We start from the raw sequence: 57,671 nt of genomic DNA, 5'->3' as shown, positions 1-57,671 counted from the left end.
CTGTGGAACCCACGGAGCAGCAGCGTTATCAACTTGTTGTTGAAGCGTTTATTAAGCGTTTGGTGATCTCTCCGGTACGTAAAACTCAGTTGGTTAAAATTAGTTTTGAGGGATATAGCTCGGAGTTCGCGGCGCAGATGGCGAATGCGGTGGGTGAGGCATATATAGAGAATAATCTTGAGGCCAAGCTTGAGCTAACAGTTAAAGCGTCATCTTGGTTGAATGAGCGCTTAGGTGGCTTGAAAGAGAAGTTGAAAGAGTCTGAGCGACGACTGCAGGAGTTCCGTGATCGTGAACAGATCGTCGGTGGTAATGGTGGTTTGGATATCGCCGGTACTGAGCTCGATCTGGTTGCGACGAAGCTGGTTGATGCGCGTCGTCAGCGTCTTGAGTTCGAAGGTTTGTATCAAGAGATTCGGTCTATCGGAAAGAATGCTCCTGCTGAGCGCTATGAGCGTATTCCTGCGGTGTTGGGTCATCCGGTAGTGCAGAGCTACAAAGAGTCGTTGTTGAAGGCTGAGCAGAAGGTTTCTGAGTTATCTAAGCGTTATGGGCCAAAGCATCCTAAGATGATTGCGGCTAGCTCAGAAGTGAGTAGTGCACGTCGCTCTTTGGATCGCCAGATCATGAGTGTGGTAAACGGTATCGAAAACAAATACCGCGTGGCACGCAGCAGTGAGCGTTCTCTTGAAGGATCGTTGGGTAATACCAAACAGGAAATTCAGGGGCTGAAGCGTAAAGAGTATCAGCTTAAAGAACTGGAGCAGGAGGTTGAGACTAATCGTGCGCTGTACGATACCTTCTTTACGCGTTTAAACGAGACGGCTGCAACGGGTGATCTTGAATCTGCTAATGCGCGTATTGCGGATCCGGCGGTTGCGCCGATTAAACCTGCTAAGCCTAAGAAGGGTTTGATCATTGCACTGAGTTTTGTCGTGAGTGCAATGTTTGGTGTGATGTGTGCGTTCTTGCTGGAAGCGCTGAACAATACTGTACGTAGTTCCGGTGATGTGCAGACTAAGTTGCATCAGACTATGTTGGGGCTGCTGCCTAAGCTTACCGGTCGTAAGGCGGATAAGATCTCCTACCGTCATTATATTGAAGATAATAAGTCGGGTTTCTCTGAGGCGGTGCGTACCATTCGAACGGGTTTGGTGTTGTCGTCTTTGGATAATCCGCACAAAATTATTGCAGTTACCTCTACCGTGCCGGGTGAGGGTAAGACCTCTACTTCCTTGAGTCTTGCCTATTCTATGGGGCAGATGGAGCGTGTGCTGCTGATTGATGCGGATATGCGTCGCCCATCTATTGGGAAGTTGTTTAAGTTTGGTGCGAAAGCTCCGGGCCTTTCCAATCTGGTTGCGGGTACCGCTTCTCTTGAGGAGTGTGTACATAAGCTGGAAGATGAAGGCATTGATGTTATTTCTGCAGGTTCGATTCCTCCTAACCCACTTGAGCTTCTGTCTTCAGCTAGGTTTGTGAAGGTACTGGATGTCTTGGAGAAGCACTATGATCGTATTATTGTTGATACTGCGCCATGTCAGGCGGTGAGCGATGCGTTAGTGTTGTCTCGTTACGTGGGTTCTATGGTGTATGTTGTTAAGGCAGACTCTACGCCGAATGCGCAGATTAAGGCTGGCCTTAAGCGCCTGGCTGAAGTGGATGCGCCAGTTGTGGGTGTTGTGCTGAACCAGGTTAACCTGAAGAAGGCATCTCGTTACTACGGTGAAGGCTACTCCGGTTACTATGATGTTTACGGTTACGGTGCTGACGAGAAGGCTGCATGATTGATCTGCACAGTCATCTCCTTCCGGGTATTGATGATGGGGCTCGTTCGCTGGACGAGTCTCTTCAGCTGGCGCGCATGGCGGTGGCTGATGGAATTACCCATATTACCTTTACGCCGCATATTCATCCGGGTCGTTACGATAACTCGGTAAATACCATTGAGCCGGTTTTTCTTAAGCTGCAGCAGGCGTTAAAAGACGAAGCTATTCCGCTGACGGTTGCTATGTCTGGTGAGGTGCGTCTTTCAGCTGAGGTATTGATGCTGGTCGCTCAGAATCAGGTTCCATTTCTGGGCGAGTGGGAGGGCAAGCAGGTGATGTTGCTTGAATTGCCACACAGTCATATCCCACCGGGTAGCGACAAGCTGGTGAAGTGGTTGCTTGACCGTAATATCCTGCCGATGATTGCTCATCCTGAGCGAAACAAAGACATTATGCGTGATCTGGATATGATCGCTCCGTTTGTAGAGATGGGGTGTTTGTTTCAGATTACAGCGATGTCGGTTGCAGGTGGTTTTGGTGTGCCTGCGGCTCAGCGTTCTATGGAGATCCTAGAGAAAGGCTGGGCTACGGTATTGGCCACTGATGCCCATAACTTAGATCGTCGTCCGCCTGTCTTGTCTGGTGGTTTCGCGGCAGCTCGTGCAGTTGTCGGCGAAGAGGCTGCCAGTGCTTTAGTCTTTGATAATCCGCGTGCGATAGCGGGTCTCTGATTCGGTTTTTCTGATGTCTGCTTCTTTTCGTAAGCCTTCTTCTTATCTGCTTGTTCTTGTTATGTTGGTTGCCTTTTGGGGTATCTATCAGGCTGCGCGTATGGGTATTGCTGATGTGGTGGCTCATAAGGCGGAGTTTGCGGTTGAGCGCTGGGATGATGAAAAGCGTATGCCGGCAGCTGATGAGGTTGAAAGGGCGATAGAGGATGCGCGTTCGGCGTTATCGTGGGAGCCTCGTAATCCGGATTATCATGACTTGCTTGCGCAGGTGTTGATATACAAGGGCTTGGTTCATTGGGCGAATGGCGCGTTTAATGAGATTACGGACGAATCGCTGGCGCTGTATCGGCGTTCTGTTGAGCTGAGGCCGCGCTGGCCTTATGCGTGGGCTCGGTTCGCGTTGGTGAAATCCTATCGGGGTGAATACGATGCAGAGTTCGAAAATGCGCTTTCCAGGGCTGTGCAATATGGTCCTTGGGATCCCGGTATTCATGTCACGGTGGCTGAAGCTGGTGTGTTTGGCTGGCGTAAGTTATCGATTGAAGAGCGTAAGGTCGTTGCTGCGAATATTCATCGTGGTTTGAAGTTTGAGTTTTCTTCCATTCAGTCTATTGTGCGTCGCTACAATGGAATGATTCTTGTCTGTGGTTACCTTCCGGTAGATAAGCGAACAACCAAATTCTGTGGTTGGTAGTTTTTCTTCAGATTCCCCAGGTTGTTTCTGCTGTATGTAATGTAGGGCAGGCTTTCAGCCTGCCGGTAGCCTGAAGGCTGCCCTACAATTTTTTGTTCCTTTGTTCCTTTGTTCCTTTGTTCCTTTGTTCCTTTGTTCCTTAGGCGTTTTGTGTTGGAATATTTTGAGGGGGAGTGTTGTGGTTCTGTTTGTAGGGCAGGCTTTCAGTCTGCCGGTAGCCTGAAGGCTACCCTACAGTTCCTTCCTTTGTCTGTAAGGTGTTTTGGGTTGGGTGTTGGTTCTGTTTGTAAGGCAGAGCTTTGGTCTGCCGGTGACTCGTTCTCGATGCTGGTTGCCTGATGATTGTTGTGACGGTTTGTATCTGCTGTAATCGTCACTACTTTCGTTCAGAAACTCAGGAGGCAAGGATGTCTTATGATGATCTCAAGGTGGGGCGTATATCCGTTCCGCATCATGCCTATTTTGTGACAATTGTCACATCGAAGCGTTTCCCTTTCTTTACTGATCTCTATTCAGCGCGGTGTGTTATTCGTGAGATGCGTCGGGTAAGTGGTTCCGGTGCTGTTAATTCCATGGCTTGGGTGTTAATGCCCGATCATTTGCATTGGTTGTTTCAGTTGGGTGAGCTGGGTGATATTGATGCGGTGATAGCGCGTTTTAAGGGTGTGAGTGCCAAAAGGTTGAATGAGTGTTTGGGGCGTAAGGGTGGCGTCTGGCAGCGTGGTTTTTATGATCGGGCGTTACGTGAGGGTGAGGATCCGATCAAAGTGGCACGATATATGGTGGGTAATCCGTTGCGTGCAGGGTTGGTGAGTTCGATTGAGGAGTATTCGCATTGGGATGCGAGGTGGTTGTAGGCGTGATTGTGGGGGGCTGAATTGTAGGGTGCGCCGGCGTTATGTATGTAGGGCAGGCTTTCAGCCTGCCGGTAGCCTGAAGGCTACCCTACAGGGGTGTTGTGGGTGTTTATTCAAGAGGTGGGGTGTTGTACGTCATCGTTGGGCGTTATGTATGTAGGGTCGGCTCGTCGTCATCGTAGGTGATCAGCCTGCCGGTAGCCTAAAGGCTACCCTACAAGGGAATATTGGGGTGGTTTGTGAAATTTGGAATTTCAGGCACAAAAAAAGGCGCTCAATGAGCGCCTTTTTATTAGCGTGAAGTAATATTACTTCTTAGCAGCCATCTGAGCTTTGATCAGTTCACCGATTGTAGTTGGGCCAGAAACCTCAACTTCAGCGTTCTGAACTGCTTTCAGAGCAGCTTTCTCTTCAGCCTGATCCTTAGCACGGATAGACAGAGTGATTACGCGGTTACGACGATCGATACCGGTGATCTTAGCTTCAACTGCATCGCCTTCTTTCATGACAGCGGAAACGTCTTCAGTACGCTCGGAAGCAACTTCAGAAGCTTTCAGGATGCCTTCGATGCCTTCAGCCAGTTCGATAACAGCAGCTTTAGCGTCTACGGACTTAACAGTACCGTTAACGATAGTGCCTTTGTCGTTCGCAGTTACGAACTCAGCGAATGGGTCGCTTTCCAGCTGTTTAACGCCCAGAGAGATACGCTCTTTCTCTGCGTCGATAGACAGGATAACCGCTTCAACTTCATCACCTTTCTTGTACTGACGCAGGGCAGCTTCAGCATCAGCTTCCCAAGTGATGTCAGACATGTGTACCAGGCCGTCCAGATCATTTTCCAGACCAACGAAGATACCGAAGTCAGTGATAGTCTTGATAGTGCCGTTCACTTTATCGCCCGCAGCGTATTTCTCTGCGAAAGATACCCATGGGTTTGGAGCGCACTGCTTGATACCCAGGGAGATACGACGACGTTCTTCATCAACGTCCAGGATCATAACTTCTACAGCATCACCGATCTGAACAACTTTAGATGGGTGGATGTTTTTGTTAGTCCAAGACATTTCAGAAACGTGAACCAGACCTTCAACACCATCTTCGATGGATGCGAAGCAGCCGTAGTCAGTCAGGTTCGTGATGCGAGCCTGTACTTTAGCGCCAGCTGGGTAACGGTTCTTGATTGCTTCCCATGGATCTTCAGACAGCTGTTTCAGACCCAGAGAGATACGACCAGTTTCTTTGTCGAACTTGATGATCTTAACAGAGATCTCGTCGCCAGGATTCAGCATCTCGGATGGGTGGGAGATACGCTTCCACGCCATGTCGGTGATGTGCAGCAGGCCGTCAACGCCACCCAGATCGATGAACGCACCGTAGTTGGTCAGGTTCTTAACGAAACCTTTAACGCTCTGGCCTTCTTCCAGGGAAGCCAGCAGCTCGTCACGCTGAGCGCTGTTAGCTTCTTGCAGAACGGCACGACGGGAAACAACGATGTTGTTGCGCTTCTGATCCAGCTTGATCAGTTTGAATTCCAGCTCTTTGCCTTCCAGGTGGTCAACGTCACGTACTGGACGTACATCTACCAGAGAGCCTGGCAGGAAGCCCTGGATGTTGTTGATGCTAACAGTAAAGCCGCCTTTAACTTTACCGGAGATGAAGCCTTTAACAACTTCTTCTGCATCGAATTTCTGCTTGAGAACATCCCATGCTTCTGCGCGTTTCGCTTTTTCGCGAGACAGGCGCGTTTCGCCGAAGCCATCTTCTACAGCTTCCAGGGAAACTTTAACCTCATCACCGATCTGGATTTCCAGTTCGTTCGCGTCGTTCAGGAACTGAGCGCGAGGAATAACAGCTTCGGATTTCAGGCCAGCGTTAACAGTAACCCAGTCGCTATCGATATCGATAACTTCACCCATTACCAAGGTGCCAGGTTTCATGTCTAGGTTCTGAAGGGATTCTTCAAACAGTTCAGCAAAGCTTTCGCTCATGAATAATGTCCTTTGATGAAAGGCTGCGTGGCAGGCTTAATGTTAAGCCTTTGCAGCACTTTTCAACCTGTAACATCGGCCGTACAGGGTCAGATAAATATAGCGATCGGGCACACCTTTTGCCGATGTGTGGGCGTACGGTCGCTTTAAAAGGAGCGCGCATTATACAGGCAGGGCGTTGAAAAGGGTAGTGAAAAGCGCCTTGCGAGACGCTTTATTCAGAGATTTCAGGGTGTTCCGGGCGTGTACTTGGCAAGTTGTTCGTGCAGCGCTTCCTGACAAGGGGTGAGTACGGTATCCAGATCTCGCTTCAAGGCAGTTGTCAGGAGGGTGATATCTCGCTCTTCAAAAAAGCGAACGAGTTTGCGCTCTTCCGAGGCAGAGTTAGCAGCTATATCGACGCCATCTCCAAGACAGAATGCAAATTCCGGCAGGTAGATGCTGACCAGCTCTTCACGCTGGAAGTCAGACAGGATCATCCGGTTGCGGCGAATAAATTTGTCATATTCGACCGCCGAAGCACCGGAGATGATCTCTATTTGACGGTTGTTAAATCGAGCTGCGCTGGTTGAATTTAGCAGGTGCTTTTTCAGACGTGCTTTTACTTTGGCCAGCTCTTCGCTGATCTTGTCCGGCGCAAAGTGCTGGTTCAGGCGTTTGTACTCTTCCAGCTCTGCGATACGGGCTTTAAGCGTATCAATGTCCTCGTTGAGCTTTTTCTTTTCTTCCAGCAGCACCTCTTTGTCACTCATTAATCCACGGATTACTTTTTGAGTGGGCGAGAGTTTTTCGTCTGCAAACGTAGCCACTTCCTGGGTTGTGCCCAAAACGCCGGTGCTTTGCTGGTAGATCGCCTGGCGTTCTTTTTCATCTGCAACGCTAGGGGCAGTAGTGGATTGTGGAAGTACAGCGAGGCCAAACTTTTCCAGATCCTTGTTGTTGTTCGCTTCTTGCTTCATGAGGGCGTTGTAGCCGTAATAGCCGCCAACACCCAGCACTCCAAGAACGATCGGGACGACAAGCGTTAGGACAATGATTTTTTTGGCAGCCATACTTCCTTTTCCTCAAAAATAAACTGAACAAACAGGGTTATCGGCCTATTTCCGCGCAGCTGTATATTTTTGTGTGGCAACGACCATATCGATAAGGATTCTGCCGCTTTCCTCAAGCATCGCTTCGGCTTGTGGATTGATCGGGCGGCCTTGTGCATCTTTTTTCTGCTCGTCTTCGAGATCTGACAGTTTTTCAATCGGAGTCAGGCCTTTCTGGATGCGACGACGGTTTTCAGTCTCTACCTGCCACGCTTCAGACTCGTTGCGTTCCTGCTTGAGTGTGGCTTCACGCAGTGATATTTCATTTTTGTCACGACGTTTCTGCATCTCTGCAACTTGTTCACGCATAAATTCAAAATCAGGATTCTCTTGAATACGTTGCAGGTGTCGCTCCGTTAGGGTCTGGATGAAGGAGGAGGCACCGATAAAGCTGCCGTGTGGTGCTTCGTGTACTTGATCCCATACCAGTGCGCCGTCCAATGCGCTTTCGCCGATTTCGTCATGATCATATAAAGTTGGAAAGCTGATATCAGGGATGACGCCTTTGTGCTGTGTGCTCTCACCAGAGATCCGATAGAACTTGGCGTTGGTGAGTTTGAGCTGACCATGCTGCAACGGCTGCAGGGTTTGTACTGTGCCTTTACCAAAGGTCTGGCCGCCAATCACGATGGCGCGCTGATAGTCTTGCATCGCACCCGCAAAAATCTCAGAGGCAGAGGCTGAAAGACGATTCACCATCACGGCCATAGGGCCTGAATAGGCGATCTTTGGATCACGGTCGCCCAATACGCGGATATAGCCTTGTTGATCTCGAATTTGTACAACGGGACCACGGTTGATGAACAGGCCAACCAGTTCGTTGGCTTCACGCAATGAGCCGCCGCCATTGTCTCGCAGATCAATGATCAGGCCGCTAATGTCTTCGCTTTCCAGCTCTTTGATTAGCTTTTCGACGTCACGTGTTGTGCTCTTGTAGTTTTTGTCACCGCGCTGAAGTGCGGCAAAATCAATATAGAACGTTGGGATCTCGATCACGCCCAGTTTGACTTTCTGGCCCTGATAATCGATTTCCATGACGCGTTTCTGTGCGGACTGTTCTTCCAGTTTTACCTTGTTGCGAATGATGCGAATGATCCGCATCGGTGCGTCATCGGCATCATCGGAGCGAACCTGTAAACGAACAACGGAGTCTTTGGGGCCGCGGATTTTCTGTACAACATCGTCAAGGCGCCAGCCTACAACATCTTCAATCTCGCCCTCATCACCCTGGCCGACACCAAGAATCAGATCAGATGGTTTTAACTGGCCCGTTTTTTCTGCCGGTCCTGCGGGTACCAGACGTACGATTTTGGTGAATTCATCTTCGCTTTGTAATACCGCACCAATCCCTTCAAGCGACAGGCTCATATTGATTTGAAAGTTTTCCGAACGCCGTGGTGAAAAATACTGAGTATGTGGGTCGTATTGTGAGGTCAGTGCGTTCGCGTAGCTTTGGAAAACGTCTTCATTGTTAATTTGATCGGCACGCGTCAGCTGATTCTGATAACGCTTTCTCAAAATCTCTTTTGCTTCCTCTTCTGTTTTGTCCGCGAGCTTCAAGCTGAGCAGTGCGCTTTTGATACGTTTACGCCAGAGATTATCCATCGTCTCTTCGTCAAGAACCCAGGCCGCATCAGAACGGTCCGCTAGCAAGGTTTCTTCACGGTCGAAATTGAAGTCGTGATCGCCATTCAGCAAATTGATGGCATAGTTCAGGCGATCTATATTGCGCGTCTGGAAAATATTGAATATTTCATACGCTGCCGATAGATCACCCTCAAGCAGGTCGTCATCCAGTTGGGTGCTGAAGCGCTGAAAGCCATCGATGTCGTTCTGATAGAAATAGCTGCGTGAAGGATCAAGGTCATCAATAAATTGAGTCAGCAGTTTAGAGGACATGGCATCGTTGACGTCTAAACGCTTGTAATGGCCGAGCTTGAGAGATTCCATGATCTCAATGATCGTAGTCTTGTGATCCGGTTCAGCGCTAAGCGCTGTCTCTGTGATGGCAGAGACCGCCTGGAGCGGAATCAGGGCGGAGAAGCTAGCAGCAGTGAGTAACTTGATCAGCGATTTGCGCATAATTCGGACGATACACCAGTTATATTATTGTTCTTATGACATGAATAAACGTAACTGAGTTCCATCAGGCCATTTCCTGAGTTTAGACATGCGGCCAGCTGTTGTAAAATCAAGCAGTTATTAAGACGGTTTCCCATTTAGGTTTACGAGAATGAAGAAAATAATTGGCTTGGTATTGGTTTCTGTACTCTTTGTTACGGGGTGTGGTGAAACTGAGGAAGAGAAACGCTTTCGAGCGGAGTTAATGGACAAAGCGTTAAACGACGATACCCGTAAGCTAGGTGATGCGTTTCTGGCAGAAAATGCCAAGCGAGATGGAGTGATCACGACGAAGTCTGGTATGCAGTATGAGGTTGTTAAAGCGGGACAGGGGCGTTCGCCGCGTATTTTAGACACCGTTATTGTTCATTACGAAGGTAAACGGGTTGATGACGTCGTGTTTGATAGCTCCTATGCACGTGAAAAGCCTTCCGAATTTCCTTTAAAGGCGGTGATTCGCGGTTGGAGAGAAGCGCTGCCTAAAATGAAAGAGGGTGGTGTATGGAATATCTATCTACCTGCTGAGCTGGCGTACGGTGCCACCAGCCCAAATGAAACGATCCCAGCAAACTCTGCCTTGGTCTTTAAAATTGAGTTGTTGGAAGTTAAAGATACGGTTGCGGAGTAATTTGATATGAGCCAACAGCAGTTTAACCAGTCGCTGGTTGATTTTTTAAGCGAATCCCCCACACCGTTTCATGCCGTACAGTCCATGGTATACCGATTGTCTGATGCGGGCTTTCAGGTGCTGGAAGAGGGCGATAGTTGGAATGTAGAAGCCGGCGGTCGTTATTACGTTGTGCGTAACGGCTCTTCTATCATCGCGTGGACCATGCCTCAGACTTCCGCCTTGGAAAGTGGGTTTCGGATGGTCGGTGCACATACCGACTCGCCTTGCTTAAAGGTTAAGCCTACGCCTGAGATGCACAAAAACGGCTATTTTCAGCTGGGTGTCGAGGTTTACGGTGGCGTGCTGCTGAACCCTTGGTTTGACCGAGATCTATCTATCGCCGGTCGCGTTAGTTATCGCAATGATGAGGGTGAACTAGCCGATGCGCTGGTCGACTTTAGCAAAGCGGTTGCGATTATCCCAAGTCTGGCGATCCATCTGGATCGGGAGGCCAATAAAGACCGTACGATCAATGCGCAGACCTATCTGCCACCTATTCTGGGACAAAGTGAAGAGAAACCGGACTTCCGGGCGTTGCTGAAAACCCAGCTTGAGAAACAAGGCGTTCACGATGTGGCACAGGTTTTTGATTATGAGCTGTGCTTCTATGATACGCAGAAACCGGGTTTTGTGGGGCTGAATGATGAGTTTGTCGCGTCGGCGCGGCTTGATAACTTGTTGAGCTGTTTTATCGGCCTGAATGCTTTGCTCACCAGCGATACATCGCAGGGTGCGCTGTTGGTGTGTAATGATCATGAGGAGGTGGGCAGCATGTCCGCTGCCGGTGCTCAGGGGCCAATGCTCAAACAAGTACTCGAGCGCGTGATGCCGGATGCTGAAGAGCGTAACCGGGCATTATCGCGTTCATTCATGATTTCGGCCGACAATGCTCACGGCGTGCATCCGAACTTTGCTGATAAACATGATGGGAACCATGGCCCGGTGATTAATCAGGGTGCTGTCATCAAAGTGAATGCGAATCAGCGGTACGCCACGAACAGCGAGACCAGCACCTTATACCGTCATCTCGCTGAGTTGGAAGAAGTACCTGTGCAGTCATTTGTCGTTCGTTCCGATATGGGCTGCGGTAGTACGATTGGCCCGATCGCTGCGGCTGAGATTGGTGTGCGGACGCTGGATATCGGTGTGCCACAGTTTGCAATGCACTCCATCCGTGAGCTTGCAGGCAGTGCCGATGCGTATAACTTGTCAAAAGTGCTGAGTCGCTTTTTTATCACTGAACGCGTGTAACGCGTTCTTTCTCGTTTAGGCCTCTCAGGGATTTGAGAGGCCCATCATGGCTTCAGGGAGGATTTGCCATGTCTTTTGTTCGTCTGCTGATTGTTGTTATCAGTGTTCTGATTTCTTTGTCCGCGCTGGCGGATACACCTGCACTGCAACACGCAAAGGTCTATACAAGCGGAATTGATTTATCCCGTTACTGGGTGAGTGAAAAGCTTGATGGGGTGCGTGGCTATTGGAATGGAAGGCGCTTACTAACCCGCAGTGGCCAGCCTATCAATGCGCCGATGTGGTTTGTGTCCGTGTTGCCGGATTATCCCTTAGACGGTGAGTTGTGGATTGCACGTGGCCAGTTTGAACAGATATCCGGATTGGTACGCCGCATGCATACCGAAGATGCTGAGTGGGTAGATGTGAAGTACATGCTTTTCGACCTGCCAGAGCACGTTGGCATGTTCAGTGCGCGGGTTGAGGCCATGTCGGCGTTGATCAAGCGGGTTGATAAGCCGTGGGTCAGCATGATCCCGCAGTCACGCTTTTCGTCAGAATCAGACGTGATGACGGAACTGGATCGCGTTGTTGCTCTGGGTGGTGAAGGGCTGATGTTGCATCGTGACGATGCCTATTACCGATCCGGTCGTACAAACGCGCTGTTAAAGCTGAAACCCTGGGCTGATGCGGAGGCGCGTGTTGTGGCGCATCTGCCGGGTAATGGGAAATACCAACATAAGCTCGGGGCTTTGCTTGTTGAAACCCCTGAAGGCATTCGATTTAAGCTTGGATCGGGCTTCTCTGATGCGCAGCGCAGCCGGCCACCCGAAATTGGCCGTTGGGTGACGTATAAATATACTGGGTTGACCAAAAATGGCGTGCCACGATTTGCCAGTTTTCTTCGCTTGTATTCGTCGGACTAATCTCTGGCGGAATAGTAAAGTCGCTGCATAGCGTAATTGATGAGAGGGGGCTATGCAGATGCCTTTCTGTATGCAGCGTTTTTTGATCCTGAGTATCTGTGATTCTTTAGTGTTTGTTCATCTTCCGTGCAGATAGTTAGATCTACACTTAAAGTGAACAAGGTGATGCAGGTGCACAGTGATGATAAAACTTCACTATGACGAAATAGCTAACCGTTTACCCGTCGAGGTTTGTCGGGACTTCGCAATCTTTGGTGCGCTTTCCGATCAGGCGATTAGTTATCTGATAGAAGAGGGGACCTTATTTTCACTCAAGGTGAAGGAGGAGTTGTTTTCAGTTGGAGAGCGCTCCGACAGTTTTTACATTGTGTTGGAAGGTCGAATCGCATTTTACAAATGTTCTGAAGGAAATTGGGCATTCTTGAGCGACTATAACCCCGGTGAACAGATTGGGTTTGTGGGTATGATTACCCTGCAGCCCAGGGTTGGCGGTGCTTATATGGAAACCGATGGTACTGTGTTAGAGATTTCCAGTGAGTTGTTTCATACGTTTCAGATCAAGTATCCAGAAGAGTTTAGCGTCATGATGATCAACCTGGTACGTGAGATCAGCCGCAATCTGATTCAAGTGGGCAATATGTTGGTGGATTTGACCGCGGATGTGGGCCATAAGACCGGATAAAAAACTCCCGCCGAAGCGGGAGTGCGCACAAGGAATGAGCGTGGCTCATTTAAAGAGGCAATGTCACAAGTAACGTGTCCGGGGAGTCTCTCCAAGCCCGGACGGGATGGTTCAGAATGTCATTTCTGGTACGTGATCCGGTACAACAAGTTCGCCTTCTGTCTTTTCGATAATCTCTTCAACAGAAATGCCCGGTGCACGTTCCTTCAGATGGAACTTGCCATCTTTAATTTCCAGATATGCCAAATCAGTCAGAACTTTCTTGATGCAACCTGCGCCAGTCAGTGGCAGGGAGCATTTAGTCAGCAGCTTAGAGTCGCCGTGCTTGGATGCATGCGTCATCAGGACGATGATGTTGTCCGCACCGGCTACCAGATCCATTGCGCCGCCCATGCCTTTGATCAGCTTGCCAGGGATCATGTAAGACGCGATGTTGCCTTCAATATCAACTTCGAATGCACCCAGTACAGTCAGGTCGACATGACCGCCACGGATCATTGCGAAGGATTCAGCAGAGGAGAAAATTGACGCACCGGTCACGGCTGTCACGGTCTGCTTGCCAGCATTGATCATGTCGGCATCAACTTCGTCTTCGGTTGGGAATTGTCCCATGCCCAGCAGGCCGTTTTCGGACTGCAGCATAACTTCCATGCCGTCAGGGATGTAGTTAGCCACCAGTGTAGGAATACCAATACCCAGGTTTACGTAGTAACCGTCCTGCAGCTCACGTGCAACGCGCATCGCCATCTGTTCGCGGGAAAGTGCCATAATGAATCTCCTCCCTTATGCTTCGCGCACTGTGCGCTGTTCAATACGTTTCTCGAAAGTGCCCTGAATGACACGGTCGACGTAAATACCCGGTGTGTGGATCTGAGTTGGATCCAGTTCACCTGGCTCAACAATCTCTTCCACTTCAACTACGGTGATCTTGCCTGCAGTTGCCGCCATTGGGTTAAAGTTCTGCGCTGTGTGGCGGTAGATCACATTACCGTAACGGTCTGCTTTCCAGCCTTTAACAATAGCGAACTCACCGGTAATGGATTCTTCCAGGATGTAGTTGCGGCCATCGAACTCACGTACGTCCTTGCCTTCACCTACCAGCGTGCCGTAACCGGTCGCGGTATAGAATGCAGGGATGCCAGCACCACCGGCACGCATTTTTTCTGCCAGCGTACCCTGAGGAGTCAATTCAACTTCCAGTTCGCCTTCCAGCAACTGTTTCATGAACAGTGCGTTCTCACCCACATAAGAAGAAACCATCTTCTTAACCTGCTTATCTTCCAGCAGGATGCCCAGGCCAAATCCGTCTACACCACAGTTGTTGGAAACAATGGTCAGGCCGTTAACGCCCATTTTTTTGATTTGCGCGATGCAACCTTCGGGAATACCGCACAGACCAAAGCCACCAGCGATGACGGTCATGTCGTTATCCAGACCTGCCATTGCCTCTTCGTAGCTGTTTACCACCTTGTCAAAACCGGACATGGGGAGAACTCCTCTCGTTATTATTCAGTTCCAGAGCGTCTAATCATCTGCTCTGCAACAGTTCAATTCAACTTGCTTACAATCCAGTCATGCATGGTGATTCGGGCACCGTGACACTGAGTGTTTGCTCGCTTCATGTTGAATAGCATCTATTAGATGGTAATATTTATCCAATTTAAAAATTTCAATAATTCATTTAGTTTATTTATGAATGTAACCATTAAGCAGTTGAAAGCATTTGTTGCAGTAGCGAAAACGCGCAGTTTTGCCGAAGCGGCTGAGCTGGTTTATCTGTCGCAACCGGCTCTGAGTATTGCCATCAAAAACCTGGAAGAAACGGTCGGTGGAACACTGTTGGCAAGATCCACTCGCACATTGGCGTTGACCCCGGAAGGGGAGGCATTTTACCCGGTCGCCGAACGTCTGTTGGCAGACTGGGATGATGCAATGTTGGAGCTGCATAACCTGTTCTCCCTGAAACGTGGCAAGCTCTCCATTGCTGCGATGCCATCCTTCGCGGGGCAGCAATTGCCCAGTGTTCTGGGTGGTTACCGCCAGTTGTACCCCGATATCAACGTGACCGTACAGGATGTTGTGGCTGAGGCTGTCGTGGAGATGGTACGCAGCGGGCGGGTAGAAGTGGGTATCGCTTTTTTGCCTGATAGCTCAATCGACGACCTGAACTTCGAAACCCTGTTTGAGGACCGGTTTGTTGTTGCGTTACCAGCCGATCATCCGTTGCTGGAAAAAGATGCAATCACGTGGAATCAGTTGAAGTCTTACCCCTTTATTGCACTGCAGCGACCGTCCAGTATTCGTGAGGTTATTGAACGAACATTGGAAGAGAAAAAATTTAATCTGAATATAGAGTTAGAGTCGCATCAGCTGATCACCATCATCCGTATGGTGGTCTGTGGGCTGGGCGTCAGTGTGGTTCCGTCACTTTGTATCCCGCAGATCGAACAGCTGGGCGGGCAGTGGCGCCCATTAAAAGCCCCGGTGATTACGCGAAAGGTGGGTATATTTACGCGCAAGCGTTATCCACTTTCGGCGGCGGCAACCGCAATGATCGACGTATTGCGAAAGGGTGAGTTTCAGCTGGAGTAGTATGGACTCAATATATTGTTGAGTAATGACTCATATAAAAGCCTGTCGCAGATCAACACGCTTCCGCTCGTAAATCGCTACATTGGGTGCCGTTGTGTTGTCCGCTCAGGGAGAGAGTAGAGCAAGACAGCGACTTCTCTGCACGGGCCTCCCTAAGTCAGCAAGGCGGTTCCGTGCAATCCCTTCTTACCGCACGCCAATTTACCCAAAATCTCCGATATCTCTGCGTCATTCTGACAATGTCAGAAATTTTAGATAAATTCTCAAAAAGCAGTTGATGAAGCTGATGTTTCTCAATAGAATACGCGCCTCATGTGATCGGGGCTGGCTACGCCACCTGAGAACATTTGCGGTGAGGTGTCCGAGTGGCCGAAGGAGCACGCCTGGAAAGTGTGTATACGGAAACGTATCGAGGGTTCGAATCCCTCCCTCACCGCCATCTAATTTAGAACGAAAAAGCCCTGGTTTAGCGACCGGGGCTTTTTTGTATCTGCGGTATTTGAATGGAGGGTGAGAACCCTCGCGGTTCGAGTCGAGCGAAGCGAGACAACAGTGGAGCTTGCGAGGCTGGCCCTGAAGGGGCGAAGTAATCCCTCCCTCACCGCCATCTAATTTGAAACGAAAAAGCCTTGGTTTAGCGACCGGGGCTTTTTTGTATGCGTAGTATTTGAAAGTCGCGCGCGACTTCTCGCGCTTCTACCTGCCAAGTACAATCGGTGTGCACGCAAGATTCTTACTTCTACTCACTATGTAATATTTAACCAGCGTAACGCCCAGAGACAGAGCATGCCCCCGACGACTGGCCAGAATACACTTTTGCTAAATCGAGTGATCAATATGGTGACGATCGCAGCGATGATCTGGTCATAGTTGAGCTGATAGTCTGTCAGTGGTCGGGTAAACAGTATGGCCGGGATGCAGAGCGCGGCCAATATTGCTGGTGGTAGCATCATCAGGATGGGTTTGCTGCGACGAATTAGCGCTTCAGCGCTGCCATGTAGCTGAATAAAGGACAGTCGCACAAGAAAGGTTCCCAGCCCCACCGCGAAGAACAGTAGCCACAGTTCTGTATTGGTCATGCTCAAGTTATTCACATCAGTGCTAGTCATGTGATGCCCCGCGCATTTTTAACAGGTTTGGTAATACTGCTCCGCCTGTCACACCCGCAGTGACGGCTACGATAAATCCGAAGTTATAAGGTAGCCACTGTAATAACACGATTGTAGCGCCGGATATCATCGCCACCATCAATAACAAACGATTACTGATCGTTGAAACAAGCATTGCGAGAAATGCCAGAGGAATCGTAAATTCCAGCGACCATCCAGGGGGAATCCCAGCACCCAGTACAACGCCCAAAACGACTGAAATTAGCCAGCTGAGTGCCATTGCGATCGACACACCGGCGATATACCAAACCTGTTCGTGTTTTGATTTCTGAAGTTGTTCCGGCATGGAACAGAGACCGTATACCTGATCTGACAGCATATAAGCCATTGGAAAACGGTATCGCTTTTTTAGTGGCCCTAGCAACGGCGCGAAGGTCGCGCTGTAGATGGCGAAGCGGAGGTTAACGACCACCGCAGTCACCAGAATAATCACGAAGGGCGCGTTGTCCTGGATAAGCGAATAAGCTGCTAACTGAGCGGATCCGGCAAAGAAGAGGACAGTCATACCGAGCACCATTTCTGGACTCATTCCCAGAGACACTCCGGTGGCGCCAGCGATAAGGCCAAACGGTAAAACACCGGATACCAGGGGTAAAAAGTCACGTACACCGAGCCAGAAATGTTTACGATGATCTATCAATGGTTGTGTCCTAAACGCAAAACAGGGCGGAAGCCCTGTTATTGAAAGTGATGGAACTGTGATTGGTATAGCTAGCGCCCTTGTCAGATAGAATGCTGGCGGCGCGAATATGTGGTCATCAGCATAGCAGGCAATGTGACAAATGCCATAACCGATTATGGCGCGTCATCTAAGGCATTCTCCCCATATCTATACGGCAAATTTTGCTAGGGACCTGGGGCATTTTTAAGCTGTAGGGTGATCGTTGCGATGACGCAAATATAACCTGAACGTTATATAGCTTTAGCTCTGATCATAGAACTCCGCACCCGCGAGTACGTGCTCAAAGGCTTCACGTTCATGTATGTCTTGCCCATAATCTGTATCCATACAAAGTGTCATTTCACATTTATCGCAGCTGTAGACGGTATGATCACCGATGTGTGCAACCTTTTGGAGAGAGGGGGTTGGTGCGGCATCTGCAGCTGGAGTTAGGCAACAAGTGCAGTAATCCTTGCGTTCCGACATATGACGAGTCCTTCGTTAAGTGTGTTACGAGTCGCAGAATCATCCAGTTTGAATAACTCTTCGTGTTCCTTGAACGGTTGGACTGCATTTCTCAACTTAGGATATCAAGAACGGTATATCCATATGTTATGTGTGTATACCGCTGTATATAAAGTAGCTTTGGTTTCATTATGCGGATATAGGATAAATTCCTAATTTTCATTGTATGGCAGTGAATGTTTTGGATGTGACGGATGCCCAAAGCGCGTCAGTGGGATAGAGCGGAAATCCACTGATGGCAGCTGTGACGTTGGATAAACAGTGGATGCACCACGCCGTCCTGAAAGGAATCCACGACAACTATTCATCGCTGGGTAGAGACCCAGACGTTACTTAGTGGGTAGGTTGCCTCTAACTTTTCCTGCACTGCACGATGATCCTACCGTTCTATCTTCTCTTTGGATGGGTGTATTGCTGAGCTATCTGCCTCAGTAGCCCGTGGTGTATAGGGTTCGAATAAGGACATTTGTAGCGCAAATGATCTTATTAGAACTATTGATTTCTGTTATGTGAATTCTCCAGATAATCTGATTTTTAGCAGCTGACTAGCTCGCTTTTGTAACGTTCGGACCTGAAAAAGTGCCAAAGGTCATACGTAAAAATTAGAAAAATAAGAGGATATTAAACATGCAGATGCCACACACTTTGTCGATTCCAAATGGCGAAAAGGTGCAGCCAACATTTTCCAAAGAGGAGCTTGGCGCCCGTTTGGAAAAGCTGCGTCGTTATATGGCTGAGAATGACCTGCAGGCGGTGTTGTTTACTTCTTACCACAACATCAACTACTACAGTGATTTTGTTTACTGTCGCTTCGGTCGTGACTACGGTCTGGTTGTGACTCAGGATTCCTACACGACGGTGACTGCAAATATCGATGGCGGTCAGCCTTACCGCCGTAACCAGTTGGGCGATAACGTTGTATATACCGACTGGCAGAAAGATAACTTCTTTTATGCACTGAAAAATCTGGTTAAAGATGGCGGTAAATTCGGCGTCGAATTTGACCATATGCCCCTGCAAAACCTGGAAAAGATGAAGGCCGCGTTCCCATCGTCCGAATTCGTGGATATCGGTGTGCCGACCATGAAGATGCGAATGATCAAATCCGAAGAAGAGATCGCCGTCATCAAGAATGGTGCACGTGTTGCAGACATTGGTGGTGCCGCGATCCGCGATGCAATTGCCGTGGGTGTGCCAGAGTATGAGATTGCGTTGGCGGGTGTTCAGGCGATGGTGCGTGAGATCGCAGCGACCTATCCTGAAGGTGAGCTGATGGATACCTGGGTCTGGTTCCAGTCCGGTATTAATACAGATGGTGCGCATAACCCGGTGACCAGCCGTAAAGTCGAAGCTGGCGATATTCTGAGCCTGAATACCTTCCCCATGATTGCCGGTTATTACACCGCGCTGGAACGCACGTTGTTCAGTGAGTTCGCATCTGATCGTCATCTGGAACTGTGGGAGATCAACTGTGAAGTTCATCGCCGTGGTCTGGAGCTCATCCGTCCAGGTGCTCGCTGCTGTGATATTGCAGCCGAACTGAATGAAATCTTCCTGCAGCATGATGTGTTGCAGTACCGCACCTTTGGCTACGGCCACTCTTTCGGAACACTCAGCCATTACTACGGCCGCGAAGCTGGGCTGGAACTGCGTGAAGACATCGATACGGTGATCGAGCCGGGCATGGTGGTTTCTATGGAGCCCATGCTGATGTTGCCAGAAGGTCTGGCAGGAGCGGGTGGTTACCGTGAGCACGATATCTTAGTGGTGGGAGAAGACAGTGTTGAAAACATCACTAAATTCCCATTCGGTCCAGAGCACAACATCGTTAAATCCTGAAACTTAAGCCGATTAACTGCACCGTTAAGTAACCCTGTTATTTGGCGGTGCGGATATAACCTGTCCTGTCTGCATAACAGGGATAAGGGCAGGGGAGACGCTGCTGTTACAGCAGCCAATGCTAGATCTTGTTCCACTAATAAAAATAAAAGAGGTGGTCAAATGACCCGATTCAGCAAAAAGTTCACCGGGATGCTCGCCGCAGCAGCCCTCTCCGCAAGTGCTTTAACTCTGACACTTCCTGCTCAGGTGCAGGCTGCAGACGGTGGTCACATCCTGGCGCACGTGATGCCGACAGATCATATCTTTAACAGTGTTTCTGAACAGTTCATCAGCAAATTAGATGAGCTGTCAGGCGGCACTGTGAATATTGAATATCATCCGGGCGGCGATCTTGGTGATTGGTCGACGATTACCGAACAGGTGATGCAGGGGGCGTTGCCGATGACGATGGCCTGGTCCAATTCCGAGCTGGATCCACGCCTTGATATTGCCAATCTGGGTTATGTCGCTGATGACTGGGAAAGTGCAACTAAGGTGTACGGTCCGGGTAGTCAGATGGACAACCTGTTTGCAGAGATCTATGACGGACTGAACGTTGAGCTGCTGGGTACACTGCCGACTGACTTTACGGGTTATGTAGTCCGTAAAGGCGTGGATGTGCCGGTTAAAATTCCTCAGGATTCTAAAGGCTTTAAGATCCGTGTACCTAACTATCCGATGGCGATCGACCGCTACAGTGCGTTGGGTTTCTCGGTTGTGCCGATGGCGTTCTCCGAAGTGCATACCGCGCTGCAGACCGGTTCAATCGACGGTCGTGCATTCTCTCCCCCGTATGAAGTGCTGATGTTCCGCGATGTGTTGCGCGCTTACGTGTATACCCGTGAATCTTTCGAACCAACGTTCTGGATCGCAAGCAAAAGCTGGCTGGCGAACCTGAGTGATCAGGAGCGTGCCTGGGTTCGTGAAGCGGCTGACTATGCCACTCAATGGGCGTGGGACAATGCCGAAGAGTTCAGTCAGGGGTGGTTGGATAAGATTCAAGCCGCAGGTATCGAAGTGCTAGAGCAGGATTCGGCTCAGGCTGCCGCGTACAAGAAGACGGTAATGGAAGTCGAATGGCCGATCATGGAAGGTCTGCTGGGTAAGAAAATCATGTCTGACCTGAAAGAAACCGCCGGTCTTTAAGATCCGGGGTAGTTCTGGAGAGCCTGCGAACTGCGCTTTGCAGGCTCTTTTTACAAGAGCAATCAACGGAGCTTAATTATGAGTATCGAGTATACCCATCCGGATGAAATGGTTGGACCGGCATACGTCAAGGCAGTACCGGGGGACGCAAAAGCAAGGCAGTCGCTGTTTTTCAGAATTGAAGCCCGTATGGCGCAAGTGATCGCCATCGCAATGGTGTTTGCAACATTAGCGCTGGGTTTATTGATGGCAGCACAGGTGGTGATGCGTTACGGCCTTGAATCGCCTTTTCTGGGAATCGAGGAGTTGGCACCCATGCTGGCATTGTGGGGTTATTTTCTGGGTATGGTCTATGCCACCCGGGATCAGGACCATATCTCTGGCGGCATCGTCGCGCTGATCTTTAAGAACCACACCTTAATACAAGTCATCCGTCTTGCAGGTAGTTTTGCCTGTTTACTGGCGGTGTGTGTCTTTGGCTACTTTGCACTGAAGTTTGCTCAGTTCAATCTGGATCTCAATCGGAAAAGTATTTACATGCGCTGGCCCAAGTACCTTTGGGACTTCAGCATGGTGAGTGGTTTTGCACTGATGGCGTTCTATTACTGCCTGCAAATTATCGCTGAGATACGAGATCTGAAAAAGGGTTCGGACAGTTCGAAGTAGAAACACGGATTAATACGCACTGAGTAAACAGTTTGCTGATAACAATCCGTACTCACTAAAAATAGTGCTCATAGAAAAATAATAAGTAAAAAGGTGTGGTCATGACAATATTCTTCCTGACTATTGCGATTGTCGTTGTTCTGCTACTGCTTGAAGTACCCGTTGGTTTCTCTTTTGGTCTCGGCGCATTGTTTTATGGTGTTCTGACCGGTACCGACATCTCCTTCCATGCCGGTTATGGTTATTCCCAGATTGGGGCGTTCTCACTGTTGGCATTACCCCTGTTCGTGCAGGCCGGAACCTTGATGGGGACTGGCGGGATATCGGAGCGCTTACTGGATTTTGTGAACGCTTTTGTTGGGCGGACCAAGGGCGGATTGGGTGCGGTCACCGTACTCAGCTGTGCAATGTTTGGCGCAATCTCCGGCAGTGCTTCAGCCGCCATTGCTGCGATCGGCAAGATCATGGTGCCGCGGATGATTAAGGAAGGTTACCCCGAAGGACATGCGACAGCACTGGTCGCCGTATCATCGGTATTGGCATTGATGATTCCGCCAAGTATTCCAATGATCGTATTTGCGATAGCAACCCGGCAGTCGGTCGCTAAGGTGTTTCTGGCGACGATGTTGCCAGGTATTCTGCTGGCGCTGGTGTATTGTGCGCTGAACTTCTGGTTCCTACGCAAGAACAACACCATAAAGGTGTCACCAAAGCTGCCGCTGCGTGATGTGGGGCGGGAGATCTGGGGCGCAGGCAAGCGCGCTAGCCTGGCGATCATCATGCCGTTTATCATCCTGGGCGGAATCTATAGCGGTGTGGCAACGCCCACAGAGGCGGGAGCGGTTGCTCTGGTATATACACTGTTTGTCGGTTTTGTCATCTACCGGACGATGACAATACGGAACCTGTTTGAGTCGAGCAAAGATGCAGCCATCTTAACCGGCTCGGTGATCATGGTGCTGTTCTTCCTGTTTATTCTCAGTCGGGGCATGATTCTGGCGCAGATCCCGAATCAATTTGCAGAGCTTTTGCTGAGTATCTCAGATAACAAAATTATCCTGCTATTAATTATCAACATGCTGTTATTGCTGATGGGGATGATTGTTGATGATGTTTCCGGTGGTGTGCTGGCGGCGATTATCCTGATGCCGGTGGTGCAGAAGATTGGTATCGATCCGGTTCATTTTGCCGCGATCGTAGGTACCAACCTGGGTTTGGGTAATATCTCTCCGCCTTGTGCACCGCTGCTCTATATGGCCGGCGGGGTGACTAAGCTGTCGCTCGACAAATATATCGGGCCCACCATGAAATTCCTGCTGCTGGGGCATCTGCCCATGGTGTTTGTGGTGACGTTCATACCTGAACTGAGCTTGTGGCTACCGAGCCTGCTGGATTAATTGAAGCTTCTTCTACCGATGTCGGCGACGCAGGCATCGGTATCAACTTCGAACAATTGCAGTGATTAGGCCCTAATTGCTGCAATATCCCTTAGGAGTTTTTATGGTGACCTGGTTGATAACCGTGGCAGGAAAGGATCAGCCCGAGCTGCTACATAAATTTTGTGAAACCATCGCACTCATGGAGGGTGTATTTCTGGATAAGCAGCAGACGGTGATGGCGGGGCAGGTGACCGCTATGTTTAAAGTCTGTCTGCCAGCTGCGCATATACCCTTTTCAAGAAAGGTCTTTGCTGAGTATAGGGTTAAAGGGTTGGACATTATTTCGGTACAGGAACTCAATCCAGATCCGAGTAAGAGCCACCGTCTGGCACTGGAATTACACGGTCAGTATCGCTTTGGTATTGATTTCGATATCCGTACGATTCTTGAGTCTCATGGAGCCCAGATTGAGCAGTTGAATCAGCATTATATGGGGCAGACCCCAGAAGGTAAGCGGCAGTTTACCTCTAAAGTTCATGCTGAACTGACCCGCCCCATATCTGAACCTAATCTCTTACAGGCGTTGTACCGTCTTTCACCTGAGCTAAGTATCCGCCTCAGTATTGATGAACCGGAACATGTACTAGTCAGTTAATACCATGAGACCGTCTCAAGAGATCCTTCAATGGCTGAATTAGCTGTTCTGTGTGCCGCATATTCGATCAGTCTGTTTTAACGGGGAGTGGCTGGCTATTGGAGTGGGCAATAACCGAGCATTTCTCCACGGTAGACCGATATCGAATAATGTTTATAGCACGCTTGATCACGATGGCGATCGCTACGCTTATCTACTGCCTGAGCAATCGACAGGACAGGGCTGATGAGCCGAGATCTATTGTGTCAGCGCACGGAGAGAAGGCTGTTTCCGGTGTCTTGCGGCATCTTAAATGACGCCGGATAGTTCTGGCTTTGTTTCAGACCTCGGCGGAGGAAATCCAGCAACAGCGCCGCCGCAGGCGACAACGTATTCTGATCATAGTTGAATCCGATGGTGACCTTGCCAAGGTCTGGAAGATCACTGTAGGTTTTTTCTGCCTGGAAAATTTCAGGAATGGTATTTAGCACCAGCGCACTGATGCCCAATCCCGCTTTTATCGCCGATTGAATGCCTAGCAAACTGGACGAACAGTACAGTACACGCCAAGGGATATTGGCCTTATTCAGGGCATCGGTGATGTGCTTACGATAGATGCACCCTTGCGGATAAAGCACCAGAGGCACCGGCTGGTTTTTGTTTAGAACAAAGCCAGGATCAGCGATCCAGGAGAGTGTTTCAACAATATAGTCCTCTTCGCCAAAGCCGTGTTCGTGATACTCATCCATCGTCATCACCAGATCATAAGATCCCTTCTTATATCCATCACGCAGGTTGATGCTGACATCTGAGTTCACATCAAGGGTGACATCGGGATAGGCACGGGAAAACTTGGAGAGTAAGACCGGCAGGAAGGACACTTCGAAATCGTTTGGGGTTCCCAACCGCACGGTACCGCTGACAGAAGGTGTCGACAGGCGCGACACCACGGCATCGTTCATCTCCAGTATTTTTCGCGCAGAGCTGTATAAAATCCGTCCTTCTTCCGTTAACTGCAGACCCCCGACCCTATTAAATAGCGGAACATCCAGTAACTCCTCCAAACGCTTTACCTGCAGGCTTATCGCAGGTTGGGAACGGCCGAGTAGCTCGCCAGCCTGAGTAAAACCGCCGAGGTCATTAATGGTGGTGAAGGTGCGAAGTAGATCCATGGGGATATTTTTCATAGCGACAGACCGATATCTTATTTTTGTATCTGAACACATGGTTAAAAGTAACTCTGCGGCATAAGCAATGCAAATGATATTATTTAAAGTATTGCTTGGACTAATGGGGCTTGGGTTTTTAGCATCGTAATATCTGTGCACTGATTGCCAGTTGATACATCGAGAACGGCCAGGGAATACCAACCACTCAATCGCATGGATGCCCGATCAGGAGAATAATAATAATGCGTAAGCACATTGATCATACCCAGCACACCAGAAAGGTTTTGCCCGATAACGTCAGACCTTTGCAGATAGAAGGCAAGCGTCGTTTCAGTCATCTTATGCGGGATACCAACCGTGCGTTCTTGCCTGGAAACAAGGAGAGTACGAACGTTGTTCGGGTTGCTTTTATCTTGCCCGAACACTTTTCTATGATGGCTTTTACCGCGGCAGTTGATGCGTTAGTCACCGCCAACCTGGTACAAACATCGCCCCTGTTTAAGTTCGAAACTTATGGTGTCAGTACCGAAAAAGTCAGTTCTGACCTTGGCATTGAGATCTCAACCGAAGGCAGTCTGGATCGCCTTAACGGTAAAGGGAGCGGCGAATTTGATGTGATCATCGTGTGTGGTGGCTTTCGGTGTTCTATGGCAGAAAACAAAGCCCTGACAGAACTTCTGAAAGTTACAGCTAAAAACAGCGCTGTTGTCGGTGGTATCTGGAATGGGGCGATCTCGCTTGCCTATGCCGGCTTACTGGATAATATGCAATGTGCGTTGCATCCCGATAATCATGCTTTCATGCGTGAACGATTTACCAACGTGAAGGTGACAGATAATACGCTCGAACTGGAACCCTCGGTTATTACCAGTGCCGGTCCTGCGAGTGCATTGGAGATGATGTTGCAGTTGATTGACCAGTTGCAGGGGCGGGATGTTGTACGCGCGGTGCGTGAGATTCTCAGCTGTGATCAAGTTGTAGAGCAGGGCAGTATTAAGCTTACGGCTGCTACTGAGCGCCCTATAATACCGGACAATTTGCGGGATATTATTCAGCTGATGAAAGCAAATATCGAAGACCCGCTGAACGTTGATGAGTTGACGGGCTGCATCGGTATTTCAAGGCGTCAGATTGAACGGTTATTTCAGGCGTATTTGGATACATCACCCTCTCGGTATTATCTGGAGCTACGCATCACCCAGGCCCGCCGTTTGCTTTTGCAGAGTAATGACAGTGTTACGAATATTGCATTGGCCTGTGGTTTTGTGACTTCCAGCCACTTCAGTAACTGTTTTAAGGATTTCTTTGGTATTTCGCCATCGCATGTACGGGACAAGTACCGTCAGGACTTTAGCTGATGTGTGGTGACATAGTTTGCCGCGTTTAGAGTGATTTTCCTCTACATCGCTGGACGAAGGACACGATTAAACGGCGTGCCCTTCGACGGCATTGAATCTGTGTGTAGACCGAACTCAGGGCTTCGTTTAGGAAATTCTCGGTAGCCCTCTAATGCACGAAGAGGAAGCCCAGCCATTTTCAAAGGTGATTGCGGGAACCCTGTAGCGTGAGCGATGTAATGTCTGGCTACCAAGGAATCGTTGATCCGTCGTAATCAAAAAAACCACCGCTAAAGTCTTCACGATTGGAGGTGTTGACGTGGTCCACGACCCTGCGCATGCCCTTAACGCTGGTGTCTACGTCGATAGCGCCTTCGGAACCTCCCAAGTCTGTTCTGACATGACCGGGATGCAGCAATAGACAACTGATTCCACGTATTGAAAAATCCTTTTCCACGCAACGGACGGCCATGTTGAGCGCGGCTTTTGATGAGCGATAGGCGTAGGCTCCCATCCCATTGTGTGTGAGTGAGCCCATCTTGCTGGTCGTGAAAGCCATGACCTTCTGGTCGGAAGCGGCAACGTTTTCGGCCAACGCTTCTGCAATCCGAATCGGGGAGATTGTATTGATTTCAAACGTACGAACCCAGTCCTCATCATCAATCTCACCAAGAGGCTTGTTCTTGTCGAGATAGACGCCTGCGTTATTCCAGAGAACATCGATCGGTATGCCACAGAGTTGGGCCTTAAGTGCGGCAATGGAATCCGGATCGGTCACATCAAGGATCAGTGGCTCGGCACCTTTCGCCACGGTTGTCCCCGGACTTCGTGTGGTTGCCAGTACGCGCCACCCATCCTTTAGATACGACTTTGTTAGCGCAAGACCAATCCCACGATTTGCACCCGTAATGAGTATGGTAGGCATCTGTTTATCTTCCTATTGGTATGGCTATGGATATGGATTTGACAGGCATGCGCTTGAGCCGCAATCGTACAAGTGACACGCTCATATGCCGAGGTGTCACCTTGCGTCCGCTTCAACTTACGTCTTCGGGTTCGGTACGTTCAAATTTAACATGTGCCAGGCAGTGCAGGTTATGAGCGTCGTCGATGGTGATCTCTTCGAACGTCAAGGTTGAACCGGATAGTAGCTGAGCCATGCGTGCCGTATCCAGTGAAATCATTGAACCAATTTTGGGATAGCCTCCAATGGTTTGGCGGTCATTCAGCAATACAATGGGTTGGCCGTCGGCTGGAATCTGGATGGCGCCGTGACAGATCCCTTCTGACAGAATGCCATCAATAGAGGCTTTAACCTCCGGGCCGGATAAGCGATAACCCATTCGGTCGGCACGGTCTGTCACTTGGTAATCGCTACTGAAAAACATCCGTTTATCGAAATCACTAAATGAATGCTGCTGATAACCTGTAATGACACGCAAGCTGATATTGTCCGTGTATTCAGGCCGGTGGAGTTCTGGCAGGCGAAAGGCCTGGCCGGAGGTCACTTCATTGCAGGGTAGGTAATCGCCTTGCTTCAGCTTATTGCCATCACTCAGGCCACCAATACCTTCACGCGTGACGGTTGCGGTACTGCCAAAGCTATGTTCAATCTGGAAGCCGCCGCTGACGGCCAGATAGGCGCGCGCCCCCTGGCTGGCATAACCCAGCTCAATACGGTCACCTTGCTTGATGCGGTGGGCGTGCCAGCGCTCGAACTCAATCCCGTTTATTTTAAGCGGCATCTCTGCACCGGTCAGTACCAGCAGCGTATTCACTTCCGCTTCCAATACCAAACCGCCGATACTCACTTCCAGAACGGTGCTGTTCACAGGATTGCCCAGTAAGCGGTTCGCCCATTTAAAGGCCAGCATATCCAAGGGGCCACCACTGGTCAGACCGATACGATGGTGACCAATACGACCGGCGTCTTGAAGTAATGTAAGCAGGCCGGGCTGTAATACTTTAAAGCCGTTCATAGTTCACCTCCCAGCGCCAGATACTGCGTGCGACTGATCGGTTCGAAGCGAATGCGATCACCTACCTGCACCGGCATCGTGGGTTTTTTATTGGGGTCAAACATGGGTGTAGGGCATAAGCCGATCAGGTTCCATCCCCCCGGAGAAACCGCCGGATACACAGCTGTTTGCTGATCCGCAATGGCCACCGATCCCTTGGGGACTTTCTGCCGGGGTGTCGAGAGGCGTGGCGCCGCTATACGTGGATCGACCTCTCCAAGATAGGCGAAACCCGGTGCAAAGCCGATGGCGTATACACGGTATTCTGTCTGACTGTGGATCTGGATCACCTCATCGATGCTGAGGTTTGCGCGCTGCGCCAAATTTTCCAGATCAGGACCTGACTCGGTGCTGTAGTAGGCGGGTAGAGTGATCAGCGTACCTTTAGCCTGCGGGGCGCTTTCCAGTTGCGTCAGTATGTTCTGCAACATGGCTTGAATTTCGAGGTGGTCGCAGGTCAGCTGATCGTAAATCACCAACAGTGATGCATAAGAGGGCACCATGTCGATCAGCTTGTCGGCCATCTCAGTTTCAAGAATCGTCACTGCCCGTTGTACCTTGGCTGAGGTATGCGGGTCTGTATCCTCACCAAAATAGATGATCAGGGCGTTTTCGCCGGCTATTTCTATACGCATGACTTGATCAACTCACGAATCTGCTGGATCGCATTGACGCCATCCATATTGTCGCCGTGGACACAGAGCGTATCTGCTCTTAACCGCAGGGTTTTACCACTGACGGTGGTGATCGTGCCGTGTTCCTTGAGTTGCTTTACCTGGGACAGCATTTTCTCGGTTCTGTGCACGGCGCCTGCCTGACTGCGCGCCAGCAACTTGCCGTCGTCGGCGTAACAACGGTCAGCAAACACCTCGAACCAGAGATGAATTCCTGCCTCTTGCGCTTCCTGTTCATGCTGCTCCGCCTCCGGCGTACTTTGCAGCATCAGTATCAAGGGTCGGTGGTAGCTTGAGATGGCTGCCATCACGGTTTCACGCATGGCTGTATCCGCCATCATATCGTTGTACATTGCGCCATGGGGCTTAACGTATTCCAGTGTTAAGCCGAGGGTTGATGCCATGCCATCGATGGCGGCGATTTGATACAGCAACATCGCCTTTAGCTCAGCGGCGCTGGTTTTGATGCTGCGTCGACCAAAACCTGCCAGATCCGGATAACCGGGATGGGCACCGATGGTGACGTTATTCTGTTTGGCCAGTGACAGGGTGTGTTGCATGACCAGCGGATCGCCTGCGTGGAAGCCACAGGCGATGTTCGCCAGATCAATATGTGGCATTGCCGCGTCATCCAGGCCCATTTTCCATGACCCAAAGCTTTCGCCCAGATCGCAATTCAACTGTAGTGACATCGGAATCTCCTTATTTACAGAATAGCTAATCGGCTATTGGGGAGATCGGTGACAATCATGTAACCGGGGCTATGAGTAATGCAGAAAGACGGTTTTGCCTGTTCAATCGCGACTTGAGGTGTCACACCGCAGGCCCAGAATACCGGTAGCTCATCTTCTTTGATGGTCACGGCATCGCCGAAATCTGGCTGGTTGATATCTTCAATGCCAATCAGTGACGGATCACCCAGATGCAGTGGTGCCCCATGCACGGAGGGGAAACGGGTGCAGATCTGTACAGCGCGGATCGCGTCGGCGGCTTTCATTGGCCGCATGCTGACAACGGTTGTACCGCTAAAGCGTCCGGCTGGTCGACACTCAATGTTGGTGCGGTACATCGGCACATTGACACCTTCGCTGATGTTCCGCACTTCCAGACCATCCGCCAGCAGGGCTTCTTCAAACGAGAAGGAACATCCCAATACAAAGGTCACCAGATCATCACGCCATACCTCAGATATGTCATTCAGCTCTTGGGTCATCACGCCGTTTTCATAGATTCGGTAACGCGGTACGTCGCGACGGATGTCCAGGTCTTCACCCAGCTCAGGCAGCATGAACTGACCGGGTTGACCGGACATGCCGATAATCGGGCAGGGCTTGGGATTGAGCTGGCAAAACTGAAGAAATTCATCAGCCCACGCTTTGGGCAATATGGCGAGGTTGCCTTGAACAAAACCCGGGGCCAGGCCCGATGTATTGTCGTTATATTCACCATTTCGAATCAGCTGTCGAATGTGAGAGGGGGTTTTATCTGCGTACATGGACGAACCTTTATTATTGTAAGTTTGATACGACGGTCATGTGGCTTAAGTGGTGCGCTCTATTGGCTTCCTGAGTCAATCAGTAGGCAGCGGGCGCTGCTTGTTGCTCCAGCCAACGGGCTGCCGCTTCCTTGCTGCTTCCAAAGAACACCACACGCGGATTGATACTCAGCGAGCCATTGGCTTTGATTGATCTGCGGTATACCCACCAGCTGTTATGTGCGATCTCGATGATTTCATCGATGTGGTGGATCTGCTTAAAGTGTTGCAGCGTGAGAGCGTTGTTCATTGTCGGTCAGAGGTCTCTGTGTTCGATGGCGAAGTGAAAAAGAGTGCTTCAACCGCCGAAGCAGGTTGAAGCAAGAGTCGCCAAATCGTTGATCAAAAAACGCGTCAGTCAGATGGACTGTCAGCTCAGCGTATCTATCTGCTCAATCACAACGGTGATGGTCGCAAGGCTCGGGTTTGGTGTTGCCTTGATCTCATTTATGAGTTCAGCGTAGTGCTCGCAACCGACAGGCAATGAATCAACATGCTCGTCTGACCGTCTGCTTAACAGCCGCACGGCTTGATTCTTCACCGCATGGTCCATGTTCTTTGACATCGCATCCTTCGCTTTGCGATGCCAGCGGTCATAGTTTGGGATCGAGTTCAGGTAGCGACGTAACCAGAACACATTGAGGTCGCCGTTGAGTGTGAAGTAGGTCGTGACAACCCGATCCATCTGCTGATGGTCGAAGTCAGCGATCACCGCGATATCCAGTGCGGGATACAGGTATTCCAGCGCCGATAGTTTTTGCGCCAGTTCCGTCGGTACGCCTTTGTCTGTGAGATCTGAGACCGCATGTTGATAAGACTGCGTTTCTTCTTCCGTTAACAGCTGCGGCAGATTGTCTTTGAGGTGATTTACCCAGGGGGTGAAGCTCTCGACCACTTTTTGAGTGTCAAATGTCTCATCGGTATGGTTCAGCAACCAGTGTGCAGCTTTCTCCATCGGAAAATGCAGCTTGAGGTAGAGTTCCATCTGCAGGTCGTTGGTTACGGCAAAACCAAGCGCCTCAATTTCCTGCCCCAGTTCGGCTGTTCTGAAAATCTCCCGGGCTGCAATGTGGGACTTAACCCAACGGGTCGCATCGGTATTTTTAACTTCCAGCAGATTGTTGCAGAAGGTGGATCCCATCCGGTTTGCGACCTGATTGGTAATCTGGGCGGCCAGAATTTCTTTGCCCAGTGGGTGATTGCGGATGTGGTCCGGGTAACGCTCACGTATTACTGAGGGGAAGTAGCCGAACAGTTCCTTCCGAATGAGTTCATCCTCAATCAGGTCAGAGTCCACAAGTTTATTGAACAGGTAGGTTTTGCTATAGGCGAGCAGAACGGCGATTTCCGGTCGGGTCAGCCCTTGCCCTGTTTTGACGAGCGCGTTCATGCTGACGCTGTCTGGTAGATCCTCCAGCTCACGATTCAGCAGCTGCTTTTTGTCTAACAGATGAATCAGCTGGGCATGCTTATCTATGAACAACGGGGAGGTATGGTTTGACTGACTCAGCATCTTGCTTTGCTGGAAGTTATTGCGCAGAACCAGATCAGCCACTTCGTCAGTCATCTCTTCCAGCAGTTGGTTGCGCTGGGAAAGGTCGATAACACCGTCCTCCAGTAACTGCTGGAGGAGTATCTTGATATTCACTTCGTGGTCGGAACAATCTACGCCGCCAGAGTTGTCGATGGCATCGGACGTTACCCGACCTCCTTGTTTGGCAAACTCGATACGCGCCAATTGTGTCAGGCCCAGATTGCCACCCTCGACAATGATGCTGGCCCCCGCGTCTTGAGCGTTGATCCTCACCGCATCATTGGCGCGATCACCGACCTCCTGATGACTTTCTGCGGATGCCTTGATATAGGTGCCGATACCGCCATTCCATAACAGATCGACCGGGGCTTTGAACAGGTGGCGGATCAGCTCGTCGGGACTGATGGCTGCGACCTGTGGGTTGATATTGCACAGCGCTCGGATCGGGTCTGTCAGACGGATCTGCTTTGAGTGTCTGGAGAAAACGCCACCCCCGTCAGAGATCAGTTTTTTCGAGTAGTTGTCCCAGGTTGAGCGGGGCAGTTCAAATAGACGTTTACGCTCGATAAAGCTTATGTGGGCATCAGGGTTGGGATCGATAAAAATGTGCTGGTGGTTAAATGCTGCGACCAACCGGATATGTTGAGAGAGCAGCATGCCGTTACCAAATACATCGCCTGCCATGTCACCAATGGCAATGGCCGTGAAGTCCTGAGTTTGGCTGTCGATGCTGCGCTCTTTAAATAGGCGGCGGGTCGATTGCCATGCGCCTTTGGCGGTAATGCCCATTTTCTTGTGGTCGTAACCGTGAGCGCCACCGGAGGCGAAGGCATCACCCAGCCAGAAGTTGTAATCCTGAGCGATGGCATTGGCAATATCGGACAGTGCCGCGGTGCCCTTGTCGGCGGCAACCACAAGATAGGGGTCATCGTCGTCATATCGGACCACATCAGCGGGTGGGATGACCTCGCCACCTTTCAGGTTATCAGTGATGTCTAACAGGGCGGCAATAAATTCCGAGTAGCGCAGAATCAGGTCGTCCCGTCCGCCACGCTTAATTACGAAGCCACCCTTTGCTCCAACCGGTACGATCACCGAGTTCTTAACCATCTGAGCTTTCACCAGCCCAAGGATTTCGGTGCGGAAGTCCTCTCTGCGATCGGACCAACGGAGTCCTCCCCGCGAGACTTTGCCGCCGCGTAGATGCACGCCTTCAATTCGCGGGCTGTATACGAAGGTTTCGAATTCAGGGACCGGCAGGGGAATGCCATCGATCTGTTTCGGACGTAGCTTGAAGCTCAGTGCTTTGGGAATGGCACCGGGCAAGGATGGTTGGTAAAAATTGGTGCGGATCATGGCGCTGAATACTGAATAATAGCTGCGCAGAATGCGGTCTTCATCCCGCATTGTGACTCGATCCAATGCCGCGAGAATTTGTTTCTCCAACGAGTCCAGCTCCGGCAGTCTTTGTTCAGCAGGTAATGCGGCTGGTTGGCTAAATTTGAAGCTGAAGAAGCGTATTAACAGGGTCGTAATATCGCTGTGTCGGGTCAGAACCTCTTCAATGTAGGACTGGCTGAAGGGCACATTGATCTGTAGGAGGTATTTGGCAACAGCCCGCAGTAACACCAGCTCGTTAATGTTGATGTCCGGCACGGTGACTAAGCGGTTAAACCCATCATTTTCGACATCTGCATTTATCACGGACAGGAACAGTTGCTTAAAATTCTGTTGCAGGGGTTCATTCCCAGTCAGCTCACACTGGTCACTACGGAGCTTAAGGTGAATACACCAATCTAACTTTTCAGCACGCTTTGCTTCTGTGGGGTGACGGCTGTTGGCGGAAATAACCGTAGCGCCCATATTCTCAAGTACCGGCAGCAGTTCGGAGAGTGCCATCAGCTCGCCTGTACCGTTGATACAGAAACTGACCTGCGGCTGTTCTAACGGATCTTCGCTGAACCAGCAGTTGTTTACCTGAGTTGCAACGGATGTTGCTTCGCTGTGCTTGGCGTTGGCCGCGAGTCTTTTATTGTTATTGTCTTGCTGTGTCATGATCTCATCCAACTATATTTCATAGGTTGGGGTTCATCGTCTCGCCAGTAGCGCCAGATGCTGCTACCGGCTCATATTGGTAACGTCCATAGCAGTGACGTCCCTGTCAGCTGTTATGTCCTATCGCTGACCCCGCTTCTATGACATGAGGCCAGTGTCTTCAGACGTTAAGAGCGTGTGTCGTCCATACCGTCAGGATGTCATCAGGGTTGGTAGGTACAGCACAATGGATGGATATGCGGTGATCAATACGATGGCGATTGCGATCATAAAGAAGAACGGCAGGGCTGCTTTTGCAACATAGATGATGCTCTTTCCGGTCAGCGCCTGAATCACAAACAGGTTGAACCCCACCGGTGGAGTGATCTGCGACATTTCTACAACCAGCACCAGGAAGATACCGAACCACAGCAGGTCAATATTGGCTTGGGTCACCATCGGCAGCACGACGGATGTAGTCAGGACGATCACCGAAATGCCGTCGAGGAAGCAGCCCATGATGACGAAGAACACCGTGAGATAGAGAATCAGTTCGATGGGTGATAGGCCCAACTCTGAGATCCACGTGGCGAGCGCACTTGGAATACCGATAAAGCCCATTGCCAGTGTAAGAAAATGAGCACCCACCAGAATCAGACCCAGCATGCATGAATTTTTCACTGCCCCTGCGACACTGTCGATAAAGCCGCTGAGTGTAAAACTCCCCAATACGAACGAAAGCAGGAAGGAGCCTGCAACCCCGAAGGCCGCGGCTTCTGTGGGTGTAGCAATACCCTGATAGATCGAACCCAGGACACCGCCGATCAGGAGGATGATCGGAATCAGCTTCTTCAGTGCCTGAATTTTCTCTTTAGTGCTGTACTGGACGTTATCGGCGACTTCGCCTTTACGACCCTGCATCAAGGTCCAGCCTGCTGTAAATGCCATGAACAGCAAAATCAGAACCAGACCCGGCAGTACACCCGCCAGAAACAGGCGTGCGATGGAAACTTCCGCAGACACACCGTAAACGATCAGGATGATTGACGGTGGGATGAGCAGGCCCAAGGTACCAGACCCTGCGAGTGTGCCGATGGCCATGGATTCGCTGTATCCACGACGTGAAAGTTCCGGCAGTGTCATTCGACCGATAGTCGCGGCTGTTGCCGCTGAGGAGCCGGATACGGCGGCAAAGATGCCACAGCTCAGGATGTTTACATGCAATAACTTACCCGGAAACCGGGACAGTATCGGTGCCAAACCTTCAAACAGGTCCTGAGACAGTCGGGTGCGGAACAGGATTTCGCCCATCCAGATAAACAGGGGCAGGGCGGTCAGTGACCAGCCAGTCACAGCGCTCCAGGATGAAGTGCCTAGCAACAGCCCTATGCTGTCATTACCAATCAACTGCAACCCGATAATCGAGATGCCGGTCAGGGTGAGTGCGACCCAGACGCCACTGGTCAGCATCAACAGCATGCAAACCACTAAAATAAAACTGACTAATGAGATATCCATGATTTACTCCGCGCTTAAGGCATCTTCGTGGGCGATAAATCCCGGTTTCTCTCCCTGTATTGCCGAGACATAACTGTCGACAATAGCGATCAGGAGAAACAGAGAGCCAAGGGCCATCGGGGACTGCACGATCCAGAGCGGCATCGCCAGATACGTATCGGTTACATCGTCATAGATATAAGATTCGTAAACTGTATAGGCGGTGTAATACGCGAGGTAACCACTGATGAGGGTGCCCGCTGATAGGTTGATGAATTCAACCAGGCGACGCGTTTTTCCACCCAAGCGGGTGAGCAGAATAGTGACCCGGATGTGATTGCCGGTATTAAAGGTATAAGCCAGACCGAAAAAGATGGTTGCGGACAATAACCAGCCTGCGAAATCCTCAGAAGATGGGATGATTATGCCGAACGTTCGCGCTGTTATTTGCGCAAGAATCAGCACCGTCATCGCGACCAGACAGGTGCCTGATAGCACCGCTGAGGTTAAGTAAAAGTAGTGTTTAAGTGTTTGCATTTTATTCTCACCCGATTGCCTGACCAGAAACCCCAACATCCGTATTACTGTTATGTCGGACTGATCATCCGAAATAGTCGGGTTTGTAGGTTTTTTTATAATGTATTCATGCATCGTATTGGCTGAGGTAACGCCTGATTGTCGAACCAGCAGGCGTTACCTGAGCAAGAGATTAAAGCTGCTGATAGGCGTTCAGTACTGCACGACCGGAGTCGCCGGCTTCGCTCACCCACTCGTTAACCATGGTGGAACCGATCGCTTCCAGTTCATTAATCAACTGAGCACTTGGTTCGCCCACTTTCATACCGTTTTTAGCCAGAGTATCGGTGTGCTCTACCGCCAGCTTGCGGCCCAGTGCCCAGCCTTTTTTCTCTGCATTAGCAGCGGCTGTCAGGATCACCTGTTGGGTGTTTTCATCCAGACGATCGAACATACGCTTGTTGGCAAATACCATGTTCTTTGGAATCCATGCGTGGATCGTGGTGAAGTGGGAAATATAGTCCCAGCTCTGGCCGTTTACGCCGGTGCTTGGGGAGGTGATCATGGCGTCAATGGCGTTGGTGGTGAATGCCTGCGCGACATCACTGAATGGAATGTTGACGGGTGTTGTCCCCATCAAATCGGCCAGACGAGAGGTGGTTGGGCTGTAAGAGCGCATCTTCATACCCTTCAGATCGGTCAAACCTTTAACGTCTTTGTTGGTATACAGGTCCTGAGCTGGCCATGGAGAGGTGTACAGCAGGATAAGGTTTTCTTTGGCCAGTGCTTTTGTCAGCTCAGGTTTGGATGCGGCATAAAGCTTTTCAGCGCTATCAAAGTCGGTTGCCAGAAACGGAATGTTGTCCAGCTTGAAAATTGGGTTGAGGTTACCCAAACGACCGATAAAAACCTCACCCACAGGTACCTGACGGGTCTTAACTGCGCGGTGGATTTCCGGATGTTTGATGAGGGAGCCACCGGAGTGGATGTTGATTGTCAGCTTACCATTGGAATTGGCGTTCACTTCTTCAGCAAAGCTGCGTGCTACCTGGGTCTGGTGCGTACCATCACCGTAAGGGGTTGGCATATCCCAGCGCTTCTCTGCTAACACATTGCTGGTGGCCCCCAGCGTTAGCAGGGATGTAAGCAGTACAGCGGCTTTATGGGTAAAACGTTTCATTATTATTCTCCAGATCTCAGTTTTGTTAACCATACCGATGGCATTGGCTATAACTGATATTGCAAGGCCGGGGCCAAATCTGAAGAAAAATTAAAATATGTTTATAAACAATATGTTATGAGATTTTTCCTGTTTCTGGTTTGTTAGCGTTGGGACGGTTTTGACTCAGGCGTTTTTGCTTGCCTGAGTCACTTTTGACTCATTTAGGGGTGGTGTTGCACGGGTCAGCCAAAGTCCTTGCGATCCAGGTCATACTTTTTCATCCGCAGGTACAGCTTCTTACGCGGGATACCCAACGCCTGGGCGGTTAATTCAATCTGACCTTCGTTGGCCTTGAGTGCCGACAAGATAACTTCCCGCTCGTAGCAGGCAACCAGTTCATCGAGATTCCCTTCCTTTGGCGTTTCCGAGATGCTGATATTGCTGCCGAAGGGTAAACCCAGAGACCAGCGTTCTGCCGCGTTACGCAGTTCCCTGACGTTGCCCGGCCAGGATTGCAGACAGAGTTGCTGCAGCAGAAAGTCGCTGACAGGTCTGCTCTCACGGTTAAATCGCTGACACGCCTGTTCTGCGAAATGGCTGAACAGGAGCGGGATATCATCCTTTCGTTGGTTTAGGCTGGGCAGATCGATATTGGCCACATTCAGTCGGTAGTAGAGATCTTCACGAAACGTGCCCCGGTCAGCCGCATCTCGCAGTTCCTCTTTGGAGGCTGCGATCACCCGGATATCAACGTTGATATCCTCGTTGCCGCCTAAGCGTTGCAGGGTTCGCTCCTGCAGGACGCGTAGTAGCCTGATTTGAAGAGAGGGCGGCATGCTCTCGATCTCATCCAGAAACAGCGTGCCGCCGCTGGCGAATTCAAGCTTGCCGATCCGTTTCTTGTTTGCGCCGGTGAAAGAGCCGGCTTCATGGCCAAACAGTTCACTCTCTATCACCGATTCGGTGACCGCCCCGCAGTTCAGTGCAACAAAAGGTTTGTCCCTGCGGGGGCTGAAGTCGTGAAGGCACTTTGCAACAACCTCTTTGCCGGTGCCGGTCTCACCGTTGATGACCAGATCCACATCCACCTGAGCCAGCTGCAGGACCGTCTCCCGAAGTCGCACCATGACCTCAGTCTGTCCTACCAAGCGTTGATCAATCTCGTGTTGCCCGTCGATGACTTGGCGTAAACGACGGTTTTCCAATACCAGTTCGCGTTTCTTCCACGCGCGCTCGACGGTATTCAAATGGTGCTGAGGGTCGTCATTTTTTTCCAGAAAGTCGTAGGCCCCTTTGCGAATCGCTTCAATCGCAATGGCGATGTCAGAGTGGCCGCTGAACATGATGACCGGTATTTCCGGGTCAATCTCCAGTATTTTTTGCAACACCTCCAACCCGTGCATGATGTCCATACGTACATCACAGATAATGACGCCCAGCCAATTCATGGAGCACTCGGCTATCGCGGCGCGCGGGTCTTCAAACGCCGCTGCGGTATAACCCTCCAGCTCAAGAGTTTGGATCATTGATTCGCGTACGATCTCTTCGTCATCGATGACGATGATCTGGCCATGATTCATGGCTGAACTCATCACTTATCACTCCGGTATTCGGGTAGCTGAATGCAGAACGACGCGCCGGTGTCTGATTCATCGTCGACCGTCAGCTTGCCGTTAAACTTCTTAATTATGTTATAGGAAATGGATAAACCGAGTCCCAAGCTCTGGTTACGCCGTTTGGTGGTAAAGAACGGCTCGAATATTTGCTCGCGTAACTCGCTACTAATGCCCGGACCACTGTCTTGTACATGTATTTCGATACGGCCATGTTCATGTCGGCAATTGATCGTGATCCGTTTTTCAGGCTGATCCGTCACGGCATCCAGCGCATTGGTAATCAGGTTCAGGACAACTTGTTCAAGCTGAACGGAGTCCGCTTTTACCAAATTCTTCTGCTTCTGGAAAGTGACGTCGATGCTGGTTAATTTCCTGACCTCGTCGCCCTCAAGCATCAGAAGGGCATTGTCTACAACATGCTGAAGATCAACCACCACCAGATTCACCGGCTGATTGAGGGCAAGCGATTTAAGCCGGGTGATAATCGTTGTCGCGCGTTTTTTCAGGTTGGAAATCTGATTCAGATTTTTCTCAGTGTCTTCCAATCGACCCGATTTGAGCAGGCGAATACCGTTATGTGAATAGTGTCCAATCGCTGATAGCGGCTGATTGATCTCATGGGCGATGCCCGCGGAAAGCTGGCCGAGTGCGGCCAGCTTTCCGGCCTGAACCAGATCTTCCTGGAGTGTGGTGAGCTGATCGCGGAAGCTGATGAGTGAGCGGGCCATGGCCCCGATTTCGTCGTCTCCCTTCACGTTCACCTGCTCTTCCAGATTGCCATTGGCAATCGAACGCATGCTGGCATCCAGGCTGGTAATTCTTGCAACCATGTAGCGGCCTACATAGAGCCAGACAATCAGGATTGAGAATAAAAGACTGGCGGCGACCATAAACAACATCCAGAAACGGCCTTGTTTGATCGTTTCTCTGGCATTGATATCTGAGTTCTTGGCGGCTTCTTCGGCTTTATTGGTCTGAAATGCGATCAGCTCGTTTAAGCCATCCAATTGTTCTCGCATGTGGGTCAGGTGCAATTGTCCGGATTCCAGAATCGCCCGTTCTTTACTCCGGATCGTAAACATATTGTTATCGCCGTGGGTTAGAAATACGATATTGACGATGGTGTTTTTCAGGGCTTGTACCCCGTGGACATTGTCCAGTTCCTGAATGTCTTTTTTGATCTGGCCGATGATCTCATCAGTATGGGATTGGGTTGCAATAAGTGAGTTCAGGTCCGGTAGGTGCTGTGCCCGGTCAACCAAATTGATTAGCAGGTTTACATCGGCCTTGATGCGATACAGTCGCTGTACGGCGATGTTGATCGTGCTGGTTGTATTCTCGCCATAGCTGTTTATCACCATCCAGGAATCAGGAAAATCCTGATTATAGTAGCTAAACAGTGTTTTCTGAGCGTTGTCTATTAAGGTGTTAATTTCACTCAGGAAGTTTGAAGCGATCCATCTTAGTCTTTGGTTTTCAGACCGCTTCTGACGTTGAATATCAAACTTCTCAAGTACATTTTGATCTAGCTCGGCCAGCGTCGTTTTTAATGTGTCGATCTGATTAAAGAGGGCGTTTTCAGCCTGATGATCCAGTGTTGTTGCCGAAACAGTTGTTGCCGAAACATTGGGTAGGATATCAGTCAGGCTGGCGATGTTGAGATCTAACTCTTGCCAGATTTTCTGACGGCCAGAATCATCCTTTGCCGCAAGCAACGTGGGGGCAAGCAGCGTTATTTTTGTTCCTTGTTCCTTCAAGTCGGCCATCAAACTCAGGGTTTTGATATTACCTTCAACAACCTGATTCAGCTCCTCTCCCAATTGGCTATAGGACACCCAACTGATAATACTGGCCAGTAAGGTCAGTGCGCTCAAAGATGAAAACGCAAGGAAAAAGCGGCCGCGAATACCCAGCCGTCGACGACTATTCATACAATACGTGCCTTAAGTTTGAACTGCATAATACGCATGCCATAGACTAATTAGAAAACGATCATTAAAAAACGGTGTTTGTCGTGCCGAGTATGGCGTCGCTATCGACTTATGCCTGCGTTAACAGGTTCCTTCACTGGTTATAGTCAAAGGCTATAATAAAGGCTACTCTGGAAAATCACTTCGTGCAGCATTCAAGGTAAATAAAAAGCCAGTGTCTATGAAAAGGGTTAAGAAATACTCAGCTTCGATCCTTCTGGGTTTTGTGATGACAATGATGAGTGGCCTCCTGATGGCTAACGATACTGTCATCATCAAAGGGGTCGGTACATGGGAATATTTTACGAATTACCAAAAGCATGAGGGGCCTTTCTGGAATCAGCATATTGCGGATGTCACTGACGGTCGTATCGTTGGCGAGATAAAATCCCATACCGAACTGGGTATGAAAGGCCATGAAATCATGCGCTTGGTTAAGAATGGCGTGTTCGATTTTGCGTTTGGTCTGCCCGGCTATGTGGTACCGGAAAGTGAAATATTTGAAGGGGCTGATCTGTCCTCTTTGGTGCAGAACATCGGGGTACAGAAGCAGGTTGCGAATGCCTACTTTCCTACTCTGGAGCGCGCCTTCGCAGAAAAATACAACGCTAAGCTGATGATGCTGTATCCCTTCCCAAGCCAGATGATCTGGTGCAATAGCCCGATACGCAATATCGATGACCTTAAAGGTAAACGAATTCGCGTATTTTTGGCGACGTTAGGGGATTTTGTTGAAGGTGTTGGGGCGATACCGGTGAGTGCATCGTTTAATGACGTACCTCAAGCGCTGGAGAAGGGCATCTTTGATTGCGCGATCACCGGCACGATGTCTGCTTATACCGGCAAACTCTATGAGGTCGCTTCATATGGTTATACCTTACGCGTGGGCTGGGGGTTGGCATTTGGTGCCATGAATATGGATAAGTGGAACCTGCTCAGTGACGAGTTGAAAGCCCTCCTGCAAAAAGAGATCTCCTTGTTAAACGAAAAAATGTGGCAAGAAACGGCGACCGAAGATGCTATCGCGTTGTCGTGTCTCGCCGATGGGCCTTGTGCGATCGGTGAGGTGGGGAATATGACACTGGTAGAGCCCACCAAATCGGACCTTATGGTACGTAATAAAGTCGCTGCGGAGGTTATCTTGCCTCGCTGGGCGGAGCGTTGTGGCCCGGAATGTGCCGCTAACTGGAATCGTACGGTAGGCAAGGTTCTGGGTTTAAGAGCGGAAGCATACGCAAGATAAGTGGTAGAGTGTTAAGCGCATTGGTAAGTGCTAAGTAAAAAGCCCGCTGTCGGACGCAGCGGGCTTTTTTGATCTGTCACTGAGAGACTAAACCTGTTCGTGCTTCAGTCCCTTATACAAACTAAAACACATCACCAGCAGCACGATGCAGAAAGGGAAGCCTGTTGATACGGTTGCAGCCTGAAGAGAGCCAAGCCCGCCACCCAATAGCAATGCTATTGCCACCATCCCCTCGAATGTGCACCAGAACACACGCTGTGGCACTGGTGGATTGAGAATACCGCCAGCGGTAATGGTATCAATGACCAATGAGCCGCTATCCGAGGATGTAACGAAGAAGATAACGATCAGGATCAGGGACACCAGAGACATCAAGTAGCTCATGGGTAAGTTATCGAGCAAGCGATACAGAGCCAGCTCAGGTGTCCAGTTTTGAACGGTATCACGCACACCGTCGTATCCACCGGCCATCTGTTCAATGGCGGTGCCACCAAAGACGGTCATCCAGAGCAGGCAGAATAGGGTCGGTACGATCAGTACACAGACCATAAATTCGCGGATGGTACGGCCTTTACTGACACGGGCGATAAACATACCCACAAACGGAGACCAGGCAATCCACCATGCCCAGTAAAAGGTGGTCCAGCCATGAAAGAAGCTGGTGTCTTCACGGCCAACGGGGTTCGACAGTGGAAAGCTGTAGACAACATAGTCTTTCAAACCAATGACGAAACCGCTGATCAGATCCAGTGTCGGGCCGCTGAAAAACACAAACAGCAGTAGCAATACAGCCATGATCATATTGATCTCGCTTAGGCGCTTTACGCCCGCATCCAGTCCAGCAACCACGGAGCCAACAGCGATCGCGGTGATACCAATGATCAGGATAACTTTCACAACATCCGTGGGGGTAATGCCAAACAACTCGTTCAACCCTGCTGCTACTTGTTCTGCACCGTACCCCAACGAGGTCGCCAGACCAAAAATGGTGGCAAACACGGCCAGTATATCGATCAAATGACCTGGCAGGCCCCATACACGATCACCCAAAAGCGGGTAAAAGGCAGAGCGCAGGGTCAGTGGCAGTCCATGATTGAAGGTGAAATAAGCCAGTGCTAAACCAACAACCGCGTATACGGCCCAGGCGCTCATACCCCAATGGAACGCAGAGGCTGCGATCCCCAATCGGGCCGCTTCTGCGCTTTCTGGCGTTATGCCTAAAGGAGGGCTCAACATGTGGTTGACCGGTTCCAGTACGCCAAAGAACATCAGGCCGATACCTATACCTGCGGAAAACAGCATGGCTAGCCAGCCGGGATAACTGAACTCCGGTTTCGCATCGGGTCCGCCGATACGGACACGCCCCGTTCTGGAAAAGGCGATGTACAGGCAAAACAGTACAAAGAAGTTAACGCTGATGACAAAGAACCAATCCAGTTGCGTTGTCAGCCAAGGGCGTAACTCGTTGAAAAGGGTTGCGGACTGTTCTTGAAACAATAGGGTCAGCGCAACGAAAACAACAATGCAGGCGGCGGAGATGGGGAAAACCAAGTTGTGAATATCAAGCCCAAATGGCTGTATGTTGTCCTGGCCGACTTGATAGTCGGTGGTTGTCGAGAGCGGAGCCGGTTGTTTGCCTGACGATCTCATTGTGGTTTAACCCCATGATTGCTTTAGACTTTTAGTATACGTCGAGATGAGCATTATCTCGAATTGGGTTCAGCCAAATTGTATTGGGTTAGCGTAGCCTAAGGACCGTTGGTGTGCTGGCTAGGTCCGCGAACAGGGGTGTGTGGGTGTGCTGGGTCACATTGCATAATGTTGCGTCATCATAGGCGGGTGTTTTTAATAATTATTATTTTCAGGTATATCGGCGTCGCTTTCAGATAATCTTCCTCTGGGGCCTTGAGTTAATCTGGTTTTAGTCAGAGTCAAACATCAACCTGAATCAGGGGAGTTTGATTCTTATGATGTTTATAACGACTTTGACTGAATGATGGATTATTCAGGCTCTACCGTTGTTGGCACTTGCATTCAGTTGTAATGCCTTGTCCCTTCGTATGTTAATGCTAGGTTTTAGCATGCGAAATCTTGCCTCGCTCCAACCCCTTGTATATCACGGGTCTTTTTATACCACCCTACGCCATTGGGTGGTTTTTTTTGCCCGAAATAAGCTGTAAGTCACGTGGTTTGGGGATTCTATCGATTATGGGTAAGACTTGAAGCTGTGTTTGTCGCAAAAAATATCGTCATGCAGCGCATACAGGCAAACGGGCTTTCAGGGCAAACGGTAATATTTATATCGATCGATACCGATCCATCAATGAAGGATATACTTTGCCACCCAGAAATGGGTGGTTTTTTTATTTTTGGGTGGGTTTTTTATATATCCATATATACTTTGGATATTAATAGAGCGGTTTTTCTTTCTGGATTTATTTGCTGCGCGAAAGAATGATAACCGCAGTAATAACCATTAAACCTCCAATGTACGTGCCGGTATTTAATTGCTCACCGATCAGGATCAGGGCGATGGTAACCGCGACCACCGGTTCCATTGTGGAGATGGTTGAAGCATCCGAGGCACCAATTTTGGGCGACCCAGCGATAAAGGTGGCAATGGGTAGGATGGTGGCAAAAAGCGCCAGTCCGATGATCGATAGCCAGCCGAATTCAGATTGTGGCCAGTGGGTGGTTTGCATCGTGCTGGCGATCAGGCATGAAATCAGGCAACCAATAAGTACCGTACATGCGGATTGTAATGGATGGCTGGGGCTTGCCCGATGGCTACCGTATAGAATGGCCGCGCCATAACTCAGTGCCGCGAACAACGCCCAGAGTATACCCTGACCGTCTCCTTGAATATCGATGCCCACAGCAACCATCACACCACCAATGGCCAGAGTGACACTGAGCAGCTTTTTGCCGGTCGCTTTCTCTTTTAGAAACAGAATCGAAAACAGGATCACAAACGCAGGGAAAGAGAACAGCAGGATGACGGCCAGACTGACCGACATGCTATGACTGGCATTGTAATACCCCAGCGCTGCGCCCGAATAACCAATCCCGACCAGCAGGTACTGCAGGTTATGGCGCAGGGGCGGAATCGGCAGACGACGCAGTCTTAGCCAGATCAGCATGATGGCGGCCGCAGTGGAAAATCTCAGTACCAGTAACCCGACCGGGCTTGCGCCATCACTATATGCAACGTGTGTGAATAGGGGTTGCAGACCATAACCACAGGCTGATACCAGCACCAGCAGGAATCCCTTGATGTAGTCATTGTTGAGTGTGGATGTTTCTGTGTTCATCGGGGCCGCGTCTGTCAGTGGAAAAATTCGGACCCTAACAACCGGTTATCCCTTCAAGCAACGATCCTGTCTGTATGTGTCGCTGTGAGTAAAACTATTGGTAAATCCTGACGTAATCAGGATAGGGCGGTGCTGGAAGCCACCGCCTGAGATTAGTTTATTGATTCGCTGATGAGCAGCAGTCATAGCTGCTATATAGCGGTGTCGCTCATGCCTTTCCGGTGTTCTTCGACCTGTTACGCATATATCCCCGGTGCTGTCGTAAATTGATATTACCAAGACGTATTCGAGCATAGCCGCCTCTCTGAGACCCGATACTATCGGTGTCGTGGGAGTTGTTGAGCACGCCCTTTCGTGTAGGGCCCCTAGCCAGTTACACCGTATAGCGTTTACCTCCCGGCCTGATATCTATCCCTTTGCAGTACTTGGGGAGAGGCAGGAAAAAATAACTAAAAACTGAAATTGTGACTCACCGACTAGTCGGGTGAGGAGGTGCAAATGTTTACTAAAGATGACCAGATCCAAGGTTTTGACGATGCTCTGTGGGTAGTAATGGAGCGTGAAGCGCAACGTCAGGAAGAACACATCGAGTTGATCGCTTCGGAGAATTACACCAGTCCGCGCGTTATGCAGGCACAAGGTTCTGTGCTGACTAACAAGTATGCGGAAGGTTACCCGGAAAAGCGCTACTACGGTGGTTGCGAACACGTTGATGTAGCAGAGCAGCTGGCAATCGATCGTGCCAAGGAGCTGTTCGGTGCAGAGTACGCTAACGTCCAGCCTCACTCCGGTTCTCAGGCGAATGCCGCTGTTTATATGGCGTTGTGCGAACCGGGCGATACCGTACTGGGCATGAGCCTGGCACACGGTGGTCATCTGACTCACGGTTCTCATGTGAACTTCTCCGGCAAGATCTACAACGCGGTGCAGTACGGTCTGAATGAAGAGACCGGCGAGATCGATTACGCACAGGTTGAAGCGCTGGCCGTTGAGCACAAGCCGAAAATGATTGTTGCGGGTTTCTCTGCTTACTCCCGTGTTGTCGATTGGGCGCGTTTTCGCGAGATCGCCGACAAAGTGGGCGCGTACCTGTTTGTTGATATGGCACACGTTGCTGGTCTGGTCGCTGCCGGTCAGTACCCGAACCCGCTGCCATTCGCAGATGTTGTCACCACCACTACGCACAAAACACTGCGCGGTCCGCGTGGTGGTCTGATTCTTTCCCGCGATACTGCGATGGAGAAGAAGATTAACTCCGCAGTCTTCCCGGGTGGTCAGGGTGGTCCTCTGATGCACGTAATCGCTGCAAAAGCGGTTGCCTTTAAAGAAGCGCTGGAGCCTGAGTTCACCGCATATCAGACGCAGGTTGTGAAGAATGCCAGCGCGATGGCGGATGTGTTTATCGAGCGTGGCTACGAAGTTGTATCCGGTGGCACCGATAACCACCTGTTCCTGCTGAGCCTGATCAAACAGGGCCTGACCGGTAAAGATGCAGATGCTGCGCTGGGTCGCGCCAACATCACCGTGAACAAAAATGCTGTACCGGGCGATCCTCAGTCTCCATTTGTTACCTCGGGTCTGCGTATCGGTTCTCCGGTTGTGACGACACGTGGTTTCAAAGAAGAGCAGTGCCGCACACTGGCGGGCTGGATCTCCGATCTGTTGGATGTTCTGGACCAGCCGGAAGCGCTGGACGCGAAGATTGCCGACGTGAAAGAACAGGTACTGGCGCTGTGCGCTGACTACCCGGTTTACCGCTAATTTGAACAGAACTGCGGCGGTTAGCGAGCGCTGACCGCCCCTTAAACGGGAGCTGATACCATGCAGCATTATTCAGGTTTCGGACTGTTCAAGCACAGTCTTAGCCATCATGAAAACTGGCAGCGCGCCTGGCGTAACCCTACGCCGAAGAAGAAATACGATGTGATCATCGTGGGTGGCGGCGGCCACGGTCTGGCAACGGCGTACTACCTGGCGAAACAGTTTGGTGTGACCAATGTCGCGGTCATCGAAAAAGGGTACTTGGGTGGGGGTAACACCGCACGTAATACCACCATTGTACGTTCCAACTACCTGTGGGACGAAGCGGCTCACCTGTATGAGCACGCGATGAAGTTGTGGGAAGGTCTGTCGCAGGACCTGAACTACAACGTGATGTTCTCCCAGCGTGGTGTACTGAACCTGGGTCATACCCTGCAGGACATGCGCGATATTGAGCGCCGTGTAAATGCAAACCGCCTGAACGGTGTCGACGGTGAAGTACTGGATCCGCAGCAGATCAAAGAGATCGTGCCGCATATGGATTGTTCTGAAAATACCCGTTACCCAATCATGGGTGCGTCCTGGCAGCCACGTGGTGGTGTTGCACGTCACGATGCAGTGGCATGGGGCTTTGCCCGTGGTGCGGATTCTCACGGTGTGGACCTGATTCAGCAAACCGAAGTCACCGACCTGATCATCGAAGATGGCACCGTAGTGGGTGTGAAAACCAACCGTTACGGCGATATCAAAGCAGATCGAGTGGGTTGTGTGGTTGCAGGTAATTCCAGTGTGTTGGCGAAGAAAGCCGGTTTTGAACTGCCGCTGGAATCGCATCCATTGCAGGCACTGGTATCTGAGCCGATCAAACCGGTACTGGATACGGTTGTGATGTCCAACCACGTACACGGTTATGTCAGCCAGTCCGATAAAGGGGACTTGGTCATTGGTGCCGGTATCGATGGTTACAACGGTTACGGTCAGCGCGGTTCTTTCCCAACGATTGAGCATACGGTGCAGGCGATTGTGGAGCTGTTCCCAATGTTCAGCCGCGTGCGGATGAACCGTCAGTGGGGCGGTATCGTAGATACGTGCCCGGATGCCTGTCCGATCATCAGTGATACGCCGGTTAAAAACCTGTTCTTCAACTGCGGTTGGGGTACCGGTGGCTTTAAGGCCACGCCGGGGTCCGGCAACGTATTTGCCGCATCACTGGCAAAAGGCGAGATGCATGAGTTGGCGAAGCCATTTTCCATGTTCCGATTCCACGACGGCGCGCTGATCGATGAGCACGGCGCTGCCGGTGTAGCACACTAACGGGAGAGAATTACATGTTCCATATCTACTGCCCGCACTGTGCGGAATACCGGGAAGAGGAAGAGTTCCACGCTTCAGGTCAGGCGCATATCGCCCGTCCGCTGGACCCTGAAGCCTGCTCCGATAAGGAGTGGGGTGAATACCTTTACTTCCGTAAGAACCCACGTGGCATCCACCACGAGTTGTGGGTGCATGCTGCCGGATGTCGCAAGTTCTTCAACATCACCCGCGACACCCAGACTTACGAAATCAAAGAAGTTTACAAGATTGGAGAACAGCCTTCGGTGGTTGCCCAGTCTGGTAATAGCAAATAACAGGAGCGGAGTTATGACACAGAAAAACCGCCTGCAGAGCGGAGGTCGCATCGACCGTTCCAAGCCTCTGACATTTACCTACAACGGTAAAAAGTTTAACGGCTTCCTGGGTGACACTCTGGCATCTGCCATGCTGGCCAACGGCATTGATATTGTTGGTCGTAGTTTTAAATACAGCCGTCCGCGCGGCATCGTTGCCGCGGGTGCAGAAGAGCCGAATGCGGTCCTGCAGCTGGGCGCAACTGAAGCCACTCAGGTGCCAAACGTTCGTGCGACGCAGCAGGAACTGTTTAACGGTCTGGTATCGTCCTCGACGAATGGCTGGCCAAGTGTAGAAACCGATCTGATGGGCACCATCGGTAAGATGGGCGGCAGCATGATGCCACCGGGTTTCTACTACAAAACTTTCATGTATCCGAAGTCTCTGTGGGATACCTACGAGTCGATGATTCGTAAAGCGGCCGGTTTGGGTCGTTCCCCGCTGGAAAGTGATCCGGATACCTACGACAAAATTAACCAGCACTGTGATGTGTTGGTGGTCGGTGGCGGACCTGCGGGTCTGTCTGCGGCACTGACCGCTGCTCGCAGTGGTGCGCGTGTCATCTTTGCCGATGAGCAGAACGAGTTTGGTGGTAGCCTGCTGAGCAGTAAAGAAACACTGAACGGTGCGCCAGCGTCTGAATGGGTTAACGCGGTCGTTGAAGAGCTGCGTGGATACGACAATGTGATGTTGCTGCCGCGCTCTACGGTGAATGGCTACCATGACCACAACTTCCTGACGATTCACGAACGTTGCACGGATCATATCGCCGATATTGCACCGGCGGGTCAGGCTCGTCAGCGACTGCACCGTGTGCGCGCTAAATGGGTTGTTCTGGCGACCGGTGCGCACGAACGTCCACTGGTCTTCGCAAACAACGATGTACCGGGTTGCATGGTCGCGAATGCGGTATCGACCTACATCAACCGTTACGGCGTTGCACCGGGTAACGAGCTGGTGCTGATGACCACCAACGATTCCGGTTATCAGGCCGCGTTGGATTGGCATGATGCGGGCCGTAAGGTCGTGGCGATTGTCGATACGCGTCAGAACCCTAAAGGTGACCGTGTTGAAGCTTCGCGTCAGCGTGGACTGAACCTGATCACCGGTTCTGCGGTGATTGAAGTTCAGGGCAGCAAGCGCGTGAGCGGTGTGTCTGTTGCGCCAATCAGTGCAGATGGCAATAAAGTGACTGGCTCCGTGAGCAAACTGTCTGCTGACACCGTGGCATCTTCCGGTGGCTGGAGTCCGGTTATTCACCTGTCTTGCCACACGGGCAGCCGTCCGGTTTGGAACGACGATGTTGTCGGCTTCCTGCCGGGACCTACGGTTCAGAAGCAGCTGACGGCGGGTGCAATCAATGGTAGCTACAGCACCAGTACTGCACTGTTTGAAGGTCTGAATGCCGGTCTTAAGGCGGTTGCTGAAGTGGGCCTGAGTGCCTCTGAAGTGATGTTGCCGAAGGCGGAAGAGGTGAATGAGGGTGCTCCTATGACCCTGTTCCACATTCCGCACCTGAAACCCACATCACAGGCGCCAAAGCAGTTCGTCGATTACCAGACTGACGTAACGGCTGCGGGTATCGAAGTGGCGTGTCGCGAAGGTTATGAGTCCATCGAACACGTGAAACGTTACACAGCGATGGGTTTTGGTACTGATCAGGGCAAGCTGGGTAACATCAACGGTATGGCCGTGGCGGCGAAAGCGCTGAACAAAACCATTCCGGAAACCGGTACAACGATCTTCCGTCCGAACTACACCCCGGTGTCTTTTGGTGCAATCGCCGGCCGTGACTGTGGCGCGCTGTTTGATCCTGAGCGTTACTCCGCGATGCATAAATGGCACGTGGCGCGTGGTGCGAAATTTGAGGATGTGGGCCAGTGGAAACGTCCTTGGTACTTCCCGAAACCGGGTGAGTCCATGAAGGAAGCACTGAACCGTGAATGTCTGGCAACGCGTGAGTCTGTCGGTATCTTGGATGCGTCCACGCTGGGTAAGATCGATATTCAGGGTAAAGACGCCCGTGAATTCCTGGGCCGTGTTTACACCAATGCCTGGGCCAAACTGGCGGTCGGTAAGTGCCGTTATGGCCTGATGTGCGGTGAAGACGGCATGGTCTTCGATGACGGTGTGACCTCCTGTCTGGGTGAGAACCACTTCCTGATGACCACCACCACCGGTGGCGCTGCACGCGTACTGGAATGGCTGGAACTCTACCATCAGACCGAATGGCCTGAGATGGAAGTGTACTTCAACACTGTCACTGATCACTGGTCCACGCTGACAATCTCCGGCCCGAACAGCCGTAAGTTGCTTGCCGAGTTGACCGATTGTGACCTGTCCAACGAGAACTTCGCGTTCATGGACTGGAAGCAAACCACTGTTGCAGGGGTTCCGGCACGTGTGTTCCGAATCTCCTTTACCGGTGAGTGCTCTTACGAGATTAACGTTCAGGCCAACTACGGCATGCACGTGTGGGAGAAGCTGTTCGAACACGGTGAGAAGTTCAACCTGACTCCGTACGGCACCGAAACCATGCACATTCTGCGTGCAGAGAAAGGTTTCATCATCGCCGGTCAGGATACAGACGGTTCTGTTCACCCGTTCGATCTGGGTATGGGCTGGTGTGTGGCTCAGAAGAAACCGTTCAGCTACATCGGTAAGCGTGGTATGGCCCGTGAGGACTGTGTACGCGAAGACCGTAAGCAGCTGGTGGGTCTGAAAACCACCGATCCTAAGGTTGTGTTGCCGGAAGGTGCACAAGGTGTGTTGGATCCGAAAGCACCGATTCCGATGCCAATGGTTGGTCACATCACCTCCAGTTACTGGAGTGCCAATCTGGATCGCAGCATCGCCATGGGCTTTGTTAAAGGTGGCCTGAACAAGATGGGCGAGAAAGTTTTCTACCCGCTGGCTGATGGCACTGTTGTTGAAGCTGAAATTTGTAGCCCGATCTTCCTTGATCCGAAAGGGGAGCGTCAAAATGTCTGATCTGACTGTAGCTGTACCGGAAGAAAAAGTAGCGTCCACGAAAGCCGTGGTCATGAATCAGGTTGCCGGTCCTGAGGTACGTGCGGAATCCCCGCTGTATCACGCGGATCTGGATAGCCTGGCCAAGCAGGGACCACGTAAGGGCGGAGTCCGTCTGCGTGAGAACAAACTGTTGGGTCATCTGACGTTGCGCTGTAACCCAAACAACGCAGATCAGCTGGCGGCCGTTGAGCGGGTTCTGGGCATGGCGCTGCCTTTGCAGCCGCTGACCTCCGTTGAAAAAGGTGATGTATCCATTCGCTGGATGTCGCCGGACGAGTGGCTGATTATCGTACCGGGTTTGAAAGCGTTCGACGTAGAAACCCGTTTCCGCGATGAGATGGACGGCCACTACTCGCTGGTCAATGGCAGTGGTGGCTCCACCGTACTGGAACTGTCCGGTGACAACGTGGTGGACATGCTGAAGAAATCCACCCCGATTGACCTGCATCCGTCAGAGTTCCCGGTTGGCAAGGTGGTCTCCACTGTCTTTGCGAAAAGCACCGCAGTGATCCGTCGTACCGGTGAGAAACAGTTCGAGCTGGTGATTCGTCGCAGTTTCTCGGATTACCTCTGGCTGTGGATTCAGGATGCCAGCCGCGAGTTTGGTCTGGTGGTAGACGCCTGATCTGGAACGTGCCGGGACCGCCCTCTCAGGAGGGCGGTCTCTGACATGCAAGATAGTTTCTGATATTCAAGAGATTGCTATGAAATCTAAGCTCAAACCCTGGATCTTTACTGCCAGCTGTCCGAGTGTTCTGGGCACTGTAGATGTGGTGACACGTTACATGGCGGAGTACGGAAACTACGTGGAAGATATCCACTCCTTTGATGACCGTGCTGCTGATCGCTTCTTTATCCGCATCGAGTTTCACCCTCAGTTTGAAGGCTTTAGCGCCGAAGAGTTTAACACCGGCTTTTCACCTCGCGCGGAAGAGTTCGAGATGGAGTGGAGCCTGACGCCGCCGGAACACCGCCCGCGTGTGGCGATTCTGGTGTCAAAGTACGATCACTGTCTGAACGATCTGCTGTACCGCCATCGTACGGGGCAGTTGAACATTGAAGTACCGGTAATTATCTCCAACCATCCGGATCTGAAGCATCTGGCGGAGTGGCATGATATTCCGTACTACCACCTGCCGATTACGCCGGATACAAAACCGGAGCAGGAAGCACAGATCGTCAAGCTGCTTGAAGAGTACGATATCGAGCTGGTGGTGCTGGCGCGCTACATGCAGGTATTGTCGGCGGATCTTTGCTCATACCTCGATGGTAAAGCGATCAATATTCACCATTCCTTATTGCCGGGCTTTAAAGGTGCACGACCGTACCATCAGGCATGGGAGAAGGGTGTGAAGATGGTCGGCGCAACCGCGCATTACGTGAACAACGATCTGGATGAAGGTCCGATCATTGCTCAGGGTTTGCAGCAGGTTGATCACGCTCACTACCCGGAAGACCTGATCGCGAAAGGCCAGGATGTGGAGCGCATCACGCTGATGAATGCCGTACGTTGCCATATCGAAAAGCGCGTATTCCTGTGCGGAAGCCGTACTGTTGTTTTTAGTAAGTAAAGTAACGTCTGACGCTACTTTAACCCTGTGACTTGTTCGCAGGTTCCTTAGTTTCAACCTGTGTTTGCGTCTTGATAAGCGCACACCTTCGAGGCTGACCCTCTGCATCCCGATGCGGATACCTCCCACCATTTTAGGTCAGCCTCCTCTTTCTTCTGTTTGCTCTGCTTCGAAACAACGCTTTAAGGAAACTACAGGTCGTAATCTGACATACCTGGTTTTGACCGAAGCGCATAATCCTCCTTTATCACAATAATAATCAGCGCTATTCATAGCGGCGGAGGCAGTATGTCTATCAGTGTGTTTGATCTTTTTAAAATAGGCGTAGGCCCATCCAGTTCACATACGGTTGGCCCCATGTTGGCGGCAGCCGAGTTTGCCGATCATCTGGCGCAGATTGGAAAAGCACAAGACGTTAAGCGTATTCAGTCTGATCTGTATGGCTCCCTCAGTGCTACCGGTGTGGGTCATGGCACCGATAATTCGGTCATTCTGGGTCTGATGGGCGAACGCCCCAATAGCGTCGATCCAGAGATCATCTTGCCTGAAGTAGCTGCATTGAAAGAGTGTTCCAGCCTCAAGTTACTGGGTGAATACCCGGTTGAGTTTATCTGGTCACGGGATATGCGCTTGCTCGAAGAGAACCTGCCATATCATCCCAACGCCATGCACCTGAGTGCCTTCGGTGCGGATGACGAAGTGATCTACGAAAACACCTATTACTCCATCGGTGGCGGTTTTGTGATCGACGAAAGTGAGGCGACCGCTGACGCGCATCTGGTCCCTCAGGTTGAACTGCCTTACGACTTTAACAATGCGGTTGAACTGCTGGAGTTATGTGAGAGCAATAAGCTCACCGTCAGCCAGTTGATGATGGAAAACGAAAAGGTCTGGCGCACAGAGAAGGAAGTGCGTGATGGCTTGATGGATATCTGGGCCGCGATGAAAGATTGCATCGCCACCGGCCTGCATAAAGAGGGCACTTTGCCTGGCGGTTTGCATGTTAAGCGTCGCGCCATGAGCCTGCATAAATCTCTGATCCGTTCCACTAAACCTAATGTGATCAGTTCCACATTGAGTGCGATGGATTGGGTCAACCTCTACGCCCTGGCCGTGAACGAAGAGAACGCCGGTGGTGGTCGTATGGTGACGGCACCAACCAACGGTGCGGCAGGCATTATTCCGGCTGTGTTGATGTACTACATGGAATTCACATCCAACCCAACAGAAGAGTGCGTGGTGGATTTTCTACTGGCGGCCGCTGCGATTGGCTCGTTGTGTAAGAAAAACGCTTCGATCTCCGGCGCCGAAGTCGGCTGTCAGGGCGAAGTGGGTTCTGCCTGTGCGATGGCTGCGGCGGGCTTGTGTGAAGTGCTGGGCGGTACGCCTGCACAGGTGGAAAACGCAGCGGAGATTGGACTTGAACACAATCTGGGGCTGACCTGTGATCCGGTGGGTGGTTTGGTACAAGTGCCATGTATCGAGCGTAACGCCATCGGTGCGATGAAAGCGATCAACGCGACCCAGATGGCTCTGCGCGGTGATGGCGATCACTTTATCTCGCTGGATAAGGTAATCAAGACCATGCGTGATACCGGCATGGATATGCAGGATAAATACAAAGAGACTTCTCGCGGCGGTTTGGCCGTAAACGCTATCGAGTGTTAGTCCATTGGTAGAGACTCGCCGCTACTTGTTGATTATCAGGTAGTGGCTTCTCTGTTTTCTGCTTATTATTTAATCAATGGCTGGGCGGATTGTCGTGGCCATTGTCGGATCGGGATGGAAGCCCGGATCTGAAATAACAATGATATAAAAGCCGGTCAGCGGTGGCGAAGCCAGAACCGGTTTGGGGTTGATTTATGGTGCGTTCAACGACCGAAACTGTTTCTGAACCAGTCCGTTCGATTGGCTTTCTGCTGCTTAATAACTTCACCATGATCTCTTTGGCTTCGGCGGTCGAAGCCTTACGTATGGCCAACCAGCTCAGCGGCGAAAAGCTGTATAACTGGCACACTCTGACCATTGATGGTCAGCCAGTAAGCGCAAGTGATGGTATCCAGATCACGCCTGATGCCAGTGTTGCAGATCAGGTTGAGCTGGATACGGTGATTGTGGTCGGTGGTGTCAATGTCACCAAGGCGTACAACAAAGCGCACCTCAACTGGTTACGGGATATGGATCGCAAGGGCTGTACCCTCGGCGGTATCTGCACCGGTGCGTATCCGCTGGCAGATGCCGGGTTGCTGGACGGTTATGAGTGCAGTGTGCATTGGGAGTATCTGGCATCGATGCAGGAAACCTTCCCGCACGTGCGTTGTACCAACAGTTTATTCAGTCTGGACCGCAACCGTTTTACCGCCAGTGGTGGCACCGTCGCACTGGATATGATGATGAACATCATCAAGCAGGAACACGGTTACCGCTTGTCTGCCGCCATTTCAGAGATGTTTATCTGTGATCGGATTCGTGATGAAAGTGATCAGCAGAAAGTGCCGCTGCGCCATGTGTTGGGGACCTCCCAGCCGAAGTTGGTGGAAGTGGTCGCACTGATGGAAGCCAACATCGAAGAGCCAATCGAGATGGATGAACTGGCCGAGTTTGTTGATCTGTCGCGCCGTCAGCTGGAGAGACTGTTTCAGAAATACCTCGATTGTTCTCCGTCCAAGTATTACCTCAAGTTACGCCTGTTAAGAGCACGTCAGCTACTGATGCAGAATACCATGCCGATTATCGACATCGCTGCGGCCTGCGGTTTTGTCTCGACGCCGCATTTCAGCAAGTGTTACCGCGAACACATGGGGGTCCCGCCGAGTGAAGAACGCGCTGCGATTAAAAAAGGGCAGGTGCCGGTCGAACCGGAAGCAGCACCGTCAGTCGTGCGGCGTAAGCTGATCAGCAAACCTCAGGATTCAATCTCGTCAGGGGCGTTTAGCGAAGCCAAGAAAGAGTCGACGTTTGGTTCGGTGAATCTGAAAGGAAAATCCTGACGGGCAGGTGTGTACCCGTCTCAGTTTCAGGCACTGTACCTGTCTGTAAGATGCTTCATTCCTTAACCTGTAGCTCAATTTTCGATAGCAGGGGGGAAGTAGGGGATATGAAGATCATTCGCACGTCACAACCGCTTAATGATCGTGAGCGTAACGCGTATCTGTTCAAGGGTGATCTGATTCTATTCTCCAGGATTCCCGCGATGCTTGAACTTCAGCGGGAGATGGATGAGTTGATTCGGAGCCATTTCGGAGATCAAACATCTCTGTCGGATAGGTTCCAATCTGATCCTCAAGGGTTTGCGGCTGAAATGGCCCTGTTGCAAACGTCGTTTTATAAAGCCGCCCGAATGCGTGATCTGTTCAAGGATGCGCTCGCACAGAGTGGTATGAGTATCCAGCACAACTATGCCGATAAACTATTCCTTCGCTGTGTTCCCCCCACAAGAGATTCGAATTCGCAGTTTAGAGGTAGCATTGGCCAGCACCGTGATACATGGGGCAGTAATATCCAGCATCAGATCAATTGGTGGAGCCCGATTTACCCTATTTCAAATGGCAATACACTGACGTTCTATCCGCACTACTGGTCCACTCCTGTGGTAAACACTACTGCAGACTGGAGCTTTGAGGCTTTTCGCAAAGCCCGCCAGCAAGCTCAATCGATATCGGCAAATGCGCAGATCGATTATCCGTATGCGCCACAAGCGGTAGAGACGGTGACTGATGAAGGGGTCAATATCCTTCTCGACCCCGGTGATCTGCTGTGTTTTTCCAGTGCACATCTGCATGGCAGCAGTGCTGAACCGCGTTCGGGCTTTCGTTTTAATCTCGAAATGCGATCGTTTGGTGACAAAGACACTGATCGGGATACACCGCCTGAGAATGTCGATAATGCACAAGCAAACCCCCACTATCACTGGTTCAACCGGATCAGCGATGGTGGAAAATATTTGCGTTAGTACTCGGCAGTATAGTGACCTTGTTCGTATAGCTTAGAGGGGCGGCACACAGAGGCGGGTCATTGGATCGTGAATGGCATTTAACTTACACTGCTGGATCAGTTAACGAGATGTGTAGTACAGATTATGTTTGATCAGTTCCTGTGGTTACCCTTTTTGATCGCCATTACCGCACTGACCCTGACGCCGGGTGTTGATACGTTATTGGTGATGCGAAACGCTGCCCGCGGCGGTCATCGTGACGGACTGTTGACCAGTCTGGGTATCTGTTTAGGTCTGTTCATCCATGCCAGTATCTCTGCGGCAGGGTTGTCGGTCATTCTGCTGGGTTCAGCGGAGCTATTTATGCTGCTCAAGCTAGCGGGAGCAGCGTACCTGATCTGGTTGGGGGTACAGAGCCTGCGTTCGGCAATCAATCGTAAGACGTTACAGCTGGAGCAACCGGAAGCGGTTTACGGCGTTCCCGTGATGGTTTCGCTGCGAGAGGGCTTGTTGTCGAACGTCCTGAATCCCAAACCGATCATCTTCTATATGGCTTTTTTGCCGCAGTTTATTGATCCTGCCTATTCGGCACTGCCGCAGGCATTGATGATGGCCACGGTGCATTTCTCTATTGGTATGCTGTGGCAAGGCGCGCTGGTGCTGATGGTCGGGCGTGC

At 50.8% G+C, this 57,671-nt stretch carries 48 protein-coding genes, 1 tRNA gene and 1 other RNA gene (2 of these 50 cut by a window edge); 28 read left to right on the top strand and 22 right to left on the bottom strand.

Annotated elements, in window-relative coordinates; genetic code table 11:
• The 4 genes from IOQ59_RS14125 to IOQ59_RS14110 all read left to right on the top strand — a co-directional run.
• A protein-coding gene (locus IOQ59_RS14125; RefSeq protein ID WP_193954030.1) for a GumC family protein crosses the window boundary here: on the top strand, positions 1–1,787 show its 3' portion. It extends 415 nt beyond the left edge of the window; the window shows 1,787 of its 2,202 coding nt (coding positions 416–2,202); its start codon lies beyond the left edge, outside the window; the stop codon is at positions 1,785–1,787.
• Positions 1,784–2,500: a tyrosine-protein phosphatase gene (locus IOQ59_RS14120; protein WP_193954029.1), complete on the top strand. Its 717-nt coding sequence runs from the start codon at positions 1,784–1,786 to the stop codon at positions 2,498–2,500. Before IOQ59_RS14125 ends, IOQ59_RS14120 begins: the two co-directional genes overlap by 4 nt.
• Before the next feature lie 13 nt (positions 2,501–2,513).
• Positions 2,514–3,194: a hypothetical protein gene (locus tag IOQ59_RS14115; RefSeq protein WP_193954028.1), complete on the top strand. Its 681-nt coding sequence runs from the start codon at positions 2,514–2,516 to the stop codon at positions 3,192–3,194.
• A 407-nt stretch (positions 3,195–3,601) separates the two neighbouring features.
• Positions 3,602–4,051 carry an REP-associated tyrosine transposase gene (locus IOQ59_RS14110; protein WP_193954027.1) on the top strand — a complete coding sequence of 150 codons (450 nt, stop codon included), beginning with the start codon at positions 3,602–3,604 and terminating at the stop codon, positions 4,049–4,051.
• Positions 4,052–4,359: 308 nt separating this feature from the next.
• Here the strand turns inward: IOQ59_RS14110 and rpsA are convergent, their stop codons facing one another.
• The 3 genes from rpsA to IOQ59_RS14095 form a co-directional block, all read right to left on the bottom strand.
• Positions 4,360–6,039: a 30S ribosomal protein S1 gene (gene rpsA / locus IOQ59_RS14105; protein ID WP_193954026.1), complete on the bottom strand. Its 1,680-nt coding sequence runs from the start codon at positions 6,037–6,039 to the stop codon at positions 4,360–4,362.
• 227 nt (positions 6,040–6,266) lie between these two features.
• On the bottom strand, positions 6,267–7,091 hold the full coding sequence (locus tag IOQ59_RS14100) for a coiled-coil domain-containing protein (protein WP_193954025.1): 825 nt from the start codon (positions 7,089–7,091) through the stop codon (positions 6,267–6,269).
• A 45-nt stretch (positions 7,092–7,136) separates the two neighbouring features.
• Positions 7,137–9,212, bottom strand: coding sequence for a carboxy terminal-processing peptidase (locus tag IOQ59_RS14095; RefSeq protein ID WP_193954024.1), 2,076 nt, complete (start codon positions 9,210–9,212; stop codon positions 7,137–7,139).
• A 151-nt stretch (positions 9,213–9,363) separates the two neighbouring features.
• Here IOQ59_RS14095 and bamJ point away from each other — a divergent pair, with 151 nt between their 5' ends.
• The 4 genes from bamJ to IOQ59_RS14075 all read left to right on the top strand — a co-directional run bounded on the left by bamJ (position 9,364) and on the right by IOQ59_RS14075 (position 12,759).
• Positions 9,364–9,879, top strand: a complete 516-nt coding sequence (gene bamJ / locus IOQ59_RS14090) for a BamJ family beta-barrel-assembly machinery protein (RefSeq protein WP_193954023.1) — start codon at positions 9,364–9,366, stop codon at positions 9,877–9,879.
• 6 nt (positions 9,880–9,885) lie between these two features.
• A complete protein-coding gene (locus IOQ59_RS14085; protein WP_193954022.1) occupies positions 9,886–11,172 on the top strand; it encodes a M18 family aminopeptidase in 1,287 nt (428 codons plus the stop codon).
• A gap of 68 nt (positions 11,173–11,240) precedes the next feature.
• On the top strand, positions 11,241–12,077 hold the full coding sequence (locus IOQ59_RS14080) for a DNA ligase (RefSeq protein ID WP_193954021.1): 837 nt from the start codon (positions 11,241–11,243) through the stop codon (positions 12,075–12,077).
• Positions 12,078–12,258: 181 nt separating this feature from the next.
• The gene (locus IOQ59_RS14075) at positions 12,259–12,759 is read left to right on the top strand and encodes a Crp/Fnr family transcriptional regulator (RefSeq protein WP_193954020.1); all 501 of its coding nucleotides are present in this window, start codon (positions 12,259–12,261) and stop codon (positions 12,757–12,759) included.
• A 111-nt stretch (positions 12,760–12,870) separates the two neighbouring features.
• Here the strand turns inward: IOQ59_RS14075 and IOQ59_RS14070 are convergent, their stop codons facing one another.
• Both IOQ59_RS14070 and IOQ59_RS14065 read right to left on the bottom strand, forming a co-directional pair.
• Positions 12,871–13,527 carry a 3-oxoacid CoA-transferase subunit B gene (locus IOQ59_RS14070; protein ID WP_193954019.1) on the bottom strand — a complete coding sequence of 219 codons (657 nt, stop codon included), beginning with the start codon at positions 13,525–13,527 and terminating at the stop codon, positions 12,871–12,873.
• A gap of 15 nt (positions 13,528–13,542) precedes the next feature.
• The gene (locus IOQ59_RS14065) at positions 13,543–14,244 is read right to left on the bottom strand and encodes a CoA transferase subunit A (RefSeq protein ID WP_193954018.1); all 702 of its coding nucleotides are present in this window, start codon (positions 14,242–14,244) and stop codon (positions 13,543–13,545) included.
• 207 nt (positions 14,245–14,451) lie between these two features.
• Between IOQ59_RS14065 and IOQ59_RS14060 the strand changes: the two genes are divergently transcribed.
• The 3 genes from IOQ59_RS14060 to IOQ59_RS14050 all read left to right on the top strand — a co-directional run bounded on the left by IOQ59_RS14060 (position 14,452) and on the right by IOQ59_RS14050 (position 15,958).
• Positions 14,452–15,351, top strand: a complete 900-nt coding sequence (locus IOQ59_RS14060) for a LysR family transcriptional regulator (protein WP_193954017.1) — start codon at positions 14,452–14,454, stop codon at positions 15,349–15,351.
• A gap of 351 nt (positions 15,352–15,702) precedes the next feature.
• Positions 15,703–15,790 (top strand) — tRNA-Ser (locus IOQ59_RS14055).
• A gap of 51 nt (positions 15,791–15,841) precedes the next feature.
• Positions 15,842–15,958: non-coding RNA, RtT sRNA (locus IOQ59_RS14050), on the top strand.
• Between the two features lie 139 nt (positions 15,959–16,097).
• On the opposite strand, the gene IOQ59_RS14045 is transcribed toward IOQ59_RS14050, so the two are convergent.
• Together IOQ59_RS14045 and IOQ59_RS14040 are read right to left on the bottom strand one after the other, a co-directional pair.
• Positions 16,098–16,460, bottom strand: coding sequence for an AzlD domain-containing protein (locus IOQ59_RS14045; RefSeq protein ID WP_193954016.1), 363 nt, complete (start codon positions 16,458–16,460; stop codon positions 16,098–16,100).
• Positions 16,453–17,160, bottom strand: coding sequence for an AzlC family ABC transporter permease (locus tag IOQ59_RS14040; protein ID WP_193954015.1), 708 nt, complete (start codon positions 17,158–17,160; stop codon positions 16,453–16,455). Before IOQ59_RS14040 ends, IOQ59_RS14045 begins: the two co-directional genes overlap by 8 nt.
• A 1,173-nt stretch (positions 17,161–18,333) precedes the next feature.
• On the opposite strand from IOQ59_RS14040, the gene IOQ59_RS14035 reads away from it, so the two are divergent.
• The 5 genes from IOQ59_RS14035 (at position 18,334) to IOQ59_RS14015 (ending at position 23,433) form a co-directional block, all read left to right on the top strand.
• Positions 18,334–19,545 (top strand): M24 family metallopeptidase, encoded by a 1,212-nt coding sequence (locus tag IOQ59_RS14035; protein ID WP_193954014.1) that lies wholly within the window; start codon positions 18,334–18,336, stop codon positions 19,543–19,545.
• A 162-nt stretch (positions 19,546–19,707) separates the two neighbouring features.
• The gene (gene dctP / locus IOQ59_RS14030) at positions 19,708–20,733 is read left to right on the top strand and encodes a TRAP transporter substrate-binding protein DctP (RefSeq protein WP_228050910.1); all 1,026 of its coding nucleotides are present in this window, start codon (positions 19,708–19,710) and stop codon (positions 20,731–20,733) included.
• 78 nt (positions 20,734–20,811) lie between these two features.
• Positions 20,812–21,399 carry a TRAP transporter small permease gene (locus tag IOQ59_RS14025; RefSeq protein ID WP_228050909.1) on the top strand — a complete coding sequence of 196 codons (588 nt, stop codon included), beginning with the start codon at positions 20,812–20,814 and terminating at the stop codon, positions 21,397–21,399.
• A gap of 101 nt (positions 21,400–21,500) precedes the next feature.
• Complete coding sequence (locus tag IOQ59_RS14020; RefSeq protein ID WP_193954013.1) at positions 21,501–22,796, top strand: TRAP transporter large permease; 1,296 nt, start codon at positions 21,501–21,503, stop codon at positions 22,794–22,796.
• A 103-nt stretch (positions 22,797–22,899) separates the two neighbouring features.
• Positions 22,900–23,433, top strand: coding sequence for an ACT domain-containing protein (locus IOQ59_RS14015; protein ID WP_228050908.1), 534 nt, complete (start codon positions 22,900–22,902; stop codon positions 23,431–23,433).
• Between the two features lie 245 nt (positions 23,434–23,678).
• Here the strand turns inward: IOQ59_RS14015 and IOQ59_RS14010 are convergent, their stop codons facing one another.
• Positions 23,679–24,599 (bottom strand): LysR substrate-binding domain-containing protein, encoded by a 921-nt coding sequence (locus tag IOQ59_RS14010; RefSeq protein ID WP_193954011.1) that lies wholly within the window; start codon positions 24,597–24,599, stop codon positions 23,679–23,681.
• 224 nt (positions 24,600–24,823) lie between these two features.
• Here IOQ59_RS14010 and IOQ59_RS14005 point away from each other — a divergent pair, with 224 nt between their 5' ends.
• Positions 24,824–25,939 carry a GlxA family transcriptional regulator gene (locus IOQ59_RS14005; RefSeq protein WP_193954010.1) on the top strand — a complete coding sequence of 372 codons (1,116 nt, stop codon included), beginning with the start codon at positions 24,824–24,826 and terminating at the stop codon, positions 25,937–25,939.
• A 226-nt stretch (positions 25,940–26,165) separates the two neighbouring features.
• Here IOQ59_RS14005 and IOQ59_RS14000 read toward each other — a convergent pair whose 3' ends face one another.
• The 12 genes from IOQ59_RS14000 to IOQ59_RS13945 form a co-directional block, all read right to left on the bottom strand.
• Positions 26,166–26,843, bottom strand: coding sequence for an SDR family oxidoreductase (locus tag IOQ59_RS14000; RefSeq protein WP_193954009.1), 678 nt, complete (start codon positions 26,841–26,843; stop codon positions 26,166–26,168).
• Between the two features lie 112 nt (positions 26,844–26,955).
• Entirely contained in the window at positions 26,956–27,897 is a 942-nt protein-coding gene (locus tag IOQ59_RS13995; RefSeq protein ID WP_193954008.1) for a 5-oxoprolinase subunit C family protein, read from the bottom strand.
• Positions 27,894–28,571: a 5-oxoprolinase subunit PxpB gene (gene pxpB, locus IOQ59_RS13990; RefSeq protein WP_193954007.1), complete on the bottom strand. Its 678-nt coding sequence runs from the start codon at positions 28,569–28,571 to the stop codon at positions 27,894–27,896. The genes IOQ59_RS13995 and pxpB overlap by 4 nt, the downstream gene beginning before the upstream one ends.
• Positions 28,562–29,302: a 5-oxoprolinase subunit PxpA gene (locus tag IOQ59_RS13985; protein ID WP_193954006.1), complete on the bottom strand. Its 741-nt coding sequence runs from the start codon at positions 29,300–29,302 to the stop codon at positions 28,562–28,564. The genes pxpB and IOQ59_RS13985 overlap by 10 nt, the downstream gene beginning before the upstream one ends.
• A 14-nt stretch (positions 29,303–29,316) precedes the next feature.
• Positions 29,317–30,105 carry a putative hydro-lyase gene (locus tag IOQ59_RS13980; RefSeq protein WP_193954005.1) on the bottom strand — a complete coding sequence of 263 codons (789 nt, stop codon included), beginning with the start codon at positions 30,103–30,105 and terminating at the stop codon, positions 29,317–29,319.
• Positions 30,106–30,184: 79 nt separating this feature from the next.
• The gene (locus IOQ59_RS13975) at positions 30,185–30,394 is read right to left on the bottom strand and encodes a hypothetical protein (protein WP_193954004.1); all 210 of its coding nucleotides are present in this window, start codon (positions 30,392–30,394) and stop codon (positions 30,185–30,187) included.
• A gap of 120 nt (positions 30,395–30,514) precedes the next feature.
• On the bottom strand, positions 30,515–33,733 hold the full coding sequence (locus IOQ59_RS13970) for an NAD-glutamate dehydrogenase domain-containing protein (RefSeq protein ID WP_193954003.1): 3,219 nt from the start codon (positions 33,731–33,733) through the stop codon (positions 30,515–30,517).
• A gap of 192 nt (positions 33,734–33,925) precedes the next feature.
• On the bottom strand, positions 33,926–35,230 hold the full coding sequence (locus tag IOQ59_RS13965; protein WP_193954002.1) for a TRAP transporter large permease: 1,305 nt from the start codon (positions 35,228–35,230) through the stop codon (positions 33,926–33,928).
• A gap of 3 nt (positions 35,231–35,233) precedes the next feature.
• Positions 35,234–35,746, bottom strand: a complete 513-nt coding sequence (locus tag IOQ59_RS13960) for a TRAP transporter small permease (RefSeq protein ID WP_193954001.1) — start codon at positions 35,744–35,746, stop codon at positions 35,234–35,236.
• A gap of 172 nt (positions 35,747–35,918) precedes the next feature.
• Positions 35,919–36,905, bottom strand: coding sequence for a TRAP transporter substrate-binding protein (locus IOQ59_RS13955; protein WP_193954000.1), 987 nt, complete (start codon positions 36,903–36,905; stop codon positions 35,919–35,921).
• Positions 36,906–37,129: 224 nt separating this feature from the next.
• Complete coding sequence (locus tag IOQ59_RS13950; protein ID WP_193953999.1) at positions 37,130–38,479, bottom strand: sigma-54-dependent transcriptional regulator; 1,350 nt, start codon at positions 38,477–38,479, stop codon at positions 37,130–37,132.
• The gene (locus IOQ59_RS13945; protein ID WP_193953998.1) at positions 38,479–40,434 is read right to left on the bottom strand and encodes an ATP-binding protein; all 1,956 of its coding nucleotides are present in this window, start codon (positions 40,432–40,434) and stop codon (positions 38,479–38,481) included. The genes IOQ59_RS13950 and IOQ59_RS13945 overlap by 1 nt, the downstream gene beginning before the upstream one ends.
• 292 nt (positions 40,435–40,726) lie before the next feature.
• On the opposite strand from IOQ59_RS13945, the gene IOQ59_RS13940 reads away from it, so the two are divergent.
• Entirely contained in the window at positions 40,727–41,716 is a 990-nt protein-coding gene (locus tag IOQ59_RS13940; RefSeq protein WP_228050907.1) for a TRAP transporter substrate-binding protein, read from the top strand.
• Between the two features lie 87 nt (positions 41,717–41,803).
• Here IOQ59_RS13940 and IOQ59_RS13935 read toward each other — a convergent pair whose 3' ends face one another.
• Together IOQ59_RS13935 and IOQ59_RS13930 are read right to left on the bottom strand one after the other, a co-directional pair.
• Positions 41,804–43,366: a BCCT family transporter gene (locus IOQ59_RS13935; RefSeq protein ID WP_193953996.1), complete on the bottom strand. Its 1,563-nt coding sequence runs from the start codon at positions 43,364–43,366 to the stop codon at positions 41,804–41,806.
• Between the two features lie 785 nt (positions 43,367–44,151).
• On the bottom strand, positions 44,152–45,027 hold the full coding sequence (locus tag IOQ59_RS13930; RefSeq protein WP_193953995.1) for a DMT family transporter: 876 nt from the start codon (positions 45,025–45,027) through the stop codon (positions 44,152–44,154).
• Between the two features lie 498 nt (positions 45,028–45,525).
• On the opposite strand from IOQ59_RS13930, the gene glyA reads away from it, so the two are divergent.
• The 10 genes from glyA to IOQ59_RS13880 form a co-directional block, all read left to right on the top strand.
• The gene (gene glyA, locus IOQ59_RS13925; RefSeq protein WP_193953994.1) at positions 45,526–46,788 is read left to right on the top strand and encodes a serine hydroxymethyltransferase; all 1,263 of its coding nucleotides are present in this window, start codon (positions 45,526–45,528) and stop codon (positions 46,786–46,788) included.
• Positions 46,789–46,848: 60 nt separating this feature from the next.
• A complete protein-coding gene (locus IOQ59_RS13920; RefSeq protein ID WP_193953993.1) occupies positions 46,849–48,102 on the top strand; it encodes a sarcosine oxidase subunit beta family protein in 1,254 nt (417 codons plus the stop codon).
• Positions 48,103–48,116: 14 nt separating this feature from the next.
• The gene (locus IOQ59_RS13915; RefSeq protein WP_193953992.1) at positions 48,117–48,416 is read left to right on the top strand and encodes a sarcosine oxidase subunit delta; all 300 of its coding nucleotides are present in this window, start codon (positions 48,117–48,119) and stop codon (positions 48,414–48,416) included.
• Positions 48,417–48,429: 13 nt separating this feature from the next.
• Positions 48,430–51,447 (top strand): sarcosine oxidase subunit alpha, encoded by a 3,018-nt coding sequence (locus IOQ59_RS13910; protein ID WP_193953991.1) that lies wholly within the window; start codon positions 48,430–48,432, stop codon positions 51,445–51,447.
• Positions 51,440–52,114 (top strand): sarcosine oxidase subunit gamma, encoded by a 675-nt coding sequence (locus IOQ59_RS13905; RefSeq protein WP_193953990.1) that lies wholly within the window; start codon positions 51,440–51,442, stop codon positions 52,112–52,114. Before IOQ59_RS13910 ends, IOQ59_RS13905 begins: the two co-directional genes overlap by 8 nt.
• Before the next feature lie 79 nt (positions 52,115–52,193).
• Entirely contained in the window at positions 52,194–53,060 is an 867-nt protein-coding gene (gene purU / locus IOQ59_RS13900) for a formyltetrahydrofolate deformylase (protein ID WP_193953989.1), read from the top strand.
• 288 nt (positions 53,061–53,348) lie between these two features.
• Positions 53,349–54,728, top strand: coding sequence for an L-serine ammonia-lyase (locus tag IOQ59_RS13895; RefSeq protein WP_193953988.1), 1,380 nt, complete (start codon positions 53,349–53,351; stop codon positions 54,726–54,728).
• 194 nt (positions 54,729–54,922) lie between these two features.
• A complete protein-coding gene (gene gbdR, locus IOQ59_RS13890) occupies positions 54,923–56,050 on the top strand; it encodes a choline metabolism transcriptional regulator GbdR (protein ID WP_193953987.1) in 1,128 nt (375 codons plus the stop codon).
• Positions 56,051–56,157: 107 nt separating this feature from the next.
• Complete coding sequence (locus IOQ59_RS13885) at positions 56,158–57,012, top strand: hypothetical protein (protein WP_193953986.1); 855 nt, start codon at positions 56,158–56,160, stop codon at positions 57,010–57,012.
• 126 nt (positions 57,013–57,138) lie between these two features.
• On the top strand, positions 57,139–57,671 hold the 5' portion of the coding sequence (locus IOQ59_RS13880) for a LysE family translocator (RefSeq protein WP_193953985.1). Its footprint extends 100 nt past the window's final position; only the first 533 of its 633 coding nucleotides appear in the window; it begins with the start codon at positions 57,139–57,141; its stop codon lies off the right edge, out of view.

Origin of the sequence: Pontibacterium sinense (assembly GCF_015209595.1) — a bacterium.
Lineage (GTDB): Bacteria > Pseudomonadota > Gammaproteobacteria > Pseudomonadales > Balneatricaceae > Pontibacterium > Pontibacterium sinense.
Note: the sequence above shows the minus strand (reverse complement) of the source record. Positions and strands in the feature narration are given on the sequence as shown.

Coding starts and splice junctions, on each gene's coding strand:
- IOQ59_RS14065 (WP_193954018.1), bottom strand. CDS start 14,244: ATGTCCGGTTTTGACAAGGTGGTAAACAGCTACGAAGAGGCAATGGCA.
- IOQ59_RS14005 (WP_193954010.1), top strand. CDS start 24,824: ATGCGTAAGCACATTGATCATACCCAGCACACCAGAAAGGTTTTGCCC.
- IOQ59_RS13945 (WP_193953998.1), bottom strand. CDS start 40,434: ATGAATAGTCGTCGACGGCTGGGTATTCGCGGCCGCTTTTTCCTTGCG.
- IOQ59_RS14100 (WP_193954025.1), bottom strand. CDS start 7,091: ATGGCTGCCAAAAAAATCATTGTCCTAACGCTTGTCGTCCCGATCGTT.
- purU (WP_193953989.1), top strand. CDS start 52,194: ATGAAATCTAAGCTCAAACCCTGGATCTTTACTGCCAGCTGTCCGAGT.
- dctP (WP_228050910.1), top strand. CDS start 19,708: ATGACCCGATTCAGCAAAAAGTTCACCGGGATGCTCGCCGCAGCAGCC.
- IOQ59_RS14110 (WP_193954027.1), top strand. CDS start 3,602: ATGTCTTATGATGATCTCAAGGTGGGGCGTATATCCGTTCCGCATCAT.
- IOQ59_RS13975 (WP_193954004.1), bottom strand. CDS start 30,394: ATGAACAACGCTCTCACGCTGCAACACTTTAAGCAGATCCACCACATC.
- IOQ59_RS13885 (WP_193953986.1), top strand. CDS start 56,158: ATGAAGATCATTCGCACGTCACAACCGCTTAATGATCGTGAGCGTAAC.
- IOQ59_RS14095 (WP_193954024.1), bottom strand. CDS start 9,212: ATGCGCAAATCGCTGATCAAGTTACTCACTGCTGCTAGCTTCTCCGCC.
- IOQ59_RS14035 (WP_193954014.1), top strand. CDS start 18,334: ATGCAGATGCCACACACTTTGTCGATTCCAAATGGCGAAAAGGTGCAG.
- IOQ59_RS13915 (WP_193953992.1), top strand. CDS start 48,117: ATGTTCCATATCTACTGCCCGCACTGTGCGGAATACCGGGAAGAGGAA.
- IOQ59_RS14080 (WP_193954021.1), top strand. CDS start 11,241: ATGTCTTTTGTTCGTCTGCTGATTGTTGTTATCAGTGTTCTGATTTCT.
- IOQ59_RS13895 (WP_193953988.1), top strand. CDS start 53,349: ATGTCTATCAGTGTGTTTGATCTTTTTAAAATAGGCGTAGGCCCATCC.
- IOQ59_RS13940 (WP_228050907.1), top strand. CDS start 40,727: ATGGCTAACGATACTGTCATCATCAAAGGGGTCGGTACATGGGAATAT.
- IOQ59_RS13970 (WP_193954003.1), bottom strand. CDS start 33,733: ATGACACAGCAAGACAATAACAATAAAAGACTCGCGGCCAACGCCAAG.
- IOQ59_RS14085 (WP_193954022.1), top strand. CDS start 9,886: ATGAGCCAACAGCAGTTTAACCAGTCGCTGGTTGATTTTTTAAGCGAA.
- IOQ59_RS14010 (WP_193954011.1), bottom strand. CDS start 24,599: ATGAAAAATATCCCCATGGATCTACTTCGCACCTTCACCACCATTAAT.
- IOQ59_RS13995 (WP_193954008.1), bottom strand. CDS start 27,897: ATGAACGGCTTTAAAGTATTACAGCCCGGCCTGCTTACATTACTTCAA.
- IOQ59_RS14000 (WP_193954009.1), bottom strand. CDS start 26,843: ATGCCTACCATACTCATTACGGGTGCAAATCGTGGGATTGGTCTTGCG.
- IOQ59_RS13920 (WP_193953993.1), top strand. CDS start 46,849: ATGCAGCATTATTCAGGTTTCGGACTGTTCAAGCACAGTCTTAGCCAT.
- IOQ59_RS14120 (WP_193954029.1), top strand. CDS start 1,784: ATGATTGATCTGCACAGTCATCTCCTTCCGGGTATTGATGATGGGGCT.
- IOQ59_RS14020 (WP_193954013.1), top strand. CDS start 21,501: ATGACAATATTCTTCCTGACTATTGCGATTGTCGTTGTTCTGCTACTG.
- IOQ59_RS14115 (WP_193954028.1), top strand. CDS start 2,514: ATGTCTGCTTCTTTTCGTAAGCCTTCTTCTTATCTGCTTGTTCTTGTT.
- IOQ59_RS13905 (WP_193953990.1), top strand. CDS start 51,440: ATGTCTGATCTGACTGTAGCTGTACCGGAAGAAAAAGTAGCGTCCACG.
- IOQ59_RS13985 (WP_193954006.1), bottom strand. CDS start 29,302: ATGTCACTACAGTTGAATTGCGATCTGGGCGAAAGCTTTGGGTCATGG.
- IOQ59_RS13910 (WP_193953991.1), top strand. CDS start 48,430: ATGACACAGAAAAACCGCCTGCAGAGCGGAGGTCGCATCGACCGTTCC.
- IOQ59_RS13950 (WP_193953999.1), bottom strand. CDS start 38,479: ATGAGTTCAGCCATGAATCATGGCCAGATCATCGTCATCGATGACGAA.
- gbdR (WP_193953987.1), top strand. CDS start 54,923: ATGGTGCGTTCAACGACCGAAACTGTTTCTGAACCAGTCCGTTCGATT.
- glyA (WP_193953994.1), top strand. CDS start 45,526: ATGTTTACTAAAGATGACCAGATCCAAGGTTTTGACGATGCTCTGTGG.
- IOQ59_RS14015 (WP_228050908.1), top strand. CDS start 22,900: ATGGTGACCTGGTTGATAACCGTGGCAGGAAAGGATCAGCCCGAGCTG.
- bamJ (WP_193954023.1), top strand. CDS start 9,364: ATGAAGAAAATAATTGGCTTGGTATTGGTTTCTGTACTCTTTGTTACG.
- IOQ59_RS14070 (WP_193954019.1), bottom strand. CDS start 13,527: ATGGCACTTTCCCGCGAACAGATGGCGATGCGCGTTGCACGTGAGCTG.
- rpsA (WP_193954026.1), bottom strand. CDS start 6,039: ATGAGCGAAAGCTTTGCTGAACTGTTTGAAGAATCCCTTCAGAACCTA.
- IOQ59_RS14060 (WP_193954017.1), top strand. CDS start 14,452: ATGAATGTAACCATTAAGCAGTTGAAAGCATTTGTTGCAGTAGCGAAA.
- IOQ59_RS13980 (WP_193954005.1), bottom strand. CDS start 30,105: ATGTACGCAGATAAAACCCCCTCTCACATTCGACAGCTGATTCGAAAT.
- IOQ59_RS13960 (WP_193954001.1), bottom strand. CDS start 35,746: ATGCAAACACTTAAACACTACTTTTACTTAACCTCAGCGGTGCTATCA.
- IOQ59_RS14045 (WP_193954016.1), bottom strand. CDS start 16,460: ATGACTAGCACTGATGTGAATAACTTGAGCATGACCAATACAGAACTG.
- IOQ59_RS13930 (WP_193953995.1), bottom strand. CDS start 45,027: ATGAACACAGAAACATCCACACTCAACAATGACTACATCAAGGGATTC.
- IOQ59_RS13965 (WP_193954002.1), bottom strand. CDS start 35,230: ATGGATATCTCATTAGTCAGTTTTATTTTAGTGGTTTGCATGCTGTTG.
- IOQ59_RS14025 (WP_228050909.1), top strand. CDS start 20,812: ATGAGTATCGAGTATACCCATCCGGATGAAATGGTTGGACCGGCATAC.
- pxpB (WP_193954007.1), bottom strand. CDS start 28,571: ATGCGTATAGAAATAGCCGGCGAAAACGCCCTGATCATCTATTTTGGT.
- IOQ59_RS14075 (WP_193954020.1), top strand. CDS start 12,259: ATGATAAAACTTCACTATGACGAAATAGCTAACCGTTTACCCGTCGAG.
- IOQ59_RS13955 (WP_193954000.1), bottom strand. CDS start 36,905: ATGAAACGTTTTACCCATAAAGCCGCTGTACTGCTTACATCCCTGCTA.
- IOQ59_RS13935 (WP_193953996.1), bottom strand. CDS start 43,366: ATGAGATCGTCAGGCAAACAACCGGCTCCGCTCTCGACAACCACCGAC.